The 45,379-nt window shown below is 28.0% G+C and carries 42 protein-coding genes, 1 pseudogene and 1 other annotated feature; of the genes and pseudogenes, 33 read left to right on the top strand and 10 right to left on the bottom strand.

What is annotated here, in order from left to right; translation table 11 throughout:
- The 15 genes and pseudogenes from rpsO to Q1K13_RS09850 all read left to right on the top strand — a co-directional run.
- Positions 1-70, top strand: a pseudogene (gene rpsO / locus Q1K13_RS09780) (30S ribosomal protein S15); the annotation flags it as partial.
- Positions 71-161: 91 nt separating this feature from the next.
- On the top strand, positions 162-2,270 hold the full coding sequence (locus Q1K13_RS09785) for a polyribonucleotide nucleotidyltransferase (RefSeq protein ID WP_300350179.1): 2,109 nt from the start codon (positions 162-164) through the stop codon (positions 2,268-2,270).
- A gap of 170 nt (positions 2,271-2,440) precedes the next feature.
- On the top strand, positions 2,441-2,716 hold the full coding sequence (locus tag Q1K13_RS09790) for a YlmC/YmxH family sporulation protein (protein ID WP_300350181.1): 276 nt from the start codon (positions 2,441-2,443) through the stop codon (positions 2,714-2,716).
- 13 nt (positions 2,717-2,729) lie between these two features.
- Entirely contained in the window at positions 2,730-3,926 is a 1,197-nt protein-coding gene (gene dapG, locus Q1K13_RS09795) for an aspartate kinase (protein WP_300350184.1), read from the top strand.
- Positions 3,927-3,980: 54 nt separating this feature from the next.
- Entirely contained in the window at positions 3,981-4,685 is a 705-nt protein-coding gene (locus tag Q1K13_RS09800; protein WP_300350187.1) for a ClpP family protease, read from the top strand.
- A 131-nt stretch (positions 4,686-4,816) separates the two neighbouring features.
- Positions 4,817-7,210, top strand: coding sequence for an FtsK/SpoIIIE family DNA translocase (locus Q1K13_RS09805; protein ID WP_300350190.1), 2,394 nt, complete (start codon positions 4,817-4,819; stop codon positions 7,208-7,210).
- A gap of 68 nt (positions 7,211-7,278) precedes the next feature.
- Positions 7,279-8,613 carry a 30S ribosomal protein S12 methylthiotransferase RimO gene (rimO, locus tag Q1K13_RS09810; RefSeq protein WP_300350193.1) on the top strand — a complete coding sequence of 445 codons (1,335 nt, stop codon included), beginning with the start codon at positions 7,279-7,281 and terminating at the stop codon, positions 8,611-8,613.
- The gene (gene pgsA / locus Q1K13_RS09815; RefSeq protein ID WP_300350196.1) at positions 8,597-9,187 is read left to right on the top strand and encodes a CDP-diacylglycerol--glycerol-3-phosphate 3-phosphatidyltransferase; all 591 of its coding nucleotides are present in this window, start codon (positions 8,597-8,599) and stop codon (positions 9,185-9,187) included. The genes rimO and pgsA overlap by 17 nt, the downstream gene beginning before the upstream one ends.
- Positions 9,188-9,323: 136 nt before the next feature.
- Positions 9,324-10,367, top strand: coding sequence for a recombinase RecA (gene recA, locus Q1K13_RS09820; protein ID WP_300350199.1), 1,044 nt, complete (start codon positions 9,324-9,326; stop codon positions 10,365-10,367).
- A 357-nt stretch (positions 10,368-10,724) separates the two neighbouring features.
- Positions 10,725-12,260, top strand: coding sequence for a ribonuclease Y (gene rny, locus Q1K13_RS09825; RefSeq protein WP_300350202.1), 1,536 nt, complete (start codon positions 10,725-10,727; stop codon positions 12,258-12,260).
- Positions 12,261-12,559: 299 nt separating this feature from the next.
- Positions 12,560-12,820 carry a stage V sporulation protein S gene (locus tag Q1K13_RS09830; RefSeq protein WP_300350205.1) on the top strand — a complete coding sequence of 87 codons (261 nt, stop codon included), beginning with the start codon at positions 12,560-12,562 and terminating at the stop codon, positions 12,818-12,820.
- A 464-nt stretch (positions 12,821-13,284) separates the two neighbouring features.
- Positions 13,285-14,475 (top strand): pyridoxal phosphate-dependent aminotransferase, encoded by a 1,191-nt coding sequence (locus Q1K13_RS09835; RefSeq protein WP_300350208.1) that lies wholly within the window; start codon positions 13,285-13,287, stop codon positions 14,473-14,475.
- A 92-nt stretch (positions 14,476-14,567) separates the two neighbouring features.
- Entirely contained in the window at positions 14,568-14,828 is a 261-nt protein-coding gene (locus tag Q1K13_RS09840) for an HPr family phosphocarrier protein (protein WP_300350211.1), read from the top strand.
- Positions 14,829-15,131: 303 nt separating this feature from the next.
- Positions 15,132-16,562, top strand: coding sequence for an adenylosuccinate lyase (gene purB / locus Q1K13_RS09845; RefSeq protein WP_300350214.1), 1,431 nt, complete (start codon positions 15,132-15,134; stop codon positions 16,560-16,562).
- Positions 16,563-16,798: 236 nt separating this feature from the next.
- Positions 16,799-17,128, top strand: a complete 330-nt coding sequence (locus tag Q1K13_RS09850; RefSeq protein WP_300350217.1) for a single-stranded DNA-binding protein — start codon at positions 16,799-16,801, stop codon at positions 17,126-17,128.
- 339 nt (positions 17,129-17,467) lie between these two features.
- On the opposite strand, the gene Q1K13_RS09855 is transcribed toward Q1K13_RS09850, so the two are convergent.
- Positions 17,468-18,082, bottom strand: a complete 615-nt coding sequence (locus Q1K13_RS09855; protein WP_300350219.1) for a 3'-5' exonuclease — start codon at positions 18,080-18,082, stop codon at positions 17,468-17,470.
- A 207-nt stretch (positions 18,083-18,289) separates the two neighbouring features.
- Here Q1K13_RS09855 and Q1K13_RS09860 point away from each other — a divergent pair, with 207 nt between their 5' ends.
- From Q1K13_RS09860 to Q1K13_RS09870, 3 genes are all read left to right on the top strand, one after another.
- Positions 18,290-19,669, top strand: coding sequence for a PhoH family protein (locus Q1K13_RS09860; RefSeq protein WP_300350222.1), 1,380 nt, complete (start codon positions 18,290-18,292; stop codon positions 19,667-19,669).
- A 414-nt stretch (positions 19,670-20,083) separates the two neighbouring features.
- Positions 20,084-20,707 carry a site-2 protease family protein gene (locus Q1K13_RS09865; protein WP_300350225.1) on the top strand — a complete coding sequence of 208 codons (624 nt, stop codon included), beginning with the start codon at positions 20,084-20,086 and terminating at the stop codon, positions 20,705-20,707.
- 318 nt (positions 20,708-21,025) lie between these two features.
- Complete coding sequence (locus Q1K13_RS09870; protein WP_300350227.1) at positions 21,026-22,243, top strand: CapA family protein; 1,218 nt, start codon at positions 21,026-21,028, stop codon at positions 22,241-22,243.
- 90 nt (positions 22,244-22,333) lie between these two features.
- Here the strand turns inward: Q1K13_RS09870 and Q1K13_RS09875 are convergent, their stop codons facing one another.
- The gene (locus tag Q1K13_RS09875) at positions 22,334-23,842 is read right to left on the bottom strand and encodes a Ppx/GppA phosphatase family protein (protein WP_300350230.1); all 1,509 of its coding nucleotides are present in this window, start codon (positions 23,840-23,842) and stop codon (positions 22,334-22,336) included.
- 212 nt (positions 23,843-24,054) lie between these two features.
- Positions 24,055-24,257, top strand: a binding site (T-box leader).
- Positions 24,258-24,359: 102 nt separating this feature from the next.
- Here Q1K13_RS09875 and argS point away from each other — a divergent pair.
- Complete coding sequence (gene argS / locus Q1K13_RS09880) at positions 24,360-26,057, top strand: arginine--tRNA ligase (RefSeq protein WP_300350233.1); 1,698 nt, start codon at positions 24,360-24,362, stop codon at positions 26,055-26,057.
- A 44-nt stretch (positions 26,058-26,101) separates the two neighbouring features.
- Here the strand turns inward: argS and Q1K13_RS09885 are convergent, their stop codons facing one another.
- From Q1K13_RS09885 to Q1K13_RS09895, 3 genes are read right to left on the bottom strand one after another with little or no spacing between them, the layout of a single operon-like run.
- On the bottom strand, positions 26,102-26,251 hold the full coding sequence (locus tag Q1K13_RS09885; protein ID WP_300350236.1) for a FeoB-associated Cys-rich membrane protein: 150 nt from the start codon (positions 26,249-26,251) through the stop codon (positions 26,102-26,104).
- A 19-nt stretch (positions 26,252-26,270) separates the two neighbouring features.
- Entirely contained in the window at positions 26,271-28,034 is a 1,764-nt protein-coding gene (feoB, locus tag Q1K13_RS09890; protein ID WP_300350240.1) for a ferrous iron transport protein B, read from the bottom strand.
- A 51-nt stretch (positions 28,035-28,085) separates the two neighbouring features.
- Positions 28,086-28,304 (bottom strand): FeoA family protein, encoded by a 219-nt coding sequence (locus Q1K13_RS09895; protein ID WP_300350243.1) that lies wholly within the window; start codon positions 28,302-28,304, stop codon positions 28,086-28,088.
- 198 nt (positions 28,305-28,502) lie between these two features.
- On the opposite strand from Q1K13_RS09895, the gene Q1K13_RS09900 reads away from it, so the two are divergent.
- Entirely contained in the window at positions 28,503-29,186 is a 684-nt protein-coding gene (locus tag Q1K13_RS09900) for a ribonuclease H-like domain-containing protein (RefSeq protein ID WP_300350245.1), read from the top strand.
- 82 nt (positions 29,187-29,268) lie between these two features.
- On the opposite strand, the gene Q1K13_RS09905 is transcribed toward Q1K13_RS09900, so the two are convergent.
- From Q1K13_RS09905 to Q1K13_RS09915, 3 genes are all read right to left on the bottom strand, one after another.
- Positions 29,269-30,120 (bottom strand): ComEC/Rec2 family competence protein, encoded by an 852-nt coding sequence (locus Q1K13_RS09905; RefSeq protein ID WP_300350247.1) that lies wholly within the window; start codon positions 30,118-30,120, stop codon positions 29,269-29,271.
- Between the two features lie 132 nt (positions 30,121-30,252).
- Positions 30,253-30,456, bottom strand: coding sequence for a DUF378 domain-containing protein (locus Q1K13_RS09910; protein ID WP_300350249.1), 204 nt, complete (start codon positions 30,454-30,456; stop codon positions 30,253-30,255).
- A gap of 104 nt (positions 30,457-30,560) precedes the next feature.
- A complete protein-coding gene (locus Q1K13_RS09915) occupies positions 30,561-31,031 on the bottom strand; it encodes an Lrp/AsnC ligand binding domain-containing protein (protein ID WP_300350252.1) in 471 nt (156 codons plus the stop codon).
- Positions 31,032-31,268: 237 nt separating this feature from the next.
- On the opposite strand from Q1K13_RS09915, the gene Q1K13_RS09920 reads away from it, so the two are divergent.
- Entirely contained in the window at positions 31,269-31,601 is a 333-nt protein-coding gene (locus Q1K13_RS09920; RefSeq protein WP_300350255.1) for a hypothetical protein, read from the top strand.
- 26 nt (positions 31,602-31,627) lie between these two features.
- On the opposite strand, the gene Q1K13_RS09925 is transcribed toward Q1K13_RS09920, so the two are convergent.
- Positions 31,628-32,629, bottom strand: coding sequence for a CehA/McbA family metallohydrolase (locus Q1K13_RS09925; protein WP_300350256.1), 1,002 nt, complete (start codon positions 32,627-32,629; stop codon positions 31,628-31,630).
- Positions 32,630-32,795: 166 nt separating this feature from the next.
- Here Q1K13_RS09925 and Q1K13_RS09930 point away from each other — a divergent pair, with 166 nt between their 5' ends.
- The 3 genes from Q1K13_RS09930 (at position 32,796) to Q1K13_RS09940 (ending at position 35,066) form a co-directional block, all read left to right on the top strand.
- Positions 32,796-33,296 (top strand): gamma carbonic anhydrase family protein, encoded by a 501-nt coding sequence (locus Q1K13_RS09930; RefSeq protein ID WP_300350258.1) that lies wholly within the window; start codon positions 32,796-32,798, stop codon positions 33,294-33,296.
- Positions 33,297-33,311: 15 nt separating this feature from the next.
- Entirely contained in the window at positions 33,312-34,157 is an 846-nt protein-coding gene (locus tag Q1K13_RS09935) for a CvfB family protein (protein ID WP_300350260.1), read from the top strand.
- A gap of 84 nt (positions 34,158-34,241) precedes the next feature.
- Entirely contained in the window at positions 34,242-35,066 is an 825-nt protein-coding gene (locus Q1K13_RS09940) for a hypothetical protein (protein WP_300350263.1), read from the top strand.
- An 83-nt stretch (positions 35,067-35,149) separates the two neighbouring features.
- Here Q1K13_RS09940 and spoVB read toward each other — a convergent pair whose 3' ends face one another.
- Entirely contained in the window at positions 35,150-36,679 is a 1,530-nt protein-coding gene (spoVB, locus tag Q1K13_RS09945) for a stage V sporulation protein B (protein WP_300350265.1), read from the bottom strand.
- Between the two features lie 137 nt (positions 36,680-36,816).
- Here spoVB and Q1K13_RS09950 point away from each other — a divergent pair, with 137 nt between their 5' ends.
- From Q1K13_RS09950 to Q1K13_RS09990, 9 genes are all read left to right on the top strand, one after another.
- Positions 36,817-38,112 (top strand): PQQ-dependent sugar dehydrogenase family protein, encoded by a 1,296-nt coding sequence (locus Q1K13_RS09950; protein WP_300350268.1) that lies wholly within the window; start codon positions 36,817-36,819, stop codon positions 38,110-38,112.
- Between the two features lie 88 nt (positions 38,113-38,200).
- Positions 38,201-38,803, top strand: coding sequence for a hypothetical protein (locus tag Q1K13_RS09955; protein WP_300350271.1), 603 nt, complete (start codon positions 38,201-38,203; stop codon positions 38,801-38,803).
- Positions 38,703-40,379 (top strand): B12-binding domain-containing radical SAM protein, encoded by a 1,677-nt coding sequence (locus tag Q1K13_RS09960; RefSeq protein WP_300350274.1) that lies wholly within the window; start codon positions 38,703-38,705, stop codon positions 40,377-40,379. Before Q1K13_RS09955 ends, Q1K13_RS09960 begins: the two co-directional genes overlap by 101 nt.
- A gap of 259 nt (positions 40,380-40,638) precedes the next feature.
- Positions 40,639-40,965 carry a V-type ATP synthase subunit H gene (locus Q1K13_RS09965; RefSeq protein ID WP_300350276.1) on the top strand — a complete coding sequence of 109 codons (327 nt, stop codon included), beginning with the start codon at positions 40,639-40,641 and terminating at the stop codon, positions 40,963-40,965.
- Positions 40,952-42,898: a V-type ATP synthase subunit I gene (locus tag Q1K13_RS09970; protein WP_300350279.1), complete on the top strand. Its 1,947-nt coding sequence runs from the start codon at positions 40,952-40,954 to the stop codon at positions 42,896-42,898. The genes Q1K13_RS09965 and Q1K13_RS09970 overlap by 14 nt, the downstream gene beginning before the upstream one ends.
- 58 nt (positions 42,899-42,956) lie before the next feature.
- Positions 42,957-43,451: a V-type ATP synthase subunit K gene (locus tag Q1K13_RS09975; protein ID WP_300350282.1), complete on the top strand. Its 495-nt coding sequence runs from the start codon at positions 42,957-42,959 to the stop codon at positions 43,449-43,451.
- Positions 43,452-43,481: 30 nt separating this feature from the next.
- Positions 43,482-44,078: a V-type ATP synthase subunit E gene (locus tag Q1K13_RS09980; protein WP_300350285.1), complete on the top strand. Its 597-nt coding sequence runs from the start codon at positions 43,482-43,484 to the stop codon at positions 44,076-44,078.
- A gap of 12 nt (positions 44,079-44,090) precedes the next feature.
- Complete coding sequence (locus tag Q1K13_RS09985; RefSeq protein ID WP_300350288.1) at positions 44,091-45,098, top strand: V-type ATP synthase subunit C; 1,008 nt, start codon at positions 44,091-44,093, stop codon at positions 45,096-45,098.
- Positions 45,085-45,379: V-type ATP synthase subunit F (locus Q1K13_RS09990; RefSeq protein WP_300346977.1), on the top strand; the 295-nt coding region annotated here is incomplete at its 3' end. The genes Q1K13_RS09985 and Q1K13_RS09990, both read left to right, overlap by 14 nt.

The raw sequence follows: 45,379 nt of genomic DNA on the forward strand, positions 1-45,379 counted from the left end.
AAACTACTTATATGAGCAAGATATCGAAAGATACAGAGCTATAATCAAAGAATTAGGATTAAGAAGATAATTTAGTAGAGCGGGTTTTTTACCGCTCTATTATTTTAAAAATATTAATATTGTAAAATTTTAGTTTTTATATACCGAGAGGAGGTATTTATATGAATCATACACATGAGGTTATGATAGCTGGAAGACCGATGAAAGTTGAGTTCGGAAAATTAGGAATGCTTTCAGATGCCGCTATTTTAATGAGTTATGGTGACACAGTAATATTAACAAACGTAAATGCATCAGAAAAACCAAGAGATGGAATAGATTTCTTTCCTCTAAGCGTTGAGTATGAAGAAAGATTATATTCAGTTGGTAAAATACCAGGTGGATTTATAAAAAGAGAAGGAAAACCTTCAGAAAAAGCCATACTAAATGGTAGAGCTATTGACAGACCTTTAAGACCTTTATTCCCAAAAGGATACAGAAATGATGTTCAAGTAGTATGTACTGTTGTTTCAGTAGAAAATGATAATTTACCTGAAATATTAGCTACAAATGCTGCATCAATGGCATTGTGTTTATCAAGCATACCTTTCACAACTCCAGTGGCTACAGTTCAAGTTGGATTAATAGGAGATGAATTTATATTAAATCCTACTTCAGCTCAAAGAGAAAAAAGCTCACTTCAATTAACAGTATGTTCAACTAAGGAAAGAGTTATGATGATTGAAGCTGGTGGAGACGAAATCCCAGAAGAAACAATGATTAACGCTATCAAATTCGGTTTTGATAAGTGTCAAGATATAATAAAATTCCAAGAAGAAGCTATAAAAATGTTTGGTAAAGAGAAAAAAGTACCAGAATTACATAAAGTTTCTGAGGAGATCGTAGAAGCGGTTAGAGAATTTGCTACTGAAATGATTACTGAAACTATGCACATTACTGACAGAGATGAAAGAAATGCTGCTATGGATGAAGTTAAAAATAAAATAAATGAAGAATTCGCTGAAAGATTCCCAGAGAACATGTCTGATATTGGTGAAGTTATTTATGATATGCAAAAAGAAGTAGTAAGACATATGCTTTTAAAAGAAGGTAAGAGACCAGATGGAAGAGCATTTGATGAAGTAAGAAAAATAAGTTGTGACGTTGGTTTACTTCCAAGAACACATGGAACTGGACTATTCACAAGAGGTCTTACTCAAGTTATGACTGTTGCTACTTTAGGATCGGTTAGTGAAATACAAATATTAGATGGTATTAGTGAAGAAGAATCAAAGAGATATATGCATCACTATAATTTCCCAGCTTATTCAGTAGGAGAAGTAAGACCATTAAGAGGACCAGGAAGAAGAGAAATAGGACATGGAGCTTTAGCTGAGAGAGCTTTAGAGCCACTTATACCTTCAGAAACTGAGTTCCCATACACTATAAGATTAGTATCAGAAGTCTTAAGTTCAAATGGATCAACTTCACAGGCGTCAGTTTGTGGTAGTACATTAGCACTTTTAGATGCAGGTGTTCCAATAAAGAGACCAGCAGCAGGTATAGCTATGGGATTAATAACTTCAAAAGATTTAAGTGAGGAAGAAGTTTTAACTGATATCCAAGGCTTAGAAGATTTCTTTGGAGATATGGACTTTAAAGTAGCTGGGACAGTAGAAGGAATAACTTCAATTCAGGTTGATACTAAAATAGCTGGACTTTCAGAGAAAGTTATTCATGATGCTATTTATGGTGCTAGAAAAGCAAGATTAATGATTCTAGATAAAATAAATGAGTGTATTCCTCAAGCTAGAGAAGAGGTTTCAAAGTATGCTCCTAAGACATCAACATTACAAATAGATCCTGAAAAAATAAGAGATGTAATTGGTGCTGGTGGAAAGGTTATAAACAAAATTATAGCTGATACTGGTGTTAAGATTGATATAAAAGAAGATGGCTTAGTTTATGTATCATCACCTGAGTCAGAAGGCGTTAAAGAAGCTATAAAAATAATCGAAGGTTTAACTAAAGAGGTTAAAACTGGAGAGATTTACTTAGGTAAAGTTACAAAAATTGCTCAATTTGGTGCTTTTGTTGAGGTATTACCTAATAAAGAGGGATTAGTTCATATTTCTAAACTTGATAATAAAAGAGTTGAGAAAGTTGAAGATATAGTATCTATTGGAGATGAAATCCTAGTTAAGGTAACAGAAATAGATTCTCAAGGAAGAATAAATCTTTCAAGAAAAGATGCAATAAAAGAAGCTGAAGAAGAAAATAAGCAGCAATAGTATTAAAAGGCAATTATTTATTGCCTTTTTATTTTATATATAAATAGTTTAATTATGTATATTTAAGTTTTTGTTCATAAAGCCTACTTTTTAGATTGATATTATATGAATAATGTTACTTTTTATAACATATTATTTAGTATTTTAATAAATAAGGAGAGGTATGTTTTATGAGTAATAATATTAGATATTTAAGTGAAATCGAAAGATATGAAATTATAAATATAAATGATGGTGAAAAATATAGCGGACTTATAAATAATGATGTTATTATAGATGATGAGGGAAGATTAAAATATCTAATAGTAAATTTAGGTGGAGGTAAGTTTAATCTTTTTAATTCAGAAGAATACTTAGAAATTGAGTGGGATAATGTAAAAAGAATAGGTGCTAAAACTATAATATTGGATGTTGATAGTGAAATGATAAGAAAAACAAAACTATAGGAGCGTGGGGATTTTGAAAATAGTAGTACAAAAATTTGGGGGTACTTCTGTATCAACTAAAGAAAGAAGAAGTATGGTTGTAGGAAAAGTAAGAGACGCAATAAGTAATGGATTTGTACCAGTAGTTGTTGTATCTGCTATGGGAAGAAAAACTGACCCGTATGCAACTGATACTTTATTAAATTTAGTTTCAGAAGAGTTTAAAAAAGAAAATAAATTAGCTACAGATTTACTTATGGGATGTGGAGAAATAATAAGTACTGTTGTAATGAGTGATGAATTAAAGTCAGTTGGAATAGATGCAATTCCATTAACTGGTGGAAATGCAGGAATACTTACTGATGATAATTATTCAAGTGCAGATTTTATAGATATAAATCCAAAGCTTATATTAGAAGTTCTTAAAGAAGGAAAAGTTCCAGTAGTAGCAGGTTTTCAAGGGGTAGATAGAAATGGATTCCTAACTACTTTAGGAAGAGGGGGTAGTGATACCACTGCTGCTGTATTAGGAGTAGCTTTAAAGGCTGAGGAAGTTGAAATATATACTGATGTAGATGGAATTATGACAGCTGATCCTAGAATCGTTGGAGATGCTGAACTTATAAATAAGATAAGTTATAATGAGGTATTCCAATTAGCGGATCAAGGAGCTAAGGTTATACATCCTAGAGCAGTAGAAATAGCTATGAGAGGGAATGTATCTTTAGTTATTAAAAATACTATGAATTCATGTGAAGGAACAGTCATAGATAGCTTAGGAGATATGAGTAATTCTAAGTTTATAACAGGAATAACTCATCAATCAAATAGAATTCAGGTTTCAATTAAATCTGAAGAAAACAAAAATAATATTAGCTATAAAACAATTTTAGAAATATTAGCTGATAATAAAATAAGTTTAGACTTGATAAATATATTCCCTAAAGAAAAAGTTTTTACAATAGATGAAAATGTCAAAGACTTATTTGAGGATATTATGGAAAGCTGTAATTTAAAATATGATATAGTAGAAGATTTAAGTACAATAGCTATAATAGGTTCAAGAATGAGGGGAATACCTGGAGTTATGGCTAAAATAGTTGGTGCTTTAGATAAGGAGAATATAGAGGTTTTACAAACTGCAGATTCACATATGACAATATGGTGTCTTGTTGAAAGTAAAAATGTTACTGAAGCTATAAAAGCGCTTCATAGAGCATTTATGAAATAGTGTATATTAATTTTTTTCTTGTGCAAAATAAAAATAGCACAAGGAGGAATAATAATGGAACATAATAATGAAAGTAAAGATAATAATAGTAAAAATAAGAGTATAGAAGAAATAAAAGAGATTGGAGCTGTTCTTCCTAAAAATAAAAAGGAAGATTCTAAAATTCAGGTTTTAACTATTATAGGACAAATAGAAGGTCATAGTGTACAGCCGCCTCAAACAAAAACAACAAAGTATGAGCATATGATACCTCAGCTTATTGATTTAGAGCAAAATGATAATATAAAAGGTATATTATTTGTTTTAAATACAGTTGGAGGGGATGTGGAAGCTGGCCTTGCCATTGCAGAGATGATTAGAAGTCTAAAAAAACCAACTGTTTCTTTAGTAATAGGTGGAGGTCATTCTATAGGAGTTCCTTTAGCAACAGCATCTAATTATTCGTTTATTTCACCATCAGCTACAATGATAATTCATCCAATAAGAATGAATGGTCTTGTTATAGGAGTTCCTCAAACATTTAAGTATTTTAATAAAATGCAAGAGAGAATCAATGAATTTATTATAAGAACTTCTGAAATAAAATTAGAAGTTTTAAAAGAAATGATGATGCAAACAGATGAACTTCTAAATGATATGGGCACCATATTGGTTGGAGAAGAGGCAGTTCAATGTGGACTTATAAATGAAGTTGGTGGAGTTAAGGAAGCATTGGATAAGTTAAATAGCTTAATAGAGGGTTATGAAATAGAACCATAGAATTTCTATGGTTCTATTTATGTCAATTTAAAAATATTTTGACAATATATACTCTTTTATGTATATAATATTTTTTGGTACAAGTATTCTATCATTTTAAATTAAAAGTAGATGAGGTGATTTAATTAAGTATGGCTACGGGGAAAAAGAAAACCAAAACTAAGACGCAAAATAAGAAAAATCAGAGTCAACATATACAGGTTACTGAAGAAATATATGCTTTGGTAGCAATATGTATTTCTTTAATAGTTATGTTTAGTCTATATACTGATAAAGCAGGATATTTAAGTGTTATATCAAGAACTTTATTAATAGGATTGTTTGGTGTTGGAGCGTTCTTTATTCCTATTTACATAATATATTTATGTACAAGGATTTTTTTATTTAAAAAAGAAGTTTTATTTTCAAGGGTTGGTCTTGGATTAACCATAGGATTAATAACAACAGTACTACTTATACAAACAGTAAATATAAATGATTACTATGTCAATGGAAGTGTATGGAGATCTATGAAGCTTATATGGAGTTCAGTAAGTGAATGGCATGGAGGAATAATAGGATTTTTAATTGTATTACCATTATATAAGTTAGTGGGGAAAATAGGCTTGTTCCTTATTTTTATAACTTTATATCTTATAGCTTCAATGCTTATTTTTGATTATAATTTAGTATCAATTAGAAACTTTTTAGGAGGATTTAAGGAAAGAGTTTCTGATGTTAAGTTTATGGATAAGAAGCAAAAAGATGATGATAATTATATAAATGTTAAAAGAAAAGAAGCATCAATAAGGACTAAAAGAAATGAAAATGTGAATAATGATCAAGTTAATGAAGATGAAGGAAAGATAAAGATATTAAATTTTATGAAAAATTCTTCCTTAAATGATATTGATTATTCAGATCATGAAATAAAGATTAATGAAGGCATAAAAGTTAATAAGCCTAAAAAAGAAGATAAAATTCCTAAAAATTTAAGCTTAGAAAATACCAGAATAGAGCAAAAAGGTTTTGCTTTAGATAATGAAGAAAAAGAAGAAGTGAGTGATGAGATAAGAAGTAATATTGCTAATAAAAATGAAAGTAATGGAGCAAGTTATATAGCACCAAAGGCTGAACTATTAAATATTAATAATGATAATGAGTTAGATAAGGATGATAAGAAAGCATTACTTTCAAATGCTACTAAATTAGAAGAAACTCTTATGAGTTTTGGAGTAGAGGCAAAAATTTTACAAGTTACTAAAGGTCCATCGGTTACAAGATTTGAACTTCAACCAAAACCAGGTATAAAGGTTAGTAAAATTGTTAATTTATCTGATGATATAGCATTAGGACTAGCAGCTAAAGGGGTTAGAATAGAGGCGCCTATTCCTGGGAAATCTGCCATTGGTATAGAGGTTCCAAACAAGGAACAAACACCAGTATTTTTTAGAGAAATTGTTGAATCAAAAGAGTTTTTGGAGAATAAATTTAAGGTGGCATGTGCATTGGGTAAAGATATAACAGGTAAGTCTGTTGTAACTGACTTAAGTAAAATGCCTCATGTACTTATTGCAGGGGCTACAGGTTCAGGTAAAAGTGTATGTATAAATACTTTAATTGTAAGCATACTATATAAATATTCTCCTGATGATGTAAGACTTTTGATGGTAGATCCTAAGGTTGTTGAATTAAATGTTTATAATGGAATACCACACCTTTTGATTCCAGTTGTTACAGATCCTAAAAAAGCAGCTGCTGCATTAAATTGGGCTGTAAATGAAATGACAAGAAGATACAAACTTTTTGCAGATAACGGAGTTAGAAATATAGAATCATACAATTCTTTATTTAAAAAAGGAGAGGTTCAAGAAAAACTTCCTTATGTAGTTATAATAGTTGATGAACTTGCAGATCTTATGATGGCATGTCCTCATGATGTTGAAGATTATATATGTAGATTGGCACAGATGGCAAGAGCTGCTGGTATGCATTTAGTAATTGCAACTCAGAGACCATCAGTAGATGTAATTACTGGGGTAATTAAAGCTAATATTCCATCAAGAATATCATTTGCTGTTTCTAGCCAAATTGATTCAAGGACAATACTTGATTCAGCAGGAGCGGAAAAGCTTTTAGGAAGAGGAGATATGCTATTTTACCCAGTTGGAGAATCAAAACCTCAAAGGGTACAGGGAGCATTTATATCAGAAGAAGAGGTTGAACATGTTGTATCCTTTATAAAAGAATCTCAAAAAGATGCTAAGTATGAGGAAGAAATTATAGAACATATTAATTCTGCTGCTACATCACAAGAAAGTGGTGGAGAAGGAGAAAGAGATGAACTTTTAGATGAAGCTATTGATATTGTTGTAGAGAGTGGTCAAGCATCAGCATCTTATCTTCAGAGAAGATTAAGAATAGGATTTAATAGAGCGGCAAGAATAATAGAAGAGTTAGAAGAATGTGGAGTTATCTCTAGAAGAGAAGGTAGTAAACCAAGACAAGTTTTAATTAGTAAGGATGAGTTAGAAAATATTAAATAAAAACTTGTTTAATTATAAAAAGAGTTTTAAAATAAAAGATATATATTTAAACGTAGGAGGAAGTAAATTTGGCTAAATATAAAGTAGGAATAGTAAGCTTAGGTTGTGATAAGAATAGAGTGGACTCAGAAATCATGCTTGGTATGGTTCAAAAAGAGTATGAACTTACAAACAATCCAAAAGAAGCAGACATAATAATTGTAAATACATGTGGTTTTATTGAGAAAGCTAAGCAAGAATCAATAAACACAATATTAGATATGGCAAAATATAAAAAAAGTCACAATTGTAAGCTTCTTATAGCTACAGGGTGTTTAACTCAAAGATATGGTGATGAATTATTAGAATTAATGCCAGAGATAGATGTAATGTTAGGTGTTAATGACTATGCTAAAATAAATGAAGCCATAATGAATTTCATAAATGGAAACAAAAAAATTACAGTAACTAATTATAGTGATACTTCAATAAATGAGGGGCTAAGATTAATAACTACTGATAAGAAAACTGCATACTTAAGAATTGCAGAAGGATGTGATAATTTCTGTACTTACTGTATCATACCTAAAATAAGAGGTAAATTCAGAAGTAGAGAATTAGAAGGAATAGTTAAGGAAGCTAAAAGATTAGCTGAAAACGGAGTTGAAGAATTAATATTAATAGCTCAAGATACAACTAACTATGGAATAGATATATACGGAGAAAAGAGACTTCATATAGTTTTAAGAGAATTAGCTAAGATTGAAAGTATAAAGTGGATAAGAGTACTTTACTGCTATCCGGAAGCAATATATGATGAACTTGTATCTGAGATAGCTTCAAATGATAAAGTTTGTAATTATCTTGATTTACCAATACAGCATATAAGTAATAATGTATTAAAGAGAATGGGAAGAAAAACAACTAAAGAAGAAATAATAGGTAAGATAAATAATTTAAGAAAAAATATTCCTAATATAGTTTTGAGAACTTCATTAATAGTTGGATTTCCAGGAGAGTCAGAAGAGGATTTCAATGAATTGAAAGATTTTATAAAAAATGTAAAATTGGATAAGGTTGGAGTTTTCACTTACTCAAGAGAAGAAGGGACTCCTGCTGCTATTATGGAAGATCAAGTTGATGAAAAAGTTAAACAAAAAAGAGAAGAAGAAATAATGTTACTTCAAAAGGATGTTTCAGAAGAAATAAATAAGAATAAAGAAGGAAGAGAATATAAAGTTCTTATTGAGAAGTTCAATGGAGAATATTATATAGGTAGAAGTTATGAAATGGCTCCAGATATAGATGGAAATGTATTTGTAAAAGGAAATGGAGTTAAAAAAGATGAGTTTTGTAAAGTTAAAATTGAGAAAGCTTTAGAATATGATTTAATAGGAGTTGTTTGCGATGAATTTAGCAAATAAATTAACTTTAATTAGAATAATTTTAGTTCCTGTATTTTTAGTATTCATAGCAGTTAAAAATTTACCATATGGAAGTATAATTGCAACACTTATATTTATAATTGCATCTATTACAGATCAGTTAGATGGGTATATTGCGAGATCAAGAAATCAAATAACTAACTTTGGTAAATTTATGGATCCATTAGCAGATAAGTTATTAGTAACATCAGCTTTAATATCTTTAGTTGAATTACAATTAATACCTGCTTGGGCTGCTATTGTTATAATTGCTAGGGAATTTGCTGTTTCTGGCTTAAGAACTATAGCGGCATCAGAAGGTAAGATTATTGCTGCTAGTTGGTGGGGAAAAATAAAAACTGTAATACAAATAATAGCTATAATTTTATTATTATTACAGGTCAATATAATAAATTCACCTGGAATTAAAGAATTAGTATTAGAAAATAGCTTTTTAAGTAATTTCTTTAGATATGTTCCAAATATTTTCTTATATTTAGCTGTTATTATAACAATACTTTCAGGAATAGATTATTTTATTAAGAATAAAAAGGTTATAGATACTTACAAATAAATGTTTAAAAAGCAAAATAATGGTCAAATATTAAAACATGAAGCTCTATTAAGAACTTCATGTTTATATTGACTTTTTTTTTATATATATTATAATAGTAGTAGAACTTATGTTCGTCTGTTTAAGGAGGTTAATTATGGCAAATATAGATAAAGATAAATTAAAAGCTATTGAGATGGCTATGGGTCAAATAGAGAAACAATTTGGTAAAGGTTCAGTAATGAAATTGGGAGAACAAAGTGCTCCTCAAATGGATGCAGTTTCTACTGGATGTTTAGATCTTGATATAGCTTTAGGAATTGGTGGGGTACCAAGAGGAAGAATAGTTGAAATATATGGACCAGAGAGTTCAGGTAAAACAACTGTTGCTTTACACATAGTTGCAGAAGCACAAAAATTAGGTGGAGCTGCTGCTTATATAGATGCAGAACATGCTTTAGATCCAGTATATGCTAGAAGATTAGGTGTTAATATAGATGACTTAGTTGTATCACAACCAGATACAGGAGAACAAGCTTTAGAAATTACAGAAGCATTAGTTAGATCAGGGGCTATCGATGTATTGGTTGTAGACTCAGTTGCAGCTTTAGTTCCAAGAGCTGAGATAGAAGGAGAGATGGGAGATTCTCACGTTGGTCTTCAAGCAAGATTAATGTCACAAGCTTTAAGAAAATTAACTGGTACTATAAATAAATCAAATTGTGTAGTAGTATTTATTAACCAGTTAAGAGAAAAAGTTGGTATAATGTTCGGAAATCCAGAAACAACTCCAGGTGGAAGAGCTTTAAAATTCTATGCATCAGTAAGAATGGATATAAGAAGAATTGATTCAATAAAACAAGGGGATGGAATAACTGGTAACAGAACAAGAGTTAAAGTTGTTAAGAATAAGGTTGCTCCTCCATTTAGACAGGCAGAATTTGATATTATGTATAACGAAGGAATATCAAAGGAAGGTAATATAGTTGATGTTGGTGTTAAGGAAAACATAGTACAAAAGAGTGGTGCATGGTTTTCATATGGAGACATAAGATTAGGTCAAGGTAGAGAAAATGCTAAACAATACTTAAAAGATAATCCAGAAGTTGCATTAGATATAGAAAATCAAATAAGAGAAAAGCATTCTCTTCCTTTAGTTAAAGAAGTGAAAGAAACTATTTCTGAAGAGAGTGCTGAATAATTTTTTCTAAAAGGTAAGGAATTTATTCCTTATCTTTTTTTGTATATATAATTAATTTTTTTGTGATTAAATAATGTTAACATATTAATTGAAATTAATATGTTAACATTAAATTAATCTTTAATTATAAATAATATTTGTTTTCTTTTAAAATGTTTAAAAAACACTGGAAATAAGAATATTTAAGGGTTTTGTGCATATAATATACGCAAGTGCTTATCTTGACATAAGTATAAAATTACTATACAATAATAACAAATACTGGTTTATCATATTCAAGAAATTACAGTGAGAATAGTATGACACCTTTCTACGCGAACTGTTTTTATATAAGAGAATAAGCGAGGAGGTGTTTATATGGTAGTAGAGATACTTATAGGAATAATAATATTAGGGGTTGTAGGATTTATTCAATACACTCTTATACAAAAAGCTTCAAAAAACAAGGTGGAAAGCCTAGAAAGAGAAGCTAATGCTACTTTAGAAGATGCTAAGAGAAAAGCTGAATCAACGAAGAAAGAGGCTATATTGGAAGCAAAAGAAGAAGTACACAAATTAAGATCAGATCTTGACAAAGAAACTCGTGATAGAAGAAATGAGATTCAAAGATTTGAAAGAAGACTTATACAAAGAGAAGAGTCATTAGATAAAAAGAGTGAAATGCTTGAAAAGAAAGAAGATAGCATGAACAAGAAATCCGTAGAGATTCAAGAACTTGAAGAAAGTGTGCAAAACTTATACGGTGAACAAAGAGCTGAGCTTGAAAGAATATCAAATCTTTCAAGTGAAGAGGCAAGAACATTATTATTAGATGAAGTAAGAAAAGAAATAAAACATGAATCAGCTATGCTGATCAAAGAACTTGAAACTAAGGCCAAAGAAGAAGCTGATAAAAAATCAAGGGAAATTATTACTACTGCTATTCAAAGATGCGCAGCAGACCATGTTTCTGAAACTACAGTACATGTTGTTGCCTTACCAAACGATGAGATGAAAGGAAGAATCATTGGTAGAGAAGGTAGAAATATTAGAACTTTAGAAACATTAACAGGGGTTGACTTAATAATAGATGATACTCCAGAAGCTGTTATTCTTTCAAGCTTTGATCCAATAAGAAGAGAAGTTGCAAGAATAGCCTTAGAAAAGTTAATTGTAGATGGAAGAATTCATCCAGCTAGAATTGAAGAAATGGTAGAAAGAGCTATTAAAGATGTAGAAAATGACATTAAGGAAGAGGGAGAACAAGCAACTTTTGAAACTGGTGTTCATGGATTACATCCAGAAATAATCAAGCTTCTAGGAAGACTAAAGTACAGAACAAGTTATGGTCAAAATGTTTTGAAACATTCAATAGAGGTTTCATATTTAGCAGGATTAATGGCATCTGAATTAGGACTAGATGTTAACCTAGCTAGAAGGGCTGGTCTTTTACATGATATAGGTAAAGGAGTCGATCAAGAGTATGAGGGTCCTCATGCAGTTATTGGTGGAGAACTTGCTAAAAAATATCATGAATCACCTGCAGTTGTTAATGCAATAGCAGCTCACCATGGTGATGAAGAGATGCAAAGCTTAGAAGCTATACTTGTTCAAGCAGCAGACGCCATATCAGCGGCTAGACCTGGTGCTAGAAGAGAAACTTTAGAAGCTTATATTAAGAGATTAGAAAAATTAGAAGAAATAGCTACTTCATATGAAGGTGTAGAAAAGTCATATGCCATTCAAGCTGGAAGAGAAATAAGAATTATTGTTAAACCAGATCAAGTTGATGATGCAGGGGCTATTGAGATGGCTAGAAATATTGTTAAGAAAATAGAAGAACAATTAGAGTATCCAGGCCAAATCAAGATTAATGTTATTAGAGAAACTCGTGCAGTTGACTATGCTAAATAAATGAAAATATAAAATACATTTTGTTTACAAAATGTATTTTTTAAATTAACCCTACTGATATTAATTAGTAGGGTTTTCTGTTTTTTATTTACGTTTTATAAAAATTAAGTTAAGTTTTTATAATTAAGACATATTAGTATCATATAAAAAATATATATAAGTAAGAAGTTTTTAAATATTAAATTTTTTTTTACTTTTTAAGAGAGGATTTTAAATATTTATAGAGAATTATATAGATTAAGGAAAACGTTAACTCTTAATGTAAACGTATCCTATAATAAAACTGGGAGGTTTATGTAATGGAAGTATTAAAGGTATCAACAAAATCAAATCCTAATTCAGTAGCAGGTGCACTAGCGGCTATAATAAAAGAGAGAAATACGGTAGAAATACAAGCTGTAGGAGCAGGAGCCATAAATCAAGCTATTAAAGCAATTGCAATAGCTAGAGGGTTTGTTGCCCCAAGTGGAAAAGATATAGTTTGTATTCCGGCATTCACAGACATTGAAATAGATGGTGAAGAGAGAACAGCTATTAAGCTTATAATACAACCAAGATAAAAATTTAGAGTGATAAATTTAAATAATAAATGATACTACTATAAGGATAAGTTACTTATAGTAGTATTTTTGTTTTTAGGAATTTCTATTAGTAATTTGTTAAAAATATTGTGGGAAAATATAGGAATATTGAAAGTTTTTTTGTTAAAACTTTCAATATAAAATAATTATTATATTGTATATAGGGAGATATATTTAGAGATTTAATGTTATATAATTATGTGAATAGATAGTTTTATTTACTTTAAAAGATAAAAATGGTATATTTAAAGCGTAATCAAGTAAAATATAAGCAATGAAAAAGGGAGGTGACTGTTGCAATAGCTAATATTTTTAATCTCTTTAAAAAAGAAGATGATTCATGAAAAATATTATTTAAATTCATTTTATGAAATTTTGTGAAATAAAAAATGCATTTAGATATATTAAAATGAATAATATATAGTTATTAGCGACGGAATTAGATGATTTTATCTAAAAAAGCAGAAAAAATAGGGGCATCTTTAACATTGGCATTAACAGCCAAGGCTGGAGAACTTAAAAAACAAGGATTGGATGTAGTAAGTTTTGGAGTTGGGGAGCCAGATTTTAATACTCCTAACAATATAATAGAAGCTGCTACTAAGGCCATGGTAGAAGGTAAGACTAAATATACACCTGCTTCTGGAATATTTGAACTTAAGGATGCCATATGCAGAAAACTTTATATTGATAATGGATTAAAGTATAATTCAAGCAATATAGTTATTTCAACAGGAGCTAAGCAATCTTTAGCTAATGTTTTTATGGCTATTTTAAATCCTGGGGATGAAGTTATAGTTCCAGTTCCATATTGGGTTAGTTATCCAGAGCTTATTAAATTATGTGATGGAGTTCCTGTTTTTATAGAAACCAAAAAAGAAAATGATTTTAAGGTTACTTATGAAGAGTTAAATAAGGTTTTAACATCTAAAACAAAGGCAATAGTATTAAATACTCCAAATAATCCAACAGGAACAGTTTATTCTAAGGAGGATTTAGAGGAAATAGCTAAATTTGCAAAGGAACATGATATCATAATAATATCAGATGAAATATATGAAAAACTTATATATGGAGAAGAAGAACATGTTAGTATTGCTTCATTAAGTGAAGATGCATTTAATAGAACTATTGTTATAAATGGATTTTCTAAAGCTTATGCTATGACAGGGTGGAGAATAGGATATGCAGCTTCTTCTAATGAAAATTTAGTTAAAATAATAAGTAATGTACAAAGTCATATGACATCGAATCCTAATAGCATAGCTCAGTATGCCGCATTAGAAGCATTAATAGGGGAACAAGAAACTGTTAATAATATGGTTGAAGAATTTTCTTTGAGAAGAGAACTCATGATAAAACTTATAAATGAAATTGAAGAAGTAAGTTTTATTAATCCTAAGGGAGCTTTCTATGTGATGATTGATTTATCAAAGGTTTTAGAAAAAGGAAATATAAGTGGGTCAATGGAATTTGCTAATTTACTTCTAAAAGAGGAAAAAGTTGTTGTAATACCAGGTATAGCTTTTGGAGAAGATAATTTTATAAGATTGTCTTATGCAACATCTAAAGATGAAATTTTAAGAGGATTAGAAAGAATAAAAAACTTTATTGAGAAAATAGTCAATAATTAATATTTTTTAAGTTGTTGAAATTTTCTAAAAAAATTAGTATAATTAAGTGGTTAGTATTATTAATAACAAATATAAGTAAAGAGGTGTTTATTATGGTAACTAAAGAGGTTTTAGTTAAAAATTCAACAGGCTTACATGCTAGACCAGCAACTTTACTAGTAAAAAAAGCTTCAGCTTTCAAATCAGACATAAGCTTAGAGTTCAATGGTAAAAAAGCTAATGTTAAAAGCTTAATCGGAGTTTTATCATTAGGTGTTTCTAAAGACGCTAATGTTAAAGTTATCGCTAGCGGTGACGACGAAGCTTTAGCTGCTGAAGAAATAGCTAAGTTAATTGAAAATTTAGAGGAGTAATCTTCGTAAAAGGATTCTTTTTAGAATCCTTTTATTTTTTTATAAATGTTTTTAGTAAGTCTTTTTGAATAATTATTTAAATTTAAAGTAACAATATGAAATAAAACAAAATAAAATTTTTAATAATAAACTCATATAATCATAAAAACACGAATTATTTAAATGTTAAAAGACTTATTAATAAATTAAAAGAACTTAAATACGAATGATAATTTATTTTTAGGTAAATTTATTTATATAAACAAAATGTTATGGTATAATATAAATATGATTTTTAGTATTGTTGCTTTAGGAGGTTACAAAGTGAAAAATTTATATAGTACACCATTAAATTCAAGATACGCATCAAAAGAGATGTCATATATTTTCTCTGACGATATGAAATTCTCAACATGGAGAAAATTATGGTTAGCTCTTGCAGAGGGTGAAAAAGAATTAGGATTAAACATAACAGATGAGCAAATAGAAGAGCTTAGAAGTCATATTTCAGATATAAACTATGAAGAAGCAATAAAGAAGGAAAAAGAAGTAAGACACGATGTTATGAGTCATGTCTATGCATATGGTCTTCAATGTCCTTTGGCAAAAGGAATAATACACTTAGGAGCTACTAGCTGTTATGTTGGAGATAATACAGATGTAATAATAATGAGAGATGGATTATTATTGATCAAAAAGAAGTTAGTTGCAGTTTTAAATAACTTAAGAAAATTTGCCTTAGAATATAAAGATATGCCTACATTAGGATTTACTCACTTCCAGCCAGCTCAGCTTACAACAGTAGGTAAGAGAGCGACTTTATGGATGCAAGATTTAGTGATGGATATAGAAAATATAGACCATGTTATAGCAAATTTAAAGCTTAGAGGAGTTAAAGGAACAACAGGAACTCAAGCAAGTTTTATGAATCTTTTTGAAGGGGATGAAACTAAGGTTAAGGCTTTAGATAAGATAGTTGCTGAAAAAATGGGATTTGAAAAGAGTTTTGGAGTTACAGGACAAACTTATCCAAGAAAATTAGATTCAATAATTTTAAATACATTATCAGAGATTGCACAAAGTGCTTATAAATTTTCAAATGATTTAAGATTGCTTCAAAGCATGAAAGAAGTTGAGGAGCCATTTGGAAAACATCAAATAGGATCATCAGCCATGGCGTATAAAAGAAATCCAATGAGAAGTGAGAGAATGGGTGCTTTAGCTAGATATGTTATAGTAGATGCTTTAAATCCAGCTATAACTGCTTCAACTCAATGGTTTGAGAGAACATTAGATGACTCAGCTAATAAAAGAATAGCAGTTGCAGAGGCATTCTTGGCTTTAGATGGAGTATTAAATCTTTACATAAATATAGCAGAAAATATGGTTGTTTATGAAAAAGTAATAGCTGCCCACGTAAATCAAGAACTACCATTTATGGCTACTGAGAATATAATGATGGAATCAGTTAAAAGAGGTGGAGATAGACAAGAACTTCATGAAAAAATTAGAGTTCTTTCAATGGAAGCTGCACAAAGAGTAAAAGGTGAAGGGCTTAATAATGACTTAATAGAAAGAATAATAAATGATGGTTCATTTAATCTTTCAGAAGAGGAAATATTAGCAATAATAGACCCAATTAAGTTTGTAGGAAGAGCTCCAAGTCAGGTTGTAGAATTTATAGATGAATATGTAGATCCTATAATAAAAGCTAATAAAGAGGCTGCTAGTTTAAGTAGTAATATAACAGTTTAATTTATATAAATAAGGTTACTAGAGATTTTTCTAGTAGCCTTTCTTTATTATAATGAATAAAATCACCTGCTATGCCAAGGGGGAATAAATCTTTATAACACTAAGAATAAATCTCTATTTTAAAAAATAATTTTAAATTTTGAAATATATTTCAAAAAAATCAGAACATATGTTTGAAATTTTTAAAATCAGTCCATAATTAAGGTAATTTAATTGATAGGAGGATTTTAAATTGTATGAACAAAGTTGATTTAATTGGAAGAGTTGCCACCAAAATAGAGATTAGAGAGTCTAAAAAACAAAAGAAATATATTAGATTTAGAATAGCTGTTAATAGTTTTAATGGGAAAGAAGAAACTACAACTTTCTTAAGTGTTATAACATGGAGTAAGTCTACTGTTGAGTTTTTAAATAATTATGTAGGTGTTGGTGATTTAATATCTGTTAGTGGAGAGATTATAGAAAGTAAATATGAAAGTGAAAATGGGGAAGTTAGATATTATACCAACATAAATACTTCAAATATAAATCTTTTAAGCAAGGCTAAAGAAAAAGATATTTCTTAATTTTTTTAGAAAATAATATAAGTATAAGTACATGTATCAAAATAACTTTTTATAAACTTACAAATAATATGAAGAGAATATTTAGATGAGCTTTAGAATTTAATTTATTACGTAGAAAATACTACGTTAAAAAGCTTTGGTTGATTAAAGAGTAGAAAGCTTCTAAGCTTTAGTAATATTTTAGAAGTAATGATTATAATTTTTTAGCAAAATCTAGTGATTATATGAATATATTTGTAAGTTTTATTATATTTTGATACGGCCCCTAGTTTATAGACAAAATGACTTTTGATTATTACAAAAGTCATTTTATCTTTTTATATTTTAAATTTAAAAAATTTATTTTTCTTCTAATAATTTTGTGAAGTAGTTTCTTGGTATTAAGCCTTTTTTGATTCCATTTATAACTGTTAAATAGGTTGCAGCTGTATCAAATCTTGCATCGTGATAATTTCCGCTTCCATGGAAGTATTTGTTTGCAGTTTCGCTTATTTCATCATTAGTAATATTTAAGTGTTTAATAACCTCTTCTAATTTAGGATTTTTATAATCACCAGTAGGTCTTAAAATTTTGCATATATTTTTATAATATTGCATTGTACAGAATACATGTTTTGGTTCAAAGAATTCACCAAGACCTAGCATTTCATGTTTTAAGAATTTAATATCAAATTGAACATTATGTCCTATTAAAAAGTCTGCATCTATGAAATCTTTAATAAAGCTTTCGTAAAGATCTTCAAAATACATTCCTTCACTTAGTTCATAAAGTTTTTCTAAAGAAAATCCATGTATTCTTTCAGCTTCAGCTTCCATTTCATCAACTGTGAAAAATATATTCTTTCCAATAGTTGTTTGAGGTTTTGTTGAGGTATCAACAAGTATATAGCTAAGTTGACATATGCTTCCTGGTTTAACCCCTGTGGTTTCTGTGTCAAAAAATAGTAGTTTCATTAAGAAAACCTCCAATGTTGTTTATGTTTATATATTAGTATAAATTAAAAATCTATAAGTAAAATTAAATACTTCTCACTTTTTAAAATTTGTTTTTTAAAATATTGATATTTAAGAATTTTATTGATTATTCTTAAATATTAATATATAAATAAATGAAAATCAAGTTTGCTTATAAGGCCTTATTATTCTAAAGGAGTGATTAGTTTGAAGAAAACTTATATATTAGATACAAATGTGCTTTTATATTCACCAGGTGCCATATATGCCTTTGAGGATAACAATGTTATTATTCCAGAAGTTGTATTGGAGGAATTAGATAACATAAAGAAAATGAATAATGATTTAGGCGCTAATGCTAGGAATGTAGCTAGGGAGTTAGATAAGCTTAGATTGTTAGGTTCATTAAATGAGGGTATTGATTTATCAAGTGGTGGAAAGCTTAAAGTTGTAACAAACTTTTACAATACTAAAATACCAGAAGCTTGGAATATAAGTAAAGCAGATAATAGAATAATACAAATATGTAAGGCGCTTAAGGAACAAGGAGAAGATGTTTGTTTAATAACTAAGGATATATTTGAGAGAATAAAGGCAGATACTGTTGGAATAAAATCAGAAGACTTTTATGAGGTTGTTGTTCCTGAATTTGAAGAACAATATAGTGGAAGAGAGGATGTTTATACTAGTTCAGAAGTTTTAGAAAGTTTCTTTAAAAATAAGGTTTTAGAGAAGAAAGATTTATTAGTTTATGATGAAGGTAATAAAAGTTATGTGGAACCAGATTTAGAAATAAATCAATTTTTAATTATTCATTGTAATGATAATGAAAAGCAAACAGCCTTAGGAAGGTTTGATGGTAAATTTATTAGACCTCTTTTATATAAAGATAATAATAATATAATGGGAATATCACCTAGAAATGTTGGACAAAAGTTTATGCTTGAGTGTCTTAGTATGGATGCTAATAAGGCACCTTTAGTAATAATAAAAGGACCAGCAGGTACTGCTAAAACTTTATTTTCATTAGCAGTAGGATTACAAAAAATAATAGAAGAGGAAAGTGGTCAGTATAGAAGAATTTTAGTTTGTAGACCAAATGTAACAATGGATGAGGAAATTGGATATTTACCTGGAACTGAGAGGGAAAAAATAGCTCCATTTATGAGACCTATTTATGATAATTTAGAAATACTTATAGATTCTGATGAGAAGGCTAGATATTCTAATGAGAGGGAATTAAATGATAAAATAGAGGAGCTTTTTGAAAGAAAGATAATAACAACAGAGGCAGTAGCTTATTTAAGAGGAAGAAGTATAATTAAGAATTGGATTATAATAGATGAAGCACAAAATCTTACTCCTAAGCAAGTAAAAGCTATTATTACTAGAGCTGGTGAAGGGTCTAAGATTATATTGGTTGGAGATCCAGAGCAGATAGACCAAGCTTTCTTGGATTCTAGAAGTAATGGATTATGTTATGCTTCAGAGAAAATGAAAGGTAGTCACCTTTGTTATCAAATAACACTTAAATATGATGAGTGTGAGAGAAGTGAATTGGCATTTGAGGCTGCTAAGAGATTATAGATTAATTATTGTTGATTTTTAGACTAAAATTAATTTATATGTTGCTTTATATGACTTTATAAGAAAAGCTTTCATTAAAGGTTTTAAATTAATAGGAGAAATAGTTATTTATTTTAGGTTTAGGCTCTGTTTTAAACTAGTGTTGATTTTAGAGAGAACTTTTTTAATCATCTTAATAAGCAGTTTAGAGTTTCATTTAATATGTAAGAATAAATAGACAGAAACTCTCTATAAAATTAAGTAGGTTTTATTTTATAGCTAAAAGCAACATTCTATTAAAACAGGGTCTAATTTAAATAGATTTTTTATCTTTATTAATAAAATAATTACATATAAAACATAGGTATTTGTGGTATAATTTTTTTTATAAACAGAGAATTCAAATTAATAACATATAACTAAAGGAGGAGTGACATGAGATTTTTATTAAATGTATTACTTAGCATTCCAGCTATATTAATAGCTTTTTCAGTAAAAGAATATACTCGTGCAAAAATGGCAGATAAATTAGGGGATAAAGCACCAAGATTTAGAGGAGAATTAACATTAGACCCTCTTAAACATATAGATATAATGGGTGCATTAATGATGGCCCTTATTGGATTTGGATGGACAAAAAGTGTTAATATAAATAAATATGCATTTAAAAATCCTAAAAAAGATGCAATAAGAGTAAATGCTATGGCTTGGTTTTCAAATTTAGGAGTTGCAGTATTAGGAGCAATTTTATTTGCTTTATGGATTAAATTCTTTGGAATTATGGGAACTACTTCTGAGATATTAGTTAGTATATTAAGATATATAATAATATTAAATGTAAACTTATTTGTGTTTAATATATTACCACTACCAGGATTAGATTGTTTTAGAATATTAGAGGATGCAAATCCAAAAGCTTTTTATAAATTTTCAGAAACGATATATAAGTATTATACAGTAATACTTATAGCAATAATATTTTTAGGAAGTAGTATATTATCTATTCCTTCAAATTTTATAATGGGAATTTTACAAAGTTTAATAAATGGAATATTATAAGTTTTTCTTTAATAAAGACCTTTCTTCTATATGAAGAGGGGTCTTTTGTTTTAGGTTCTGTTTTAAGAAAGTATTGATTTTAGCTAATCTTAAGACCTAATTAATTTTTAGTGAAAATAAAAAAATACATTTTGAACTTATAAATTGGAAAGAATATAATAAGGTATTTCCTAGTTAAATTTGAATATTCCAGAATAATATTTAGTTATTTATTTAAAGTAGTGAGATAATTTTGAGGATAAGAATAATAGTTTAAGTTTTTAGAAAGATAATTGAAATTATATGTAAAAATATGGTAATATAAAATGGGGTGAGAATATGATTAAATTATCTAAAACTATGAAAATGCTTTTAGCATCTTTAGGAATAGTATGTGTTACTTTAATAACAAGTACTTTGACAAATAATAATATAGTTACAACCAAGGGAGCTACCACTGAAACAGAGAAGATTAGTAAAGAAAATCAGGGAAAAGGTGTTTTAAATTTATTTAACTTTGGAAGAGAGGTTAAGTTAAGTGCAGTAGGCGACATAATATTACATGATGAACAAATATGGTCTGCATATGATGAGGAAAATAAAAGTTATAACTTTAATCCTAATTTCAAATATATAAAGAGTTTTTTAGAAGAGAGTGATATATGTTATGGAACTATAGAAGGAACTTATAGTGGAATAGAAAAAGGTTTTTCAGGTTATCCAAAATATAATGGACCTGATACCATGATTGAAGCTTTATATAGTTCAGGTTTTGATATTTTAAATTTAGCAACTAATCATTCTTTAGATAAGGGAGAAGAGGGATTTAATAGAACTATAGAAAAAGTAAGTGAAAAAATGACTCCTTTAGGAAGTGAAAATTATATAGTTAAAAAGTTAAAAGGAATAAAAATAGGATTTACTTCATTCACCTTTGAAGAGAAAGAGGAGGAGTTAAATGGAGTTAAAATAGGAGAAAGTAAAATAAATACTTTTAGTTATAAAACTTTAGATGAAGATTTAATTAAAATGGAAAATATAATTAAAGCTATGAATGAAGAAGGGGTAGATTTTATAGTTTTTGGAATGCATTGGGGTGTTGAGTATAGTGGAGAGCCAAGTAAGTATCAAATTAAGATTGCAGAAACTTTAAATAAGTATGGTGTTGATTTAATACTTGGAAGTAATCCTCATGTTATACAGCCTATTTTAGAATTAAAAAATGAAAATGGAGAAAAGACATTGGTTGCTTATTCTTTAGGTAATTTTCTTTCAAATCAAAGGGAGAAAACTATGGGGAATAGAAAAACATCAGATGGAGTTATACTTAATATAACAATAGATAAAAATAGAAAGGGAGCTTATGTAAAGGAGTGGAGTTATATCCCAACATGGGTTTATAAAAATGAAAAAGAAAATAAAAAATCAGATTACTTTATTTTACCTGTTAATGAAACTTTAGAAAGTGAAGAGGCAAAAAAATTAGACGGAAATATAAAAGCTGAACTTTTAAAATCTAAAGAATCTACTGAAAATATATTAGGAATTAGGAAATAATAAAATTAAAAAAGTGTTGATTTTACATAGAATATTAAGGATATCTTAATGACTAGATAAAATCAACACTCACATAAAAATCTTTTAATACTAAGCTTTTTCTATTATTAAATTTTTATTATAGATTTCTAAGAATGCTTTAGCACTTCTCCTAGCTTGACGCATTTCTAAATCTAAATCAAAATCAGAGTAAAGTTTAAGAGTAACAGTATCATCTTCTATAATTACATCTAAATCTCTTACATGACCAGTTAATCCTCTGTCTAAACCTTCTGCAAGTTTTAAAATAACTCCAATATGTTCAACATGCTTAACATCAAGTTTGTTTATTATAGATGAGTACTTAGCAAGTGGTGCTTGGAATGAATTATTTCTATGATAAGCTGCACACAATGCACTAAGTAGGATTTCTTTATGAGTTAAGCCATTTATATGAGAATTTAATATAACATAAAATGAGTGAATATGATGATCATAATATCTTATACTTATTCCGCAGTCGTGAAGAAGAGAAGCTGTTTTTAAAATGTTTTTAAATTCATCTCCTAAGTGATGAAGAGGTATAAGTTCTTCAAATAAAGTATTTGCTAATCTATAAACATTCTCAGCATGGGGAATATTTATATTTAGGGTATCCATTATTCCTTTTAAACTTACATCTAATATATCATCTTCATTATGGAAGGTATTAGTTATATATTCATATATAATACCTTCTCTAAGACCACGACCACAAACTATAACCTCCTTAGTTTCTGTGAATTTTAAAATTTGTTTAATGATATTTGATGAAGCTACTATAACATCTGCTCTAGCTTGAGAAAGACCTTCTATTTTTTTTCTTTGACGGAGGTTTTTACTTTTAAACATATGAGACATTTCATCAATATCATAGTCATACATAACATAATTATGAACTATATCAATAGGATATCTTTTTCTTCTTCTATCAACTTTACCAAGGTTTCTAAATGAACCACCAACACCAATAAGTGAATGGAATTTATTTTCTTTTAACCAATCGATTTTAGATAGGTTATCCTTTATATATTCAACACATTTTGAATTGTTTTCAAAAGTAACCATATCTCCAAGCTCAAACATTGAAGTTAAAGTAACATATCCAAAAGGAAGAGTAACTTCTTTATATATATTATTATTTTTAATCCAACAAAGGTGGGTATTATTACTATTAATATCTAAAAGAAGTGAGTCGTTGACATAGAGAGAGTTTTTAGCTCCTAAAAAGTTATAATGAATTTCTTCTTCGTTTGATAATATTCTAAGGTCTAAATCAAGTTTTTTCTTTATGATCTCTTTAAGATTAATCTCATTATTCGCTTGCCCGATGCTCTCAGCACCAATTAATATTATTTTTGATGCACCACAAGATTGGCACATTGATTTGAATGATTTTATAGATGAAATTGTAAGGCCTATTTTTTCTTGACTTAAAAGAGAACATGCAAAAAGGTCTGAACCAAGTCTTATATGTTCTTTTAATTCGTCAATTATTCTGAAATATCCAGAATTCTCAACTTCTGCAAGTGTTAATCTAACAGAGTTAGATCCAATATCTATAACTCCTATTCTATCCATTTTATTTCCCCTCTACTTGTTTAAAATATAATTTTACTATATATTCATACTATATAATTTTAATAAAGTTTTCAAGGAATTTAAAAAATAAGTAATTAATAAAATTCATATTGACAGTATTTAATATATAATACTATAATAGGTTAGTGATAAAAAAATATGCTTAATTTTTCTTGAAAAGTATGATAAAATTAAGTTATAAAATATAATATAAAAAATCGATGAAGAGAAGAGTAGTCTTTATGATTTCTTAAGCGAGTAAGGGATGGTGAGAGCCTTATAGAATAGTTTAGATGAAGAGAGCCTCGGAGATGCATGTTGATAAGTTGTTATTAAGATGTCGCGTATATGCGTTAATTTACAAAGTGGGTTTTTAACCAATTAGAGTGGTACCGCGGATATATCCGTCTCTTTATTTTTAAAGAGGCGGTTTTTTATATTGTAAAAAAATTATATTTTGGAAACAATGTCAATAAGATGTTTTTTCAAAAGATTATATAAAATAAGGAGGATAATTATGGATTACAAAAAGTTAGTTGCAGAAAGAATAAAAGAGCATGTTGACTTAGAATTAGAAAACATAGAAAAGCTTATAGAAATACCACCTAAACCAGAGATGGGTGATTTTGCTTTCCCTTGCTTCCAATTAGCGAAGGTTATGAGAAAAGCTCCAAATATGATTTCAAGTGAATTAGCAGAAAAAATAAACAAAGAAGGATTTGAAAAAGTAGAGTGTTTAGGGCCTTACTTAAACTTCTTTGTTGATAAGGTTGCTTTCTCAAAAAATGTTATAGAGAAAGTTTTAGAAGAGGGAGAAAAGTATGGTTCTTCTAAAGTTGGAGAAGGAAAAAATGTTGTTGTTGAATATTCATCACCTAACATAGCTAAGCCTTTTCATGTTGGACATTTATTTACAACAGCTATAGGACATTCATTATATAGAATGTTAAACTTTGAAGGATATAACACAGAAAGAATAAATCACTTAGGAGACTGGGGAACTCAATTTGGTAAGTTAATCTCAGCTTATAAGAGATGGGGTAATGAGGAAGCTTTAGAAGAAGCTCCAATAACTGAGTTATTAAGAATATATGTTAAATTCCACGATGAAGCAGAAAATAATCCAGAACTTGAAGATGAGGGAAGAATGTACTTCAAGAAGCTTGAGGATGGAGATGCTGAGGCAACTGCATTATGGGAAAGATTTAAAGATTTATCATTAAAAGAATTCAATAAAATCTATGATATGTTAGGAGTAGATTTTGATTCTTGGGCTGGAGAAAGTTTCTACAATGATAAAATGGATGTAGTAGTTGAAGAATTAGAAAAAGCTAACATATTAACTGAAAGTAATGGGGCTAAGGTTGTAATGTTAGATGATTACAATATGCCACCGTGTATAGTTGTTAAATCTGATGGAGCTTCAATTTATGCAACAAGAGATTTAGCTGCTGCTATGTACAGACAAAAAACTTATAATTTTGATAAATGTATATATGTAGTTGGTAAAGATCAAATATTACATTTCAATCAAGTTTTCAAAACTCTAGAATTAGCAGGAAAAGAGTGGGCTAAAAACTGTACACATATTCCATTTGGATTAGTTAAGTTTGCAGATAGAAAACTTTCAACAAGAAAAGGGAATGTAGTATTATTAGAAGATCTTTTAAATGAAGCTATAGATAAAACAAGGGAAACTATAGAAGAGAAAAACCCTTCATTAGAAAACAAAGAAGAGGTTGCTAAGAAAATAGGTATAGGAGCAATCTTATTCACATACTTAAAGAACTCAAGAGAAAGAGATATAGTATTTGATTGGAAAGAGATGTTAAGCTTTGAAGGGGAGACTGGTCCATATGTACAATACTCATATGCAAGAGCTAAGAGTATATTAAGAAAAGCTGAGGAACAAAATATAACAGCTACACCAGACTTTACTAAGTTAACTTCAAAAGAAGAATTTGAATTAGCTAAAACTTTAGAAGGATTCCAAAAAGCAATACTTTTAGGAATAGATAAATTAGAACCTTCAGTAGTAACTAGATATTCAATAGAAGTAGCTAAAGCATTCAACAAATTCTACAATAATCATACAGTATTAAATGTAGAAGATGAAGGTTTAAAAGCAGCTAGACTTGAACTTATAAAAGCTACTGCACAAGTTATAAAAAATGCTTTATTCTTAATAGGAATAGATGTAGTAGAAAAAATGTAAAACAAAAAAAGTCAATTCTAAGTAGAATTGACTTTTTTATTTTATTAATGTTTTTTATTTGAACAATTGCAGCTACCTGATTTTTTAGAACAACCGCTACATCCACTACATTGTCCTTTAGATGATTTTTTAAAATTTTTATATAGTATAAATATTACGGCTAATATTATTATGCCTGTAATTAAAAATTCCATTTATAACACCTTCTTTAGTCTAAAATAGTAATAAACCTATGTGGTAAACTATAAATGCACCGATCCAAGCAACTACAAATTGGAATATTACTGATAAAATTGTGAATTTACCACCATATTCTTTCTTTAATACACCAATAACACTTATACATGGAGTGTAAAGTAATACAAATACCATGAATGAGTAAGCTGATATTGAATTAAAGAAGTGTGGTAACATGTTTGTTAAATCACCTTTATAAATAACTTCCATTGTTGAAATAATAGTTTCTTTAGCCATTAATCCAGTTAATAATGAAACTGAAGCTTGCCAATCACCAAATCCTAATGGTGAGAATATAGGGGCTATGAATGAACCTATATTATATAAGAAACTGTGTGTTACATCATCAACTAATCCAGATATATTAAAGCTTTGTAAAAACCATATAACAACACTCATTGCAAAGATTATTGTTCCAGCTTTCTTTAAGAAGCTTTTAGATTTCTCCCAAAGTTGTCCTAAAACAGCCTTTGGCTCTGGAATTTTATATTCAGGAAGTTCTATTATGAAAGGCTCTTCATCTTTTTTAAATATTGTATTTTTAAATATTAAACCTAATATGAAAGCAGTCAAAATTCCTAGTAAATATAATGATGCAACGACTAATGATGCATTTTTAGGGAAGAATAAGGCTGCAAATATTACATAAACAGGTAATCTAGCATTACATGACATAAATGGAGCTAGAAGAGCTGTTAATTTTCTATCTTTTTCAGTTTCTAAAGTTCTTGCTGACATTATTGCAGGAACTGTACATCCAAAACCAGTTATCATAGGTAAGAATGCTTTTCCTGAAAGCCCTATTTTTCTCATGAATTTATCCATTAAGAAAGCGATTCTTGCCATATATCCACTATCTTCTAGTATTGATATACATAAGAATAAAGATAATATAATTGGTAATAAAACTATTATTCCACCAACACCTGAAACTATACCATCAACTAGTAATGATTTAAACCATGGTGCAGTACTAGATAATATAGTATCTAAATAAGGCATTAATTTATCGCTAAGTAAACCATCTAATGCATCAGAAATAGGTTGTCCAACCCATGAAAATGTAAATTGGAATACTAAAAACATTAAGGCTATAAATAATGGATAAGCAAGCCATGGATTTAAGAAGATTTTATCTAATTTATCTGTTAAGTTTGTTGAAGAGATATTACTTCTATCAAAACAATCTTTAAGTTTTTCTTCTATAAATTTATAAGTACTTGATTCATTTTCAAATGAATAAGTTTTATCATCTAAATATTTTGAAAAGTCTCCCTTTTCTATGAATTTCTTAACATCATCTAAACCTTCCTTTTTAGATGCAGTTATAGGAATTACTTTAAGATTAAAAGCTTTTTCTAATTTCTTAGAATCGATTTTTATACCTTTCTTTTTAGCTATATCATTCATGTTAAGAAGTAGAACGATAGGTTTTTTAAATTCCTTAAGTTGCATAGTTAAGTAAAGGTTTCTATCTAAGTTAGAAGCGTCAACTATGTTTAAAATAAGGTCAACATCTCCAGATTCTAAGAATTTCTTAGATACCTTTTCCTCATTTGAAAATGTATCCAAGGCATAGATACCAGGTAAATCTACTATTTTTGCTGAGTTGAAAAATCCTTCCTTTTTATCAACTGTAACACCTGGCCAGTTTCCTACATGTTGATTAGAACCTGTTAAAGCATTGAACAGGGTAGTCTTACCAACATTAGGATTGCCGAGTAAAGCTATTTTTGTCATTAGTTTTCCTCCTAATTAAATTATTCTGTTTTCAAATTCAATATTAATCTATTATTTTAAGATTATATTTTTAGCATCTTTTTTTCTTATTGCTAAATCGAATCCTCTTAAATTTATTATTAATGGATCACCTAGTGGTGCAACTCTCTTTAATTTTATCTCAGTTCCTTCTATACATCCTAATGCAAGAAGTCTTTTTGCAAGACCATTGTGTCCACATATTTTATCTATAACACCAGATTCACCGATTTTTAAGTCATATATACTCATCTTAAGCACCTCACTAATGAAAATCATTATCAAATTCATTTAAATTATACCAACTTGTCTTTAAGTTGTCAATTACTAAATTAATGTAATTTTATAGTTGTCTTTGTATATATTAAATTTTAATAACCCTTAACTAAAAAGGAATATAATGATATAATATCTTTGTTAAAAGTTTATATAAAGGAAAAGAGTGATAAAGTGATCATAAAAGAGCATGAAATAGATATTGATGAATTAGATCTTAGTAATGCCCTATCTTTTAATGAAAATTATGATATATATAAACAGGCTGTATATTTTGATTTAGAACACTATGTATATAAAAAACCTAAGTGCATAGGTGTTTTTGGAGCTGGATACTATGATGAAGAGAAATCTAAATTCATAGCAACCCAATATATGATAGAACATAAGGGTGAAGTAAGAGATATTCTTTATTTAGCAAAGAAATACTTTATAATGGTAGCAGCAGAAAAAAAGAAAAAATACATTGTAACATTTTCTGGTAATAATGATTTTACTGTTATAAACTATTTGTTTGATAAATATGGAATAAACTTTGATTTTAATAACTACTTTAGATCTGTTGATATACAGAAAATTTATGAGCATACTTTTAAACAAGGGATAGGTCTTAAGGCTTTAGAGAAGAAGTTTGGAATAGAAAGGGAAGGGGATGTGCTTTCTGGTTCTAACTTAGCAAAAACTTTCCATAAAGTTTTAAAGGATAAGGAATATTTTCAAAGAATGCCTAAGGAAAAAGTTGAGAAAATATTAGTTTATAATGAACAAGATGTTGTAAATTTATTTTATATATTAATTAGTTGGAAAAAAATATTAATAAATTTAGAAGATGAGGAAAAAGAAATATCTGAAGAATAGTAAGGTATTTTTAATAGTTTATTATAGTCTAACAGGCTATAAAGCTAAAGGCACCAGTAATTATTGGTGCCTTTAGCTTTTTTTATTTTACTAATGAAAGTTCTTTTCCATTTGATGATATTTTTATAGTTCCATCTTCATCAGTTCTAAATATTTTTATATTTCTTTCCTTAAGTTTATTTAGTGTAGATTGGTTTGGATGACCATATGAATTATCTAAACCAGCTGATATTATAGCTATTTTAGGAGAAATCTTATTTAAAAAATCTTTTGTAGATGAAGTATGACTTCCATGATGTCCAACCTTTAATACATCAGATTTTATATTATAGTTGTTTTTTAGAACTTCTTTTTCAGCCTCTTCTTCTGCATCACCAGTAAATAAAAAGGAGGTTTCACCATAGGATATTCTCATAATAGGTGAATAGTTATTTAAATTTTCATATAGTTCATTAGAGGGGGAGAATATTTCTATATTAGTGTTTTTTCCTAAATCTATATTGTTAGATTTGTTTGCGGATAGTATATTGATATTAAGTTTTTTTTCTTTTAAAACATTTACTAAGTTTTTAAAAGATTCATTGGTATGAATAACTTTAGGAGAATAAAGTGAATCAATAGGGAAAGTTTTTATTATTTTAGCTATACCTCCTATATGGTCATCATGAGGATGAGTGATTATTATAGAGTTTATCTTTTTTATATTTTGAGATTTTAGGTATTTTATTAGAAAATCAGAAGATTCAGGAGTGCCAGCATCTATTAATAGGTTCTTTTCTTCACTCTCAATTAAAATAGAATCACCTTGACCCACATCTATATAATGTACAATGAAATCTTTTCTTTGTGAGAAGGAAGGCATTTTATATATAATTAAAGAAGAAGTTAGTAGTATTATTAGCAAATAAATTAATTTACGATAATTAAATTTCAATAAATAGGTGCTCCTTTAAAAATGATTTTATAAATAGTATTACCTTTTGAATGATTCATAAACATAAAAGTTATAATAAATTAAAAAAATATGATGAAAAAAAATAATATCCCTTTAAAGGGATATTATTTTTTAATCGTTTATTTTGTTAAAGTAGCCGTAAAATGATAAGCAATATAAACCGCAAAGGCCAACTAGTACATATATACTTTTACTCCAAATAGATCCTATTCCAAATATTGCATCAACTAAATTAAAACTCATAATACCAACAAGACCCCAGTTGATTGCTCCTATTATTACAAGAGTAAGAGCTATTATACCTAATGTTTTCATAATTAACACATCCTTTTCTAAGAATATGTTAATAGTATTAGTAATATTTTTTTGTTTATGCATTTAAATAAAAAAAAAAGAAATAGCTAAAAGCTATTTCTTTTTTATAAAGTTATGTTTTTATCTATTGGCTGTGATAAAGAAATAAATGTGTCAGTTCCACTGATTCCATCTATATGGTTTATCTTATTCATTAAAATATCTTGAAGGTCTGATATGTTTTTACATATAACCTTAGCTAATATAGCATAGTCTCCAGTTATTAAATGAAGTTCAACAACCTCTTTTATTTTTGATAATTCATCAAAAACATGAGTGTATGATGAAGTAGAGTTAACATGTATTCCTACGAAGCATGTTACATCATAACCTAACTTAGGAAGATTTAAAAGTATTCTAGTTCCTTTTATTATTCCTAAATCTTCCATTTTTTTCATTCTAACATGGATTGTACCACCTGAAACATGGCAAATTCTTGCTATTTCTAAGTAAGGTGTTCTACAATCTTTTATCAAGATATCTAAAATTTGTAAGTCTAATTCATCTAAATGAGTTGATGTATTTATTAAAGACATAATATCACCTCTTTAAAATTTGAATAAAATGATAATTATATTTTAGCAAATCTTTTATAAAAATACTATATATATGTTTGAAAATAATAAAATTATTTTTGTTAATTTAACACATTCATAAAAATGACTTTTAATATGTTAATTTTTAAAGAACAAATTAAAAAATTAAAAACTTGAATTTGTTTTTTTTTTAGACTAATATATTATATAAGGAGTATTATGCAAGGAGGAAAGAGGATGCTAGGAGTACTTATTTCTATTTTACAATTAATATTAGTTGTAGTATTAGTTTTTGGTGGATTCTCACTATTAAGCAGATATGTATTCAACAGGGTTAGAGTAAATAAGTGGATAATATTAGCGGCAGCTATAATAATATTTTTAATACCAATGTTTGTTCCGATGAATACATGGATTATGCTAATAGTTTCAGCAATATCCGTAATGTTATTATTCTGGTTTTTTGATGTTCAAAGAAATGGATATCCAAAAGTTAAAAAGGATAAAAAAATTGTTATAAAACCAAAGGCAAAACCAAATAGAGTTAAACATAATAATACAAAAAAATAAACTCCAATTAAAGGGAGTTTATTTTTTTATTCATAATTAATAAATATTGGGGAAGACAGGGCTTCTTTTTCCCCATTTAAAAATATTTTAGTAACAATCCAAGTGATTTTTGGAGAGGACTTGCATTCAAAGATATATTTCACATCACTTAAATCAATATTATTAATTTCTTTTAAAATTTCTCCACCAGAAACTATAAATTGAATTTTTGAAATTCTATTTTTAATATCTTCAGCCTGAACATATAATCTTAAAATATCATTAGGACGAATAATTAAAGTACCTCCCATAAAAACTGAATTTATTGAGAAGAGGAGTTTCAAACTTCTAGATTCTGTTGAAAAAACATGATGTTCCTTAAAAGCTGAAAGTACGGAGTTTTTATTAAGTCTATGAGTAATTACACAGGTTAAATTATCATTATCACCAAAATCTAGCTTGTGATTATCTTGAGAGTTTATAGCAGAAAGTTTAAAACCTTTATCAAGTAGAGAAAAAAATTGAGAGTCATATCTTTTATATTTTCCTTTAGAATTTCCATTACCAACTTCTATTGAACATAAAAGTTTATCTAGAAGAGGAGAAAAAATTATGTTTTTATCTATAGAGTTTTTTGGGTGATTTATACTTAAAATAGCATTGTGATCATTTATGAGCCAAAGTAAAAGATAATTTATATCAGACACTATACCTTTAAAAAATGTGTTTGGGCATAGTATATTTAGATGTCCTAAAGTGGTTGATTTAGCTTCAAAACCAGAAAGTGCTAAAAAGTCTGAATGTTTTTTATTAAATTTATTTATACATTTATTTAAATATAGCCATTTAGAAATCTCTTTATTTTTATCCCTTATATTTTCGCTTAAATATTTATTATGATCTGTTAAAATTAAAAAATCTAAGCCTTTATTTCTAGCATATTCTAAAGCTTCCATAGGTGAACTTTTACCAGTTGAAAGAGAGGTGTGAGCATGAGGGATTCCATAATAAAATTTAAGCTTATCAAAGGAAAGATTTTTTTTATCCATTAATACCTCTTAATATTTATTTTTATAGTATATAATATTAATGAATAACAAATTAAATGAATTAAATTTAATTTTTAATTTTATAAATTAATATAAGAAAAAATACATAAGTGGACATAAGTTCATTGGTGTGATAAAATTACAAGAATGACTAAGAGGTGATCATATGTTAGTTCAAGTTAAAGGGAAAAAACCTAAAGTAGATGAAAAAACTTTTATAGCCGAAAATAGCAGTATAATAGGAGAGGTTTCTATTGGAAAAGACTGTGGAATATGGTTTGGTGCTGTTTTAAGAGGCGATGAAAGTAAAATAACAATAGGAAATGAAACTAATATACAGGATAATGCAGTTTTACATGGAGATAGTGAATATGCTGTGAAAATTGGAAATGGTGTTACTATAGGTCATGGTGCTATAATTCATGGATGTGAAATAGAGGAAAATTGTTTAGTTGGTATGGGTGCAATCATACTAAATGGAGCAAAAATAGGAAAAAATACCATGATTGCTGCAGGCAGTTTAGTTAGTCAAAATAAAGAAATACCAGAGGGTGTTTTAGTTTTAGGAGTTCCGGGGAAAGTTGTTAGGAAACTTACAGAGGAAGAAATAGAAAATTTAAAAGAGTCAAGAAGAAATTACGTAGAGCTTAAAAATCTTTACATATAGATATAGGAGGAGTTTATGATAATAAACGTAGGAAAATTTAATAAAATGAAAGTAGTTAGAGAAGCGGATTTTGGATACTACTTAGATAGAGGAACAAGAAATACTTCAGATGACATTCTAATTCCAAGAGCAAATTTAGATGGGAAAGAAGTTAAAGTTGGAGAGGAAGTTGATGCTTTCATATATAGAGATTCAAGAGATAGATTAATAGCAACTTTAAAAGAACCGTTAGCTATTGTTGGAGACGTAGCTTTGTTAGAAGTAAAATCAAATACAAAAATAGGTGCTTTTGTTGATTTTGGATTAGAAAGAGATATATTAGTTCCAATTAAAGAACAAAAATACAAAATGGTTGAAGGAAAGAAATATTTAGTTTATATATATGTTGATAAAACTGGTAGATTAGCAGCTACAACTGATGTAGATAAGTATTTAGATGAATTAGAAGAGCCTAAAAAGGGAGCAGAAGTTTCAGGAGTTGTTTATGGATATCAAACAAATGATTCATTAAGAATTGCAATAGACAACCAATTTAGAGCTGTGGTATTAAAGAATGAATACTTTACTAATATTAAGCCTGGAGATACTATAAAAGGTAAGATAATAAAGGTTTATGAAGATGGAATAGTTGGATTATCTTTAAGAAATCATAAGCTTAAGGAAAGAAATGAATTAGGAGATACAATATTAGAGTATTTAAAAGAAAATGGTGGAGTTATGAGTTTAAATGATAAGAGTACACCAGATGAAATAAGAAATGTATTTAAAACTTCTAAAAACTACTTCAAAATGGCTTTAGGTGGTTTAATGAAAAAAGGTTTAATAGAACAAGATGAATTTGGAACAAGATTGAAAAAATAAAAAGCAGGCTTTAGGCCTGTTTTTTTTTATGTATAAATTTAAGTTTTATTGGGAAATTTATCTTTACGAAAGAAGGTGGATTTTATGAAGAAAATAATCATAAGAATAATGTTTTTCGTGGCTTTAATAAGTATATTATGTCCAATTGAAGGTGAAGTGGTAAATGCTAAGGGAATAAATAAAATAGAAAATTTAAATAATAAAAATCCTAACAGTATAAAATTTTTAGAAGATAAAAATGGAATTGTTATCATAAAAACAATAACTGAAAATGTGGTTATTGTTGATGGAAAAGATTCCAATAAAATAGAATTGGTAAATAAGATTAAAGAAGAAAATGGAATGAATCTATATATGTTAGTTATTAGAAATACTGATTTAGAAACTGAGTTCTTTATAAGAAGAATGATTAATTCTATGAATATTAAGAAAATAGTTGTTCCTAATATAAATAATTTAAATAAGAATTTAGTTGAATATTTAAAAATTAAAAAAATAAGTTTAAGGGATATGAAAATGGGCTTTAATTCAAATGTTGGTAATGTAGAGCTTAGAGGGAAATGTATTAGTGGATTGAATAATGAGGGAATGATTTTTTGTTCTGTAGATAATATAAAAGTTGGGTTTATTTCAAGGGAAATGTTAAAGGAAATAAAAAAGGAAAAATTTGTTCTTAATAACAAAGTAGATGTTTTAAATATAAGAGGAAGTAGTGATTTTACAAAAAGTGAATTTAGAGAAATTGTTAAAGAGTTAAGGCCTATTAAGATTATAGGAAATGATGAAAATGAAATCTATTATTTGAAGGAAGCTAAAAAAAGAGGAGTTAAATATTATTCATTAAAAAATAGAGGCTGCTTAATTATAAAAAGAATATTAGGGGAAACAAAAGAGTTTGAAATAATATAAATTTTACATGAAAAAGCTTTATCAAAAACAATAAAACATTAAATTAATTTATGTTTTATAAGTTTTTTGATAAAGCTTAATTTTTATGAGACTTTAATTGATTTATTTTTAAATTTATAAAGTATTTTGTCCTTAAGTATTAGAAGTGTAAATATTACTATTGAGATTGAACTTATAACTAAAGCTTGAATTCTATAATCTAAATAAGAAAGTGTTAATGAAAGAGGGCTTAAACAAATATAAGTTAACAGGCCAGTTAAAATGTATATGAAAAAATTAGAGAGGGAAAGTCCTATATTTATATTCTTGTAAATTTCATACATATTTAAACAAAGTGATAAGGATGAAACTATAAGCATTGTAATTGCATAACCATAAATATTAATTGAAGGTATTGCTGTTAAGAAAAATAATAGACTTAACTCTAATATTTCAATTATTATGTTATTTCTAAGAATTATATTTTGTTTTTCTAATCCGTTTAATATTCCATACATGGTGTTAGACACAAATACTATAGGCATTATTAGAGAGGTAATTTTAATATATTCTCCTAAATCATCTCTTCCAAAAAAAACTTTTCCTAAGGTATCTGGAATACATACTCCAATGACTGTGGTACAAATACCTATTAAAAATGCTATTTTTATAACATCTCTAATCCTTTTAGCAGCAGAATAATAATGTTTTTTACTAAGTGTTTGAGAAAGGTCTGGTATTAGCATTGTATTTATTGAAGAAACAATTATTAATGGAAAAGTTACAATAGACATTGCCATTGCAGAATACTTTCCAATCAAAGCTAATGCTTCAGAATAGGTGAATCCAGCAACCATAAGACGTTTAGGAACGAGTAATGTGGAAATAACGCCAAATATACTCATTAAAAAGCCATTTAAACAAAGAGGAACAGAAGTTACTAAAACATCAAAAAGCAACTGAGCCCTACTTTCACCTTTAGTATGTTTCCTTGGATTTTTACTAATTGTATATTTAAAATATCCAAAAAGTAAAATCAAGCTTTGAAGTTCACCTAAACAAAGTGCTAGATAAGCCAAGGTAACTAATGATTCTAAGGTTTTTGCATTAAATATAAATATAAGTATAGCAAGAACTAAAATACGCAAAGATTTTTCTAAAATATCTATAAAAGAAGGAACTGTTATTTTAGAGGTGCCATAGAAAAATCCTTTTAGTATATTTGAAAGTGATATAAATATCATGGCTGGACAAGTTACCATAATTGATTTTATTATTCTAGGATCCTTAGCCCAATAATGTCCTATTATAGGAGAAAGGAAAAATACAAAAAATCCTATAATAAAACACCATATAAAATTAAATGTTGCCACAACTTTCATTGTTCTAATTATATTATTATAATCATTTTTGGCTGAGTAAACAGCTGTTATCTTTGAAATAGCAGCTATAATTCCAGCTGTCATAATAGATATAAACAAATTATATATTGGCATTATAATACCATAAAGCCCCATTCCTTCAGGTCCTAGTATTTTAGAGAGGTACATTGAAAATATAAAACCTAATACCCCTGTTGTTAAATTTGAGGCTGTAAGCATAAAGGAGTTTTTATAAAAATCATCTTTACTCAATGAATCACCACCTTATTAAAAGTTCAATAATAATGAATATTCATAAGTTATGTTAAATATTCATTATATAGGAGTGAATTTAATAAGTTACTTCTATATATTTAAGAAGAAATAAGGGGGATGTAGTAAGAGAAAATATGAAAAATGGTATAAAATTTTTAGGTATATTTTTGATTAGTATTTTATTATCTTTTTTAATTTGTTTTTTTACAAGTAAAGATGGTAAATACATTAAAAGCGAAGAGTTTAATGAGGAATTAATTCTTAAGGGACTTAAAGGAGCTAAGGCTATATGTAGTGATGAAGAAAACAATTTATATTTAGCTGTGGAAAACAATATTTTTAAGGTTGATAAAAGTGGAAATATGAGATTAGAAATTAAGGAAGAAGGGAGGATTTTAGACTTAGAATATTACGAAGGAAAACTATATTATTCTATGGAAGGAAAACTTTCTACTCATGATTTAGTTAGTAAGGAAGGAAAAATATTCATAGAAAATATTCCTAATAAAGGAGTAAATGGATTAGATACAAAAATACTCTTAAGAGAAGGAATTTTATATCTTACTATAGGTTCCTCAACAAATTCAGGGATTGTTGATTTTGAAGAAGGAATAGAGGATGTTCCACCATTAGATATTATTTTAAATGGAAGAAATTATGATGATAATAAAAAAGGAGCTTTTGTTCCATTTAATACAAAAACTTTTAAAGGGCAAAAGATAAAAGGAAATATACTAGGGAATGCTTCAGTGATAGAAGTGGATTTAAAGAAAAATGAAAAAAATATATATTCATATGGATTAAGAAATGTAAAAGGTATTGACTATAATAGTGAAGGAAAAATATTTGCAGTGATTGGGGGCATAGAGGAAAGTGGGTATCGTCCTTTAAGTGGTGATACAGATTATTTGTATGAATTGAAAGGAGAGAAAACATGGTATGGTTGGCCAGATTATAGTGGAGGAGATCCTGTAAACTCTCCTAAATTTAGAGAAGAGGGCAAGCCGAAGGTTAACTTTATAACAGATGAACATAAAAGTTATATAATGCCTAAACCTATTTATCAAAATACAAAGGTTGGAGCTATGAATTCATTAACAATAGACAGAGAAGGGGAATTTGGAAATAAGGATTCATTTATATTTTTTGATGATAAAGAAAAAGCTTTGATTAAGCTTTTAAAAGAAGGAGAAAAAAAAGAAATAGCTTTTCTTGAGGGTGAGGCCTATATAGATGATATTAAAATAATAGGGGGGGATTTATATATAATAGATGGAAATGAAGGTGTATTATTTAAATTAAGTAGTAATTATAAGAAAAGTGAATTACAAGTAAAATCATATATATTTTTAATATTAATAAATAGTATATTAATAGCTATTTTAATAACTAAATTTTTCTTGAATTTAAGAATAAGAAGATTTAAATAAAAGTTAAGAGTAATTTTTTCTTTTTAAGTATAGAAAGAATTACTCTTTAAATGTATAATGGAATAAATTGGGAAAAAGGAGTGGTTTTATGATTAGAGAAGTTATGTTAGATATGAGTAACATAAATTTTAAAGGTAACACATTAGATGTAGGTATAGACAACTATGGAATTATTTATAATATATTAAAACAGACTGAGGATGAAATAAGTGTTGATTATTATGTGGAAGATTTTAATGATGAATATAGAAATCAATATGACAATGGAGTTTTATTTTTTTCACTAAGTCAAATAAATAAAAAAAATATGGATGATGTTTTAAAAAATATATGGAATAATATCAGATTTGGAGGAAATCTATACCTTTGGGATAGGGAAAAAAATAAGAAGGAAACGGTAAATGATAAAATAAATGTAATTATGCCTAATGGGGAAGAAAAAGAAATAAAGTTCATAGATAATAGTATATCTAGTGAGTTTAATATAGAGAATACTAAAAAAACACTTGAAAAATATTTCGAAATACAAGAAACTAGAGTTTGTGATAAAATAATTTTCATGAAAGCAATAAAGAGAGGAAGTATAAAAGATGAAGATACTACTGACAGCAATAAACTCAAAGTATATCCACAGCAACTTGGCTGTGAGGTATCTGAAAGCATTCACAAAGGATTTAGATTTCCAAGGTGATATAAAGGAGTTTTCAATCAATGATAGAGTTGAGAATATATTAGAGGGTATAATCGAGGAGAAACCAGATGTGGTGGCTTTCTCCTGTTACATATGGAATATGGAGTTTGTAAACAGAGTAGCAGAGCTTATAAAACTTGTAGATCCTAAAATAGAAATTCTTTATGGAGGACCAGAGGTTTCTTATGAAGGAAAAGAATTCTTAGAAAATCATAAAGGGGAATACGTAATAGTAGGTGAAGGGGAACATACATTTAGAGAGTTTGTCCTTTATAAGTTAGGGGAAAAGAAATTAGAGGATATAAAAGGTATTTATTACAAAAAAGATGATAAGGTTATAAAAAATCCTGAAAGACCTCAAATGGATATGAATGAATTAATATTCCCATACACATATGAAGAGGATATAAATAATAAAATTGTTTATTATGAAGCATCAAGAGGTTGTCCATTTAAATGTAAATACTGTCTTTCTTCTGTAATGCATGGAGTAAGATTCTTAGATGTAGAAAGAGTAAAAAAAGAATTAAAATATTTTATGGATAAAAAATTAAAGTTAGTTAAGTTTGTTGATAGAACATTTAACTGTAATAGAGAATACACAGTTGAACTTCTTAAATACTTAAGTGAACAAGATACGGAAACAAGATTCCATTTTGAGGTTGCAGCAGACCTTTTAACAGAGGAACAAATAGAAATTTTAAATAAAGCTCCAAAAGGAAGATTTCAATTAGAGGTTGGAGTACAAACTACTAACAATGAGGTTTTACATAATATAAATAGATATATTACATATGAAAATATAAAAGACAAGGTTTTAAAGGTTGCAGCTTATAATAATGTAATGCAACATTTAGACTTAATAGCAGGGCTACCAGGAGAAAATTTAGAATCATTCAAAAATTCATTTAATGATGTTCATGCAATAAGACCAGATGAAATACAACTTGGCTTCTTAAAATTATTAAAAGGTTCATCTATGAGAGAAGAAGCAGAAAAGTGGGGAATAGTTTACTCACCATATGCACCATATGAAATAATAAGAAGCAAAGATATAAGTTATGAAGAATTATTACTTCTTAAAAAAGTAGAGGCTATGGTGGATAAATATTATAATTCCTGTAAATTTAACAATGTAATTAAGTTTTTCTTAGATATATATGAAAAACCTTTTGATTTTTACTGTGATTTAGCTATGTTCTTTGAAGAAAAAGGAAATTTCAAGAAAAGTATAGGAAATGTTGAATATTATAAGCTATTATTAGAATTTTATAATGAAAAACTTCAAGGGGATGATGAAAATTTATTAAAAGAAGTCTTAAAACTAGATTATTTATGTTTCAACAAGAAGAGATGGTTACCAGATTTTCTTATTAGAACAATTACAAAGGATGAAGAACAAGAAATAAAGGATATGTTTAATAGAGAATTGCCTTATAAAAAGTCTCACATAGAAAAATTTGAAATTGATATAATTAATTATATGAAAAATGGGGAAATTAAATATGAACATAAATATTTAATTTTTGATGAAATGAATTTTAGTTATGATTCTTTTATGGAAGTAAATAAATAGTTTTAATTATATGCATAATAGAAGTCTTAATATGAAATATATATTGATGTGCAACTTTTTAAAAATCAATTGAATTAACAATTTATTCAAAAAATGCAATGTAGATTTTTGAATAAAAGGTTATGAAATTGTATACAATAATAAAATTGTGTTGAATTAAGTTGATTTTTATGTATAATTAATATTAAGGGTTAATTAATACTATATAAAGTATTAATATATATTTTATAAAAATTCCTTATATAAAGGTGGTGAAACTTTGGCAATAGAAGCAATAAAAGAAATTAGAAAAGTGGAAATGCAAGCTGATGAAATGATTAAAGAATCTCATGAGCAAAGCAAAAAGATAATTTCAGATGCAACAATTGAAGGTGATAAGAGATATAATGAAATAATAACTGAAGCTAAAAATGTTGCAAAAGAAATTATGAATAATGCAGAAGATGCTGGAAAGAAAGAAGCAGAAATAATACTTTCTGAAGGCAAAGGAAAATGTGCTGAGGTATCAAATCTTACAGGAGATAAGATTAATGATGCAGTAAATTTAATTATTGAGAGGATTGTGAAAACTAATGGCAATAGTTAAGATGAATAAATTCACCTTACTTGCCTTTGAATCAGAGAAAGAGAAGCTTCTTAGAAAAATTCAAAGTTCTTCAGAGGTTGAGTTTATAAACCTACAAAGCGAAGAAAAAGTTGAAAGCAATGAAGTTTTTGAGTCTCTTAATAAGGATGATTTAGATTCTGAAGCATTACATATTGAAGAGAATGTTTCAAAAACAAGATCAGCTTTAGACTTTTTAAAAGAGTTTGTTCCTGAATTTGGTGGAATAAAAGCTTTAAAAGCTGGTAAAGAAAGCTTAACTTTAGATGAATTAGAAACGAAAGTTGAAAATAGCAACTGGGAAGTGGTTTATTCAGAGGTTAAGAACATGGAGAGAGAGCTTGCTACTCTAGAAAATGAAAAGACAAAGCTTATAGGTGAAATAGAAATCTTAGAGCCATGGCAAAGTTTCGATGCTCCATTAGGTGAATTAAATAATTTGAAAAAAGTAGTTACATTCTTAGGAGTAATTTCAAGTCAAAATCTTGAAAATATGAAGAATGAAATCGAAAGTGAATTTAAGGAAAGTTATATAGAAGTTATTTCTGATACTGACCAGGATTCATACATCTTTGTAATGGGAATGAAGGAAGATAGCGAAAAAATAGATGATATATTAAAGCAATTTGGTTTCTCAGCATTTCAAAGCAAATACACTGAAGAAATTTCTGTTCTTTTAGAAAAGTTTAAATCTGAAATAAAAGATATAGAAAACAAAAAAGCAGATTTAAAAGCTACACTTTCAAATTACAGAGAAGAAAAAAGAACTTTAGAATTAGCTTTTGAATACTACAGCAATATTATGGTTAGAAAAGAAGCAAGTGAAAACTTCTTAAAAACTGATAAAGTAGTAGTAATTCAAGGATGGGTTCCTGAAAATGATAAAAATGATTTACAGGAAGTTATAAAAAATTCAGTAGGAGATATGTATTATCTTGAGTTTGAGGAAGTTAAAGAAGAAGAAGTTGCAGAAGTTCCAGTTAAATTACATAACAAAGGACCAGCATCAGCATTTGATTCTATAACTGAAATGTATAGTTTACCAAGATATGATGAAATAGACCCTACACCATTTTTAACACCTTTCTACTTAATATTCTTCGGAATGATGGTTGCTGATATGGGATATGGAATAGTATTATTCTTAGGAACGTTATTAGCTCTTAAGTTCTTCAATTTAGACGAAGGACAAAAGAAATTTGTTAATTTCTTTATGTATCTAAGCTTAGCTACAACAGTAGCAGGAGCAATATTTGGTACTGCCTTTGGATTTGAACTTAAGTTTGGATTGATAAATCCAAGTAAAGATACGAATTTACTACTTATGTTATCAGTAGGATTTGGTGTAATACAAATATTCTTTGGACTATTTATTAAGGCATATATGCTTATAAGAAATGGTGAGTATTTATATGCATTATTCGATGTTGGATCATGGGTTATGCTTTTAATAGGTCTTCCAATGATATTCTTTGATGGTCCTATAAGCTTAGTAGGTAAAATTTTATCTATAGTTGGATCAATCATCATAATAGCAACACAAGGTAGAGATGAGGAAACAAAAGGTGCAAAAATAGGTCAAGGATTATACGCATTATATGGTATAACAGGATATGTAGGAGACTTAGTATCCTATACAAGACTTATGGCATTAGGTATTGCAGGTGGATCAATAGCAGCTGCACTTAACCTAATAATAGGTATGTTCCCAGGAATAGCACTTATAGTAATTGGACCACTATTCTTCTTAGCGGCTCATACATTTAACATGCTTTTATCATTACTAGGAGCATATGTTCATACAGCGAGATTACAGTACGTTGAGTACTTCTCAAAGTTCTATGAAGGTGGTGGAAAGGCATTTACACCATTCAAAACTATAAACAAGTTTATAACAGTAAAAAAAAATAAATAATAACAGTTAAATTTAAATTAAAATAAAAAAACATTATATTTTCAGGAGGAATTAAATTATGGAAAACTGGATTTCATATTTTATGGCAAATTATGGAGGATTAATATTTGGAGCTTTAGGAATTGCTTTAGCTGTAGGTATGTCAGGTATAGGATCAGCTAAAGGTGTTGGTATCGTTGGTGAGGCAGCAGCAGGATTAGTAACAGAAGAACCAGAAAAGTTTGGTAAGGCATTAGTTCTTGAATTATTACCAGGTACACAAGGTCTTTATGGATTCGTTATAGGTTTCTTAGTATTTAACCAAATTAGTAATGGAGACGCTTCATTAGCAAAAGGATTATACTTATTATTTGCATGTTTACCAATAGCTATCGCAGGTTTATGGTCAGGAATATCTCAAGGTAAAGCAGCAGCTGCTGGTATACAAATATTAGCTAAAAAACCAGAGCACAATACTAAAGGTATCATATTCGCAGCAATGGTTGAGACATATGCATTATTAGGATTCGTTATATCATTCTTATTAGTAAATGGTGCTAGCGTAATAAAATAATAGTAAGCAAAGATTGGAGAAGTGAAAGGAATGTCAAATTTAAACAATTTAACTTCCAAGATTCTAAATGATGCTGAAGAAAAGAAAAAGTATATATTAGCTGACGCTGAAGCCCAAAAAGATAAAATAATATCTAAGAAAACTAATAGAGCAGAAGCGGATAAAGAAGAAATAATAACTAAAGCTAATATAGAAGCAGAAGTTAAAAAAGCAAGAATAATTTCAAATGCTAAATTATCAGTAAGAAATGATATGTTAAGAGTTAAGCAAGACGTTATATCAAAAGTATTTAACGAAGCTATAGAAAAGTTACAAAATCTTTCTAATGGAGATTATAAGTATTATGTTATTTCAACTTTAGATTCTTTAGAGTTAGAAGGAACAGAAGTTATTATAATCAATGAAAAAGATAAAGATATATTTAGCAATGAGTTCTTGGAAGCATTAAATAAAGAACTTGAATCTAAAGGAAAAAAAGGAAGTATTACATTAAATATGGAAGGCAAATTTAATGGTGGCTTCATATTAGATAGAAATGGAATACAAATAAATAATACCTTTGAAGCTTTAATTAACTCTTTAAGAGGAGAGTTAGAGTTTGAGGTGAATAAAGTATTATTTGATTAAGGAGGATGAAGAATGGATTCAATGCAATTTTTGCAATTAATTCCTAGAATCAGAGTATACGAAAAGAAACTCCTTGATAAAGCTCAAATAGAAAGAATGATAGATGCAAACACTTCAGAAGGTGCATTAAAAGTTCTACAAGAAACAGAGTATGCAGCATTTATGAATGAAGTAAGAAGACCAGATGATTATGAAATTCTTTTATCAAATGAGTTAGTTAGATTGTATAAAACTATGTATGAAGCTAGTCCTTTAAAAGAAATCATAGATGTTATGGCCTTAAAATATGACTATCATAACATAAAAGTGTTAGTTAAGGGGAAAATCTTAGATAAAGATTTTTCCCAAATGCTAATACCAGTTGGTATGGTAGGAGTAAATGATTTAAAATCTGCAATAAATGGAGAAGATTTTGGTAGACTTCCTAAGAAAATGGAAGAGTGCTTAAGAAAAATATTTGAAAAGTTTGAGGAAACTAATGATCCTCAATTTATAGATTTAATCGCAGATCAATACTTATATGCTAATATTCATGAAATTGCAAATAAGAAAAATATAAAAGATAAGGCTTTAGATAGATATCTTACTAATCTTATAGATTTAAATAATGTCAAAACATTATTAAGAGCTAAAAAGCAAGATAAAAATGTTAACTTCTTTTTAGATGCTATAGTACCAGGTGGTAGTATAGATGCAAGTAAGTTTAGAAGTTTATACTTAGATACAATCGAAAATATTCCAAACAACTTAAGTAGTAAAGAATATTCACAAGTACTAAGAGAAGGTATAGCTAGTTACATAGAGACTTCATCAGTTAGTGAATTTGAAAAGCTTATTGATAATCACATAATGAGTATAATGAAGGAAGCTAAAATAGTAACTAAAGGTTTAAAGCCAGTTTTAACATATATGTATGTTAAAGAGAATGAAATAAAGCAAATAAGAACTATCATGGTTGGTAAATTAAACAATATTACTAAGGAAGTAATAAGAGAAAGGCTGCGTGATGGATATGTATAAGAAAATAGGAGTTGTAGGTGATAAAGATTCAGTTTTAGCTTTCAAAGCTCTTGGAATAGATGTTTTCCCTGTAGTTGAAGATGAAGAAGCTAGAAAAACAATTGATAAGCTTGCAATGACAGGTTATGCAGTAATCTTTGTTACAGAGCACGTAGCTAAGAATATAGAAGAAACTATCGAGAGATATACAAGACAAGTACTTCCTGCTGTAATATTAATTCCAAGCAATCAAGGAACTCTAAATATAGGAAAACAAAGAATATCAGATAACGTTGAAAAAG

Origin of the sequence: Clostridium sp. (assembly GCF_029267215.1) — a bacterium.
Lineage (GTDB): Bacteria > Bacillota > Clostridia > Clostridiales > Clostridiaceae > Sarcina.

Excerpts from the sequence above, each read along its gene's own strand:
- Q1K13_RS09785 (WP_300350179.1), top strand. The coding sequence starts at position 162 with ATGAATCATACACATGAGGTTATGATAGCTGGAAGACCGATGAAAGTT.
- Q1K13_RS09790 (WP_300350181.1), top strand. The coding sequence starts at position 2,441 with ATGAGTAATAATATTAGATATTTAAGTGAAATCGAAAGATATGAAATT.
- Q1K13_RS09800 (WP_300350187.1), top strand. The coding sequence starts at position 3,981 with ATGGAACATAATAATGAAAGTAAAGATAATAATAGTAAAAATAAGAGT.
- Q1K13_RS09805 (WP_300350190.1), top strand. The coding sequence starts at position 4,817 with ATGGCTACGGGGAAAAAGAAAACCAAAACTAAGACGCAAAATAAGAAA.
- pgsA (WP_300350196.1), top strand. The coding sequence starts at position 8,597 with ATGAATTTAGCAAATAAATTAACTTTAATTAGAATAATTTTAGTTCCT.
- recA (WP_300350199.1), top strand. The coding sequence starts at position 9,324 with ATGGCAAATATAGATAAAGATAAATTAAAAGCTATTGAGATGGCTATG.
- rny (WP_300350202.1), top strand. The coding sequence starts at position 10,725 with ATGGTAGTAGAGATACTTATAGGAATAATAATATTAGGGGTTGTAGGA.
- Q1K13_RS09830 (WP_300350205.1), top strand. The coding sequence starts at position 12,560 with ATGGAAGTATTAAAGGTATCAACAAAATCAAATCCTAATTCAGTAGCA.
- Q1K13_RS09835 (WP_300350208.1), top strand. The coding sequence starts at position 13,285 with ATGATTTTATCTAAAAAAGCAGAAAAAATAGGGGCATCTTTAACATTG.
- Q1K13_RS09840 (WP_300350211.1), top strand. The coding sequence starts at position 14,568 with ATGGTAACTAAAGAGGTTTTAGTTAAAAATTCAACAGGCTTACATGCT.
- Q1K13_RS09850 (WP_300350217.1), top strand. The coding sequence starts at position 16,799 with ATGAACAAAGTTGATTTAATTGGAAGAGTTGCCACCAAAATAGAGATT.
- Q1K13_RS09855 (WP_300350219.1), bottom strand. The coding sequence starts at position 18,082 with ATGAAACTACTATTTTTTGACACAGAAACCACAGGGGTTAAACCAGGA.
- Q1K13_RS09865 (WP_300350225.1), top strand. The coding sequence starts at position 20,084 with ATGAGATTTTTATTAAATGTATTACTTAGCATTCCAGCTATATTAATA.
- Q1K13_RS09870 (WP_300350227.1), top strand. The coding sequence starts at position 21,026 with ATGATTAAATTATCTAAAACTATGAAAATGCTTTTAGCATCTTTAGGA.
- Q1K13_RS09875 (WP_300350230.1), bottom strand. The coding sequence starts at position 23,842 with ATGGATAGAATAGGAGTTATAGATATTGGATCTAACTCTGTTAGATTA.
- argS (WP_300350233.1), top strand. The coding sequence starts at position 24,360 with ATGGATTACAAAAAGTTAGTTGCAGAAAGAATAAAAGAGCATGTTGAC.
- Q1K13_RS09885 (WP_300350236.1), bottom strand. The coding sequence starts at position 26,251 with ATGGAATTTTTAATTACAGGCATAATAATATTAGCCGTAATATTTATA.
- feoB (WP_300350240.1), bottom strand. The coding sequence starts at position 28,034 with ATGACAAAAATAGCTTTACTCGGCAATCCTAATGTTGGTAAGACTACC.
- Q1K13_RS09895 (WP_300350243.1), bottom strand. The coding sequence starts at position 28,304 with ATGAGTATATATGACTTAAAAATCGGTGAATCTGGTGTTATAGATAAA.
- Q1K13_RS09910 (WP_300350249.1), bottom strand. The coding sequence starts at position 30,456 with ATGAAAACATTAGGTATAATAGCTCTTACTCTTGTAATAATAGGAGCA.
- Q1K13_RS09915 (WP_300350252.1), bottom strand. The coding sequence starts at position 31,031 with ATGTCTTTAATAAATACATCAACTCATTTAGATGAATTAGACTTACAA.
- Q1K13_RS09920 (WP_300350255.1), top strand. The coding sequence starts at position 31,269 with ATGCTAGGAGTACTTATTTCTATTTTACAATTAATATTAGTTGTAGTA.
- Q1K13_RS09925 (WP_300350256.1), bottom strand. The coding sequence starts at position 32,629 with ATGGATAAAAAAAATCTTTCCTTTGATAAGCTTAAATTTTATTATGGA.
- Q1K13_RS09930 (WP_300350258.1), top strand. The coding sequence starts at position 32,796 with ATGTTAGTTCAAGTTAAAGGGAAAAAACCTAAAGTAGATGAAAAAACT.
- Q1K13_RS09935 (WP_300350260.1), top strand. The coding sequence starts at position 33,312 with ATGATAATAAACGTAGGAAAATTTAATAAAATGAAAGTAGTTAGAGAA.
- Q1K13_RS09940 (WP_300350263.1), top strand. The coding sequence starts at position 34,242 with ATGAAGAAAATAATCATAAGAATAATGTTTTTCGTGGCTTTAATAAGT.
- Q1K13_RS09950 (WP_300350268.1), top strand. The coding sequence starts at position 36,817 with ATGAAAAATGGTATAAAATTTTTAGGTATATTTTTGATTAGTATTTTA.
- Q1K13_RS09955 (WP_300350271.1), top strand. The coding sequence starts at position 38,201 with ATGATTAGAGAAGTTATGTTAGATATGAGTAACATAAATTTTAAAGGT.
- Q1K13_RS09960 (WP_300350274.1), top strand. The coding sequence starts at position 38,703 with ATGAAGATACTACTGACAGCAATAAACTCAAAGTATATCCACAGCAAC.
- Q1K13_RS09970 (WP_300350279.1), top strand. The coding sequence starts at position 40,952 with ATGGCAATAGTTAAGATGAATAAATTCACCTTACTTGCCTTTGAATCA.
- Q1K13_RS09975 (WP_300350282.1), top strand. The coding sequence starts at position 42,957 with ATGGAAAACTGGATTTCATATTTTATGGCAAATTATGGAGGATTAATA.
- Q1K13_RS09980 (WP_300350285.1), top strand. The coding sequence starts at position 43,482 with ATGTCAAATTTAAACAATTTAACTTCCAAGATTCTAAATGATGCTGAA.
- Q1K13_RS09985 (WP_300350288.1), top strand. The coding sequence starts at position 44,091 with ATGGATTCAATGCAATTTTTGCAATTAATTCCTAGAATCAGAGTATAC.